At 44.0% G+C, this 57,671-nt stretch carries 49 protein-coding genes and 1 other annotated feature (1 of these 50 cut by a window edge); of the genes, 1 reads left to right on the top strand and 48 read right to left on the bottom strand.

Features of this window, described 5'->3' with window-relative positions; genetic code table 11:
* The 14 genes from KJS58_RS02025 to lspA form a co-directional block, all read right to left on the bottom strand.
* On the bottom strand, window positions 1-789 hold the 5' portion of the coding sequence (locus KJS58_RS02025; RefSeq protein ID WP_191798924.1) for an ABC transporter ATP-binding protein. Its footprint begins 66 nt before the window's first position; the window shows 789 of its 855 coding nt (coding positions 1-789); it begins with the start codon at window positions 787-789; its stop codon lies beyond the left edge, outside the window.
* A gap of 1 nt (window position 790) precedes the next feature.
* Window positions 791-3,706, bottom strand: coding sequence for an ABC transporter permease (locus KJS58_RS02030; protein WP_213529977.1), 2,916 nt, complete (start codon window positions 3,704-3,706; stop codon window positions 791-793).
* Complete coding sequence (locus KJS58_RS02035; RefSeq protein ID WP_213529979.1) at window positions 3,706-4,812, bottom strand: permuted SH3 domain-containing protein; 1,107 nt, start codon at window positions 4,810-4,812, stop codon at window positions 3,706-3,708. Before KJS58_RS02035 ends, KJS58_RS02030 begins: the two co-directional genes overlap by 1 nt.
* On the bottom strand, window positions 4,775-5,506 hold the full coding sequence (locus KJS58_RS02040) for an ABC transporter ATP-binding protein (protein ID WP_249716858.1): 732 nt from the start codon (window positions 5,504-5,506) through the stop codon (window positions 4,775-4,777). Before KJS58_RS02040 ends, KJS58_RS02035 begins: the two co-directional genes overlap by 38 nt.
* A gap of 487 nt (window positions 5,507-5,993) precedes the next feature.
* Window positions 5,994-6,632 (bottom strand): orotate phosphoribosyltransferase, encoded by a 639-nt coding sequence (pyrE, locus tag KJS58_RS02045; protein WP_213529980.1) that lies wholly within the window; start codon window positions 6,630-6,632, stop codon window positions 5,994-5,996.
* Entirely contained in the window at window positions 6,629-7,363 is a 735-nt protein-coding gene (pyrF, locus tag KJS58_RS02050) for an orotidine-5'-phosphate decarboxylase (protein ID WP_213529981.1), read from the bottom strand. The genes pyrE and pyrF overlap by 4 nt, the downstream gene beginning before the upstream one ends.
* Before the next feature lie 123 nt (window positions 7,364-7,486).
* Complete coding sequence (gene carB, locus KJS58_RS02055) at window positions 7,487-10,705, bottom strand: carbamoyl-phosphate synthase large subunit (RefSeq protein WP_213529982.1); 3,219 nt, start codon at window positions 10,703-10,705, stop codon at window positions 7,487-7,489.
* 1 nt (window position 10,706) lies between these two features.
* A complete protein-coding gene (gene carA, locus KJS58_RS02060) occupies window positions 10,707-11,849 on the bottom strand; it encodes a glutamine-hydrolyzing carbamoyl-phosphate synthase small subunit (protein ID WP_213529983.1) in 1,143 nt (380 codons plus the stop codon).
* 100 nt (window positions 11,850-11,949) lie between these two features.
* Window positions 11,950-13,272 carry a dihydroorotase gene (locus KJS58_RS02065; RefSeq protein WP_213529984.1) on the bottom strand — a complete coding sequence of 441 codons (1,323 nt, stop codon included), beginning with the start codon at window positions 13,270-13,272 and terminating at the stop codon, window positions 11,950-11,952.
* Between the two features lie 113 nt (window positions 13,273-13,385).
* Window positions 13,386-14,300, bottom strand: coding sequence for an aspartate carbamoyltransferase catalytic subunit (locus KJS58_RS02070; RefSeq protein WP_213529985.1), 915 nt, complete (start codon window positions 14,298-14,300; stop codon window positions 13,386-13,388).
* Window positions 14,297-14,851 carry a bifunctional pyr operon transcriptional regulator/uracil phosphoribosyltransferase PyrR gene (pyrR, locus tag KJS58_RS02075; protein ID WP_160034257.1) on the bottom strand — a complete coding sequence of 185 codons (555 nt, stop codon included), beginning with the start codon at window positions 14,849-14,851 and terminating at the stop codon, window positions 14,297-14,299. Before pyrR ends, KJS58_RS02070 begins: the two co-directional genes overlap by 4 nt.
* Before the next feature lie 818 nt (window positions 14,852-15,669).
* On the bottom strand, window positions 15,670-16,923 hold the full coding sequence (locus KJS58_RS02080; RefSeq protein WP_213529987.1) for an LL-diaminopimelate aminotransferase: 1,254 nt from the start codon (window positions 16,921-16,923) through the stop codon (window positions 15,670-15,672).
* Window positions 16,924-17,197: 274 nt separating this feature from the next.
* Window positions 17,198-18,139 carry an RluA family pseudouridine synthase gene (locus tag KJS58_RS02085; protein ID WP_213529989.1) on the bottom strand — a complete coding sequence of 314 codons (942 nt, stop codon included), beginning with the start codon at window positions 18,137-18,139 and terminating at the stop codon, window positions 17,198-17,200.
* A 2-nt stretch (window positions 18,140-18,141) separates the two neighbouring features.
* Window positions 18,142-18,642, bottom strand: a complete 501-nt coding sequence (gene lspA / locus KJS58_RS02090) for a signal peptidase II (protein ID WP_213530274.1) — start codon at window positions 18,640-18,642, stop codon at window positions 18,142-18,144.
* A gap of 234 nt (window positions 18,643-18,876) precedes the next feature.
* On the opposite strand from lspA, the gene KJS58_RS02095 reads away from it, so the two are divergent.
* Entirely contained in the window at window positions 18,877-19,611 is a 735-nt protein-coding gene (locus KJS58_RS02095; RefSeq protein ID WP_213529991.1) for a TraR/DksA C4-type zinc finger protein, read from the top strand.
* Window position 19,612: 1 nt separating this feature from the next.
* Here the strand turns inward: KJS58_RS02095 and KJS58_RS02100 are convergent, their stop codons facing one another.
* From KJS58_RS02100 to KJS58_RS02265, 34 genes are all read right to left on the bottom strand, one after another.
* Window positions 19,613-19,888: a DUF5665 domain-containing protein gene (locus tag KJS58_RS02100; RefSeq protein ID WP_249716865.1), complete on the bottom strand. Its 276-nt coding sequence runs from the start codon at window positions 19,886-19,888 to the stop codon at window positions 19,613-19,615.
* Between the two features lie 209 nt (window positions 19,889-20,097).
* On the bottom strand, window positions 20,098-23,187 hold the full coding sequence (ileS, locus tag KJS58_RS02105) for an isoleucine--tRNA ligase (protein WP_213529993.1): 3,090 nt from the start codon (window positions 23,185-23,187) through the stop codon (window positions 20,098-20,100).
* A gap of 64 nt (window positions 23,188-23,251) precedes the next feature.
* Window positions 23,252-23,567, bottom strand: a binding site (T-box leader).
* Window positions 23,568-23,687: 120 nt separating this feature from the next.
* Window positions 23,688-24,197 carry a DivIVA domain-containing protein gene (locus tag KJS58_RS02110; protein ID WP_213529995.1) on the bottom strand — a complete coding sequence of 170 codons (510 nt, stop codon included), beginning with the start codon at window positions 24,195-24,197 and terminating at the stop codon, window positions 23,688-23,690.
* A gap of 220 nt (window positions 24,198-24,417) precedes the next feature.
* Window positions 24,418-25,200 carry a YlmH family RNA-binding protein gene (locus tag KJS58_RS02115; RefSeq protein WP_213529997.1) on the bottom strand — a complete coding sequence of 261 codons (783 nt, stop codon included), beginning with the start codon at window positions 25,198-25,200 and terminating at the stop codon, window positions 24,418-24,420.
* A 53-nt stretch (window positions 25,201-25,253) separates the two neighbouring features.
* Window positions 25,254-25,529 carry a YggT family protein gene (locus tag KJS58_RS02120; RefSeq protein ID WP_213529999.1) on the bottom strand — a complete coding sequence of 92 codons (276 nt, stop codon included), beginning with the start codon at window positions 25,527-25,529 and terminating at the stop codon, window positions 25,254-25,256.
* A gap of 1 nt (window position 25,530) precedes the next feature.
* Window positions 25,531-26,001: a cell division protein SepF gene (locus KJS58_RS02125; RefSeq protein ID WP_213530000.1), complete on the bottom strand. Its 471-nt coding sequence runs from the start codon at window positions 25,999-26,001 to the stop codon at window positions 25,531-25,533.
* A gap of 4 nt (window positions 26,002-26,005) precedes the next feature.
* The gene (locus KJS58_RS02130) at window positions 26,006-26,695 is read right to left on the bottom strand and encodes a YggS family pyridoxal phosphate-dependent enzyme (protein WP_213530002.1); all 690 of its coding nucleotides are present in this window, start codon (window positions 26,693-26,695) and stop codon (window positions 26,006-26,008) included.
* A 5-nt stretch (window positions 26,696-26,700) separates the two neighbouring features.
* Window positions 26,701-27,606 (bottom strand): peptidoglycan editing factor PgeF, encoded by a 906-nt coding sequence (pgeF, locus tag KJS58_RS02135; RefSeq protein WP_213530004.1) that lies wholly within the window; start codon window positions 27,604-27,606, stop codon window positions 26,701-26,703.
* A gap of 106 nt (window positions 27,607-27,712) precedes the next feature.
* Complete coding sequence (locus KJS58_RS02140; RefSeq protein ID WP_213530006.1) at window positions 27,713-28,057, bottom strand: YlmC/YmxH family sporulation protein; 345 nt, start codon at window positions 28,055-28,057, stop codon at window positions 27,713-27,715.
* Between the two features lie 216 nt (window positions 28,058-28,273).
* Window positions 28,274-29,056, bottom strand: coding sequence for an RNA polymerase sporulation sigma factor SigG (sigG, locus tag KJS58_RS02145; RefSeq protein WP_160034231.1), 783 nt, complete (start codon window positions 29,054-29,056; stop codon window positions 28,274-28,276).
* A 102-nt stretch (window positions 29,057-29,158) separates the two neighbouring features.
* A complete protein-coding gene (gene sigE / locus KJS58_RS02150) occupies window positions 29,159-29,881 on the bottom strand; it encodes an RNA polymerase sporulation sigma factor SigE (RefSeq protein WP_160034229.1) in 723 nt (240 codons plus the stop codon).
* 12 nt (window positions 29,882-29,893) lie between these two features.
* Complete coding sequence (gene spoIIGA / locus KJS58_RS02155; RefSeq protein ID WP_213530276.1) at window positions 29,894-30,862, bottom strand: sigma-E processing peptidase SpoIIGA; 969 nt, start codon at window positions 30,860-30,862, stop codon at window positions 29,894-29,896.
* Window positions 30,863-31,070: 208 nt separating this feature from the next.
* Window positions 31,071-32,201 (bottom strand): cell division protein FtsZ, encoded by a 1,131-nt coding sequence (ftsZ, locus tag KJS58_RS02160; protein ID WP_213530008.1) that lies wholly within the window; start codon window positions 32,199-32,201, stop codon window positions 31,071-31,073.
* Window positions 32,202-32,353: 152 nt separating this feature from the next.
* The gene (gene ftsA / locus KJS58_RS02165; RefSeq protein ID WP_213530010.1) at window positions 32,354-33,625 is read right to left on the bottom strand and encodes a cell division protein FtsA; all 1,272 of its coding nucleotides are present in this window, start codon (window positions 33,623-33,625) and stop codon (window positions 32,354-32,356) included.
* Window positions 33,626-33,982: 357 nt separating this feature from the next.
* Window positions 33,983-34,747, bottom strand: coding sequence for a cell division protein FtsQ/DivIB (locus KJS58_RS02170; RefSeq protein WP_213530012.1), 765 nt, complete (start codon window positions 34,745-34,747; stop codon window positions 33,983-33,985).
* A 131-nt stretch (window positions 34,748-34,878) separates the two neighbouring features.
* Complete coding sequence (murA, locus tag KJS58_RS02175; RefSeq protein WP_213530014.1) at window positions 34,879-36,150, bottom strand: UDP-N-acetylglucosamine 1-carboxyvinyltransferase; 1,272 nt, start codon at window positions 36,148-36,150, stop codon at window positions 34,879-34,881.
* A 30-nt stretch (window positions 36,151-36,180) separates the two neighbouring features.
* Window positions 36,181-36,324, bottom strand: a complete 144-nt coding sequence (locus KJS58_RS02180) for a hypothetical protein (RefSeq protein ID WP_213530016.1) — start codon at window positions 36,322-36,324, stop codon at window positions 36,181-36,183.
* 162 nt (window positions 36,325-36,486) lie between these two features.
* Entirely contained in the window at window positions 36,487-37,596 is a 1,110-nt protein-coding gene (murG, locus tag KJS58_RS02185) for an undecaprenyldiphospho-muramoylpentapeptide beta-N-acetylglucosaminyltransferase (RefSeq protein WP_213530018.1), read from the bottom strand.
* Between the two features lie 8 nt (window positions 37,597-37,604).
* Entirely contained in the window at window positions 37,605-38,702 is a 1,098-nt protein-coding gene (spoVE, locus tag KJS58_RS02190; RefSeq protein WP_213530020.1) for a stage V sporulation protein E, read from the bottom strand.
* Between the two features lie 49 nt (window positions 38,703-38,751).
* Complete coding sequence (gene murD / locus KJS58_RS02195; protein ID WP_213530022.1) at window positions 38,752-40,173, bottom strand: UDP-N-acetylmuramoyl-L-alanine--D-glutamate ligase; 1,422 nt, start codon at window positions 40,171-40,173, stop codon at window positions 38,752-38,754.
* A 2-nt stretch (window positions 40,174-40,175) separates the two neighbouring features.
* On the bottom strand, window positions 40,176-41,144 hold the full coding sequence (gene mraY / locus KJS58_RS02200; RefSeq protein ID WP_160034213.1) for a phospho-N-acetylmuramoyl-pentapeptide-transferase: 969 nt from the start codon (window positions 41,142-41,144) through the stop codon (window positions 40,176-40,178).
* Between the two features lie 22 nt (window positions 41,145-41,166).
* Entirely contained in the window at window positions 41,167-42,567 is a 1,401-nt protein-coding gene (locus KJS58_RS02205; protein ID WP_283771235.1) for a UDP-N-acetylmuramoyl-tripeptide--D-alanyl-D-alanine ligase, read from the bottom strand.
* Window positions 42,567-44,054, bottom strand: coding sequence for a UDP-N-acetylmuramoyl-L-alanyl-D-glutamate--2,6-diaminopimelate ligase (locus KJS58_RS02210; protein WP_213530026.1), 1,488 nt, complete (start codon window positions 44,052-44,054; stop codon window positions 42,567-42,569). Before KJS58_RS02210 ends, KJS58_RS02205 begins: the two co-directional genes overlap by 1 nt.
* Window positions 44,055-44,146: 92 nt before the next feature.
* On the bottom strand, window positions 44,147-46,129 hold the full coding sequence (locus tag KJS58_RS02215) for a stage V sporulation protein D (RefSeq protein ID WP_213530027.1): 1,983 nt from the start codon (window positions 46,127-46,129) through the stop codon (window positions 44,147-44,149).
* 87 nt (window positions 46,130-46,216) lie between these two features.
* On the bottom strand, window positions 46,217-48,529 hold the full coding sequence (locus tag KJS58_RS02220; RefSeq protein WP_213530029.1) for a penicillin-binding transpeptidase domain-containing protein: 2,313 nt from the start codon (window positions 48,527-48,529) through the stop codon (window positions 46,217-46,219).
* 38 nt (window positions 48,530-48,567) lie between these two features.
* Window positions 48,568-48,966: a hypothetical protein gene (locus tag KJS58_RS02225; protein ID WP_213530031.1), complete on the bottom strand. Its 399-nt coding sequence runs from the start codon at window positions 48,964-48,966 to the stop codon at window positions 48,568-48,570.
* Between the two features lie 27 nt (window positions 48,967-48,993).
* A complete protein-coding gene (gene rsmH / locus KJS58_RS02230; protein WP_213530033.1) occupies window positions 48,994-49,944 on the bottom strand; it encodes a 16S rRNA (cytosine(1402)-N(4))-methyltransferase RsmH in 951 nt (316 codons plus the stop codon).
* A 94-nt stretch (window positions 49,945-50,038) separates the two neighbouring features.
* Window positions 50,039-50,476, bottom strand: a complete 438-nt coding sequence (gene mraZ / locus KJS58_RS02235) for a division/cell wall cluster transcriptional repressor MraZ (protein ID WP_191798884.1) — start codon at window positions 50,474-50,476, stop codon at window positions 50,039-50,041.
* Window positions 50,477-50,684: 208 nt separating this feature from the next.
* The gene (locus KJS58_RS02240; RefSeq protein ID WP_213530036.1) at window positions 50,685-51,950 is read right to left on the bottom strand and encodes an adenosylhomocysteinase; all 1,266 of its coding nucleotides are present in this window, start codon (window positions 51,948-51,950) and stop codon (window positions 50,685-50,687) included.
* 14 nt (window positions 51,951-51,964) lie between these two features.
* Window positions 51,965-53,599, bottom strand: coding sequence for a bacillithiol biosynthesis cysteine-adding enzyme BshC (gene bshC / locus KJS58_RS02245; RefSeq protein ID WP_213530038.1), 1,635 nt, complete (start codon window positions 53,597-53,599; stop codon window positions 51,965-51,967).
* A gap of 193 nt (window positions 53,600-53,792) precedes the next feature.
* Window positions 53,793-54,734: an ABC transporter ATP-binding protein gene (locus tag KJS58_RS02250; protein ID WP_283771230.1), complete on the bottom strand. Its 942-nt coding sequence runs from the start codon at window positions 54,732-54,734 to the stop codon at window positions 53,793-53,795.
* Entirely contained in the window at window positions 54,731-55,726 is a 996-nt protein-coding gene (locus KJS58_RS02255) for an ABC transporter ATP-binding protein (protein WP_191798881.1), read from the bottom strand. The genes KJS58_RS02250 and KJS58_RS02255 overlap by 4 nt, the downstream gene beginning before the upstream one ends.
* A gap of 12 nt (window positions 55,727-55,738) precedes the next feature.
* Window positions 55,739-56,689: an ABC transporter permease gene (locus KJS58_RS02260; protein WP_213530040.1), complete on the bottom strand. Its 951-nt coding sequence runs from the start codon at window positions 56,687-56,689 to the stop codon at window positions 55,739-55,741.
* A gap of 3 nt (window positions 56,690-56,692) precedes the next feature.
* Complete coding sequence (locus KJS58_RS02265; RefSeq protein WP_213530042.1) at window positions 56,693-57,625, bottom strand: ABC transporter permease; 933 nt, start codon at window positions 57,623-57,625, stop codon at window positions 56,693-56,695.
* Window positions 57,626-57,671 lie beyond the last annotated feature (46 nt).

Here is a 57,671-nt window from a genome sequence, read left to right on the forward strand (position 1 = left end):
TAGTGCCTCTAAGTATTCTCTTGGTACCTGTAATCTTCCAGCGCGATCAATGATAACAAACGCTTCATGCACTTCTTTACTGCCTGGAACGCGTTCCGTATCGAGACTATCATTTCGTTTCACAAATTCGGTACTCGTCAGCCCATCCCGTATAGCAACAATCCGGTCCACTTTGTTCGCGAGCTCTAGATCATGTGTAACAATGACAATACTAATCCCTAGTTCCCGGTTCATTTTGCGAAAAATGTCCATAATACGATCACTCGTCTCGCTGTCTACTGAGCCGGTAGGTTCATCCGCAAGCAGCAGCTTTGGCTTATTAGATAAGGAGATCGCGATCGCAACCCTCTGCTGTTCCCCGCCAGATAGCTGGTAAAGTCTTGAATGCATACGATCTTTAAGACCTACCCATTCCAGCAGCTGTTTGGCATATCCGCGATCATATTTACCGCCAAGCATCATCGGTGTCTCCACATTCTCGAGCGCTGTCATGTATGGAAGTAAGTTGCGACCGTTATTCTGCCATATAAATCCGACGGTATGACGTTTATATTCGACGAGCTGAGGTTCTGTCATCTTAAGCAGGTCCCAATCACCAACGACAGCAGTTCCTGCAGAAGGGCGATCTAGCCCGCCTAAAATATTTAAAAGCGTAGATTTCCCACTTCCACTGTTCCCAATGATCGCCATCATTTCTCCGTCCTCAACCGTGAGGTTGAGTCCTTGCAGGGCAACCACTTCCACTTCACTTGATTTATAAATTTTGACCAGACCTTCACAGTGGATCATCTTACCGCTCCTCTCCCATTTTGACGGCTTGATGCACCTTCAGTCTTCGGATTTGCCACAGCAGCATTCCTGCACCAATCAGCAGCATTACAAGCGTCACTGCATACAACTGAAGCGTGTCACTTTGTTCAAAAACAATTCGAAATGGAGGTACTTGCTGTTTCACATTATCTGTAGTCTGGAGGAAAGGTAAAAATAACCGACTTGCGAGTTCACCGATCCCAATTCCGAGTACAATCGATAATCCTGCGGTAAAAATCTGTTCTAGTAACAACATCCCGCTGAGCTGTGCTCGAGGCAGACCCATTGCGCGGAGTACCCCGAATTGAACAACACGGCCGGATAAGTTAAAGAACCAATACAGCACATATCCAATAAGTGAGATCAAGATGGATACCAGGAATCCAAGACTGAGAATTCCAAATACCCCTCCCCTTGAAGGATGCTTGCCTTCAGCGACAAGTTCAGTCCGTACATCTTTTACCGATGACAGCTCGATACCATCCTTGCCAAGTCTCTCAATGAGCGGTGCAACCAGCGCATCAGGTTCCATTTTGAGCCACACTTCGTATGGCATCATAGGAACTTGATCGTAGATATAATCCAGATTAGTTATAAAAAAGGGCGTCTCATCCGGGTACTGCGCCGGCCAGTAGGGCAGTATCCCAAAAACAACAAAATCCATCATCTGTTCCTGCAAGGCAATCGATAGTACATCTCCACTTTCCAGCTGATATTTATCAGCAAACCCGGACGGAATGATGACCGCTCCCTCATAATGACCCAGCAGGTCTAGATATTTATTCGGATGCGCGGGGAACAAATCATTACGGAACCAGGCAACCTCTGCAAAATCAACGTTATCAATGCCCACTACCATGCCTTGCCCTGCCGATTTACCTGATATGACTACATTTCCCTTGGTCTGCAGCACTCTCGCCGCATGTTCTACACCAGGCAGCTGGCGAAAAACTTCAAAAGGCGGTTCTGAATATATTATTTTACTTGGAGCAGGCGAACCCGAACCTCCGCCTCCAGCTCCACCACCAGGGTTTCCCCCGCCACCAGCACCTGTGTTTCCTCCTCCAGTACCTGGTGATCCAGAGCCTCCCCCATTCCCTGCATTTCCGCCGGTGCTCGGTAACATCTCTGCGGTTCCTTCCCATACCGTCTGCATCACTACATCCGTACCATACCGATACAAAGTTCTTTCGGTAGAATTCAGATCAATTGTCCTCGCAGCAGATGCATTATATACACCAAGACCCAAAGTAAGTACGAGCAAGATCATAAGCGGGTAATAAGAAGAAGAGGAGCGAGAAAGCTGTGTTAGCGTAAGGTAGATAGGCACCGGAAAGATTTTACGTCCGATCCAGCTGAAGAACCTGAGAATCCAAGGAAAGATACGTAAGAAGAATAATCCTGCTGCAAAAATGAATAGTGCTGGGACAAAGAATAAAAATGGTTGTACTTGGAGCTGATCTGTGGTCATCCCGGTTTGAAAAGTCAGCATCTGCCTTTCATAGAACAGGTAGTAACCGTAACCCGCAAGACCCAGCAATAAAATATCCATATACCAACGCTGCCAAAAAGGTTTTCTATCACTTCTTGCTTGCCTGCGTTTGGCATCAACAATTGTCGACCTTGCATATCCCATCGCGGGAATTACAGAAGCGATAATCGAAGCAAATACGGCAACGACACCAAGTAGAATTGCATCTTGTGTGATTCCGATCGGAATCGATTTACGATCAACAAAGGACAAAAACCCACTTGCTGAGCCGATGCTTTTCGCCATAAACCAGCCGAGAAAAGGTCCTGCAACCATCGCAATTGCTCCTAGGACAATGCCCTCCAGTAAATATAGAATGACGATCTGTCTGGCGGATGCCCCGCGGCTGCGAAGAACAGCGATGTCACTTTCCTGCTTTTGCAGAGACTGTCTAGCATTCATCACGATAAAATAAAACACCATCGCAATCATTGGCACCGCTAGTGTAAAAAGCATCGTTTGGAGCTGTAAGCTTTGTTTTCGAAAATTAGCAAGTAAATCTCCAAAAGAAATATCTACTTTTGTGTCCTTTAGCTTCTGATAAAGTTCAATATCAAGACGCTCGAGTGTACTGCTTAAGGAAGGAAGCTGACTCGTTTTAATCTGACTCAGATCAAAAACGTAGTACCACTTTGATGTTTGTATAGGTACATTCTGATCTGCAAGAAGATACGTATCAAATAAGCTAGGGTCTACATAAAATCCATTCATCATTCCTTCAAAACCTTGAACCCAGTATGGATCAGCTGTATCATCCGGTGTAAATGCACCCACAATCTTGACTCGAAGAGTAAGATCTAGACCGCTGTATACAGGATACTCCATGATGTCTCCCACATGCAGATCATTTCGGTACATCCCTTCTTCCAGCATGACGGCTTCAATAAGATCACCCTGAGCCTGATTTCCGGGAAGCACACCTTGATTCATCGTGACATGATTTTTGAGATCATTCATTGACCCGAGTGTCATGGTTCGAATTCGGCTTGCATCTACTTTTTCCGGATCTTCTGGGCTGACCTCCGTACTTCGAATGGATCTGATATTAACATACGTGTTGTAATCAAATCCGATCTTTGCAGGAATATCCTGTTGAATGAATCGATCTACATCCTCAAGCGCCCTTAGATCCGTTTTGGTCCCGCCAGGAGCTTGATAACTCATAAGCAGTGAACCAGCCGGCATACCGCTGCTCTCATCCTCAAGGGACTCCGCAACAACACGCTTTAGTGCGCCATCAGCATACATCGGAATACTCACCGTGAAGCCAACGGCCACAATAAGACCAATCAAGGTACTTAACGTCAGCCAGCGTGTATTCCACATTTTGCGAGACAATAATCGTAACAAGGGGATACCTTTCATTACCTTCCAACCACCTTCTGCCCTGGTGTAAGCCCTTTGAGAATCTCCACATCGGTGGATGTCTGCTGACCTGCTTCTACATCCACTTCTCGCTTACTCCCATCCGCTTCTACCACTTGGACATACGTTCTTGAACCAATAGAGCGAAGAGCTGAGATTGGAATCAGTACGGCATCCTCTTTGCGCTTCGTTACGACACTCACCGTGAGCGGCGTACCTCTGTTTAGTCCTTTTGGCCATTTATCCATCTCAACAATAACGTATGTATCTAGCGACTCTTGTTCAGGCGGTGTACCCCCACCTCCATTATTTCCTCCATTCGAATCTGATCCCAGGTTCACCGGCATCACTTTAATCGTACCCTGATGCACACCAGCTCCGTTAATATCCACCTCAGCCTTCATACCTGCAGCAATCACTTCGAGGTCCTGCTTCGCAAAGGTGGCTGCAACGACCAGATTAGCTGTATCCGCAATCGTAGCAATTGGATCGTAAGCCTTTACCGCTGCTCCCTTTTCAACTTCAACGCTAAGTACCGTACCGCTAAAAGGTGCCCCAAGTGTAGACTTACCGACTTGTTCCTCCAGGTCTGAAAGTTCCTGTCTTTGCTCTTCAAAAGTAATGACCGCTTCTTCGTACTCCACAGGATCCATTTCCTCTTTTTTACGAAGGGTCTCTTTCATTTGCACTTCGGATTTGCGAATCTGCAATTTCTTTTGACGAATTTGTTTATTCAGTTCTTCTACATCGAGCACCGCAATTTGCTGTCCTGCCTTTACCTTATCCCCGGGCTTCACATAGAGTTCCTTCACATGCATGCCATCGAGTGTAAAATACGCTTTTTCCTCTCGCTGACTCATCAGCTTGCCAGAACCGGACACTTTCGTCTCAATGGTTTCGGTTCTCACTTCATATTCGGGTTTCTTGGAAATCGTCGGCGGTGTAATCGGCGGCAGCACTTCCTCTTCCGGCTCAGCTGGAAGTAAAGAGCAACCGGTCAACGACAGGCTTAGGGTTCCGATCAAAACATACTGGGTCCATCGTTTACCCGCTCTAGGCAGGTGCTTTTTATGTAATAAATTTGCCGTCCACCATCTCGTAAACATGGTCTGCAACCTCCAAAATCGTAGGATCATGTGTCGTCATACAAATACTAACTTCTTCTGTGGCAATAATTTTCTGGAATACGGCCATAATCTGGGCTCCCATTTTGGAATCCAGCTCAGCAGTTGGTTCATCAGCTAACAGCAGTTTAGGCCTATGTGCAATTGCTTTGGCAATGGCAACACGCTGCTGTTCCCCGCCTGATAATTCAAACGGCCTGTGTTTCGCTCGTTTTGTAAGACCTACCATTTCTAGACAGTAAGCGACACGCTGGTTCCATTCCCCCTTAGGAACACCTGCCATACGAAGTGACAGCTCTACATTCTCCCAAGCAGACAACAGGGGCATGAGGGCATACGCCTGAAAGATAAAACCAATCTCCTGCCTTCTCATCCGGGTGCGAGCAGCATCTCCTGCTTCATGAAAAGCTCTTCCGTCAAAATAGATCTCTCCGCTTGTCGGTTGGTCCAGTCCTCCAAGCATATTAAGAAGGGTTGTCTTTCCTGAACCTGAGCGACCTTTCAGCATAACAAGCTGCTGCGGCTGCACTTCCATATTAATTCCTTTCAGTACATGAATCGCTCTTCCGCCTGTTTCAAAACTACGATGTACTTCCTGTACCTGCAGCACAGGACCTTTAGGGATTACTTCTTGTTCTGCTTCTTGTAATGCCTCATGTTCTACTTCTTGTAATATCTCTTGTTCTATTTCTTGTTCTGCTCCGGACTCATCTTCTATATCAACCTGCTCCTCTAGAGCTATCCTCTCTGCCACATCCACTGTTGATTTACGTTCTTCTTTGGCTTTTCGAAAGGGTATTCGAATCGTAACTCCCCCCTGCTTCAATAAGGAAATTAATATACTTTACTTACAAATATTTCTATCTCGCATTATAAACGACATAAATGAGGAAGAAGTTACAACCTTTTAAAGATATTTTTATATTCAGGTTTATAAAACACTGTGAATTTGAAGCTATTGCTGATAAAAAGTCAGATTACTACTTTAGTGAAGTTATCTTCACAACAAAAAGAGAGTGTCTCCCCTTTTAAGAGGAACCACTCTCTTTTCTCATACTATATTATATTTTATTCAATTTCATATCTTCATTTGATGAACGAAACCCTTCCGATCCATATACCCTTGATTAAAGTAAACTAGAGATAGGATGAAATGGATTTACCTATACACCAAACGCCGCAGGGTTCTCTCTCCAAGAATGGAGAAGAGCGATATCTCCTTCTGCAATGGCTCCTTCACGAAGAGCTACATCAATGAGAGCAGAATAGTTAGACAAGGTTTGAAGCGCAATTCCTGCTTCCTCAAAGCCATTCACTGCACGGTCTAACTGGTAGCTGAAGATGGCAAGTACAGCCAGAACCTCAGCGCCGGACTGCTGAACTGCTTGCGCAGCTTTGATGGAACTTCCACCTGTTGAGATGAGATCCTCAATGACAATCACTTTTTGTCCTTCTTTTACAAGTCCTTCGATTTGATTCTCTTTGCCGTGTCCTTTCGCTTTATCGCGAATATAGATCATAGGCAGACCCAGTTTCTGAGCAACAAAAGCTGCATGAGGAATACCTGCTGTCGCCGTACCCGCAATCACTTCTGTCTCCGGATACTGCTCACGGATGAGAGCGGCGAAGGATTCAGCAATAAGATCACGGATTTCTGGATAAGACATGGTCAGGCGATTGTCGCAATAGATAGGAGACTTAATACCGGAAGTCCAAGTAAAAGGATCATTTGGGCGTAAAGCCACAGCCTCAATACTTAGTAGAGCGGATGCTATTTTTTCTGCGATTGTTGTCGTTGTCATGCGTTCATCATCTCCTCAATAATTTGTTCTGCTGCTGCTCTTGGATCAGCTGCTGCTGTAATGGGTCTTCCGACCACAATAAACTGAGTTCCGCCAGCGATAGCTTCTTGCGGTGTAGTTACTCGGGACTGATCACCTGCTGCACTGCCGCGCGGTCTAATTCCCGGGGTTACCGTAATAAAATCTGCCCCGCACGCTTCGTGAATACTTCCTGCTTCGAGAGGAGATGCCACTACGCCGTGCAGTCCTGCTTCCTTAGCAAGCTGTGCATACCTTACAACAGTATTCTGAACTTGTCCAGGAATACCGATCTCATCATTCATCGTTTCCTGATCTGTGCTCGTCAGCTGAGTCACAGCAATAATGGTAGGCAGCGCTATATTTTCCTCTTCTGCTGCCTGTTTAGCACCTTCTAGTGCGGCACGCATCATAGCAGATCCGCCTCCGGCATGCACGTTAAACATATCTACACCAAGCCTAGTTACACTGTGGGAACCTCCGCGAACGGTGTTAGGAATATCATGCATTTTCACGTCTAGAAATACAGAATATCCTTTTTCTTTGAGTTCTCTAACAAATTCAGGTCCTGCTGTGTAAAACAGCTGCATCCCAACTTTCATATAGCAAGGAATACCCTTCAGTTTTTCTACCAACTCTCTTGCTGCATCTGCGTTTGGATAATCCAGAGCAACCATCAAGCGTCCAGCCATTTGTTTATATTCAGGTGTCATGAGCCCTACTCCTTCGCTAACGTTATTTCTTCCTTATCCGTGATAAAGGACATCAAGTCCAGCCCAAGCAAGTTATGGGCTGACCGATGTCCTACTGTAAAATTCACTAGAATCTATGCGTAATTAGCGGCTAAAAGTCGGCATGGATTCCGAGGAGAAGTTAATCGTCTCCAGCATTTGCAGGAGTGCACGAACAGTATCCAAGGAAGTCATACATACCACACCGTTCTCTACCGCTTCACGGCGGATCCGGAATCCATCACGCTGCGGCGTTTTACCCTTAGTCAGTGTATTAAAGACAAAGTTTGCTTCGCCCGTACGGATCATATCAAGAATGTTCGGCGTACCTTCGCTAAGCTTATTCACGGTTTGGACAGGGATACCTGCTTCTTCAAGGGCTGCAGCCGTACCGCCTGTAGCGATAATTTTGTAACCCAGCTTAAAGAATCCGCCCAGCAGTGAAACTGCTTCGTCTTTATCCTTGTCAGCTACCGTTGCAATAATTGCACCGGTAGAAGGAATCTTCATTCCTGCACCGATCAAACCTTTATAAAGTGCTTTTGCATACTGAACATCACGGCCCATTACTTCACCCGTTGATTTCATCTCAGGTCCAAGCGTAGGTTCCACTCGGCGGAGTTTCGCAAAAGAGAATACCGGCACTTTTACCGATACGTGCTCGCTTTCCGGCCACAGACCGTCTACATAACCTTGATCCGCTAGCTTTTTACCAAGGATGGCTTGTGTTGCTAGGTTAGCCATTGGAATGCCTGTTACTTTACTTAGGAACGGTACTGTTCTAGAAGATCTAGGATTTACTTCAATCACGTACACATCATCTTTGTAGATGACGAACTGGATATTTACAAGTCCAATGGTTTTCAGTTCTTTTGCAATATTGATCGTGATGCTCACAACTTTTTCTTTCAAATGCGGTTCCAGATGCTGCGGAGGGTATACCGCTATTGAGTCACCGGAGTGAACCCCTGCGCGTTCTACATGCTCCATAATCCCTGGAATGAGAACCGTTTCTCCATCACAGATTGCATCAACTTCGACCTCTTTACCAAGCATATAGCGGTCAATCAATACTGGGTGATCAGGATTGATTTTTACTGCTTGTTCCATATAGCTCAGCAGTTCACTGTCAGAGTAGACGATTTCCATTGCACGTCCCCCAAGGACATAAGAAGGACGAACCAGTACAGGGTAGCCAATACTTTGTGCAGTGACTACAGCATCATCTACTGTTGTAACTGTTTTACCGAGTGGCTGTGCAATATCAAGTCTAGATAGAAGCGCTTCGAATTTCTTACGATCTTCTGCTTCATCAATGCTGGCAAGATCTGTACCCAGGATTTTGACGCCTGCAGCCGCAAGCGGCGCAGCCAGATTAATTGCGGTTTGGCCGCCGAACTGTACAATAACACCGATTGGTTTTTCTTGTTCAATTACATTCATTACATCTTCGAAGAACAAAGGCTCAAAGTAGAGACGATCAGATGTATTGAAGTCCGTGGATACTGTCTCAGGGTTATTGTTAATAATAACCGCTTCATATCCAGCATTCTGAATCGCCCATACGGCATGTACGGTAGAGTAGTCGAACTCAATTCCTTGACCAATTCGGATTGGACCGGAACCAAGTACCACGATTTTCTCTTTTGCAGATGGGATGACTTCATTCTCTGTTTCGTAACTAGAGTAGTAGTAAGGTGTAGAAGCTTCAAATTCAGCAGCACATGTATCTACCATTTTGTATACAGGGCGCAGCTGCATTCTTTCACGCATCTCGCGAACTTCCTTCTCTGTAGTGAATGCCTCGCCCGGCTGTCCTTCGGCGCGAATCTCGGCAATGGAACGATCTGTGAAGCCCATTCGTTTTGCTTGATAGAGCATTTCTTTGCTTAGCTCTTTTTCGGAACGAATTTGATCTTCAAATTTGATAATTCCTTCGATTTTGTCAAGGAACCACCAGTCAATCTTGGTAAGATCCTGAATCTCTTGTAAAGAGTAACCGCGGCGGAATGCTTCCGCTACAAGGAACATACGCTCATCGTCCGGCTTGATAAGACGTGTTCTCAGAACTTCGTCTTCAAGCTGACCTGCATCTTTCAAATGAATACGGTGTGCTCCGATTTCAAGCGAACGAACGGCTTTGTGAATCGATTCTTCAAAAGTACGGCCAATGGCCATTACTTCGCCCGTTGCTTTCATCTGTGTTCCCAGTTTACGGTTCGCAGATACAAATTTATCAAATGGCCAGCGTGGAATCTTGCTTACGATATAATCCAGCGTCGGCTCGAAGAATGCATACGTTTGACCCGTTACCGGGTTAATAATTTCATCCAGTGTGTAGCCCATTGCAATTTTAGCTGCCATCTTCGCAATTGGATAACCCGTAGCTTTAGATGCCAGAGCGGAAGAGCGGCTTACACGTGGATTTACTTCAATAACATAGTACTGAAAGCTTTGTGGATCCAGGGCAAACTGAACGTTACAACCGCCTTCGATATTGAGCGCGCGGATGATTTTGAGTGATGCCGTACGCAGCATCTGATACTCACGATCCGAGAGTGTTTGGCTCGGTGCCACAACGATGCTGTCTCCCGTATGTACACCAACTGGGTCAAAGTTCTCCATATTACATACAACGATACAGTTGTCATTCGCATCACGCATAACTTCATATTCTACTTCTTTCATACCCGCGATACTTTTCTCGACCAAACATTGTCCGATTGGGCTGTAGCGAAGTCCAGAAGCAACGATCTCACGAAGTTCTTCTTCTGTTGCACAGATTCCGCCGCCTGTTCCACCAAGCGTATATGCAGGACGAACAATAATTGGGTAACCAATCTCATTTGCAAAATCGAGAGCTTCATTAAGCGTTGTTACGATGACACTTTCAGGTACTGGTTGTTCTAGTTCACGCATCAGTTCACGGAACAAGTCACGGTCTTCTGCTTTTTCAATAGAAGTCAGCTGTGTACCCAGAAGTTTTACATTTTCGCTCTCCAGCACTCCAGCGCGCGCCAATTCAACCGCCATGTTAAGACCCGTTTGACCGCCAAGCGTTGGTAGAAGTCCATCGGGACGCTCTTGACGAATGATTTGCGTTACGAAATCAAGCGTAATCGGCTCGATATATACTTTATCTGCCATATTGGTGTCTGTCATGATCGTTGCAGGGTTACTGTTAATGAGAACAACTTCCACGCCTTCTTCTTTAAGCGCTTGACATGCTTGCGTTCCTGCATAATCAAACTCTGCTGCCTGACCGATTACGATCGGACCGGAGCCAATAACAAGGATTTTTTTGAGGTCTGTATTTTTCGGCATGTTAACGTGCTCCCTTCACTGCTGCGGCAAGTACGGCTTGGCGCGCTTTTTTCGGATGGTTAAGTTTGTGTTCACGAATCATATCAATAAAGCGGTCGAACAAGTAGGAACTATCTTCCGGTCCTGGTGCTGCTTCTGGATGATACTGTACTGTAAATGCCGGATATTCTTTATGTTTTAATCCTTCAATGGATTTATCATTGTTGTTAATATGTGTAACAATCAGGTCCGTACCTTTTATTGACTCTTCATTTACGGTATATCCATGATTTTGAGATGTAATATAGCAGCGGCCTGTTTCTAAATCTTTGACCGGATGGTTACCACCGCGGTGACCAAATTTTAGTCTTTCTGTATCCGCACCGGCTGCCAGCGCAAACAACTGGTGACCAAGGCAGATCCCGAAGATTGGATATTCGCCAAGCAATTCGGAGATCATCTCTACCGCATGAGGAACGTCTTTCGGGTCCCCAGGGCCGTTGGACAGCTGAATGCCGTCTGGATTCAGTTTCCGAATTTCATCAGCCGTCGTATCGTGCGGTACGACCACTACGTCACAGCCGCGTTTATTCAATTCGCGCAGGATACCTGTTTTCGCGCCATAGTCTACAACTACGATTCGCTCTCCTGTACCTGGGCTGCTGTATACGTGTTTAGTTGATGTGAGCGGCACCTGATTGCGTAGTTCGTCAATCGTCGTATCTTTCATCATTTCCAGAAGTTCTTCAACTGGCTTCGAACCTGTTGTCAAAATCCCTTTCATTGTTCCATGATGGCGAATACGGCGTGTCAACATCCGTGTATCGATATCGCTGATTCCTACAATTCCATACTCTTTCAAAAGATCATCAACGCTGTATTCTGCGCGCCAGTTACTTGGTACCGGTTCATGACGGCGAGTGACAAAGCCATGAACATAAGGACGAATGGATTCAAAATCATCACGTGTGATCCCGTAGTTTCCGATCAGCGGGTAAGTCATGGTTACGATTTGCCCGCAGTAAGAAGGATCAGACAGCACCTCTTGGTAGCCTGTAATTCCTGTATTAAAAACGACTTCACCTGTTGTTTCACCCTCTGCTCCGAAAGATCTTCCGGTGAACAATGTGCCGTCTTCTAGTAACAATCTTGCTTGTGCCTGCATCCAATTTCACTCCTTCATGTTGTCTTGCCTCAATTTTGGTTATTAATAAGCCAGTATTTAAGAGTTCATTAAAACGTTGTTAGTTGTAATATTTCTTTTATTAGCTTAACGCTGGATCAGAATATACCTTTTTCCCGTCTACGAAAGTCATTACCGGCCAGCCAGTAAGTTCCCATCCTGTAAATGGTGTATTGCGTCCTTTTGTAGCAAACTCGGTTGGGTCAACAGCGCGCTCAGTAGTAAGGTCAATGACCGTGATATCCGCTGGTGCTCCTTCTTCCAGTCGTCCCGTATCAAGGCGGAATACCCGAGCTGGTTCAGTCGTCATTTTCTCTACCAGGAAGGAAAGACTCCATTTTCCTGTTGCCACAAACTTTGTATAGAGCAGCGGGAATGCTGTTTCAAAACCAACGATACCGAAGGGTGCAAGTTCCATTCCTTTTGCTTTTTCTTCTTCGCTGTGCGGTGCGTGATCTGTAACAATAATATCGATTGTGCCATCCTCAAGTCCTTCGATACATGCTTCTACATCACGGCGCGAGCGCAGTGGAGGGTTCATTTTCCAGTTCGCATCCAGACCCGGAATGTCTTCATCTGCCAAAATCAGATGGTGAGGACAAACCTCAGCTGTTACTTTAATTCCGATCTTCTTCGCTTCACGGATCAGTCGAACCGATTGCTCTGTACTCACATGGCAGACATGATAATGTACGCCCGTTGCTTCAGCCAGTAAGATATCACGTCCAACATGAATCGCTTCTGACTCATTCGGAATGCCTTTCAGACCATGTTTCTCGGCAAAAGCGCCTTCTGCTACGCAAGCTCCTTCTACCAAGGAGTTGTCTTCACAGTGAGCAATAACTGGCATATCCATCGCTGCCGCTTTTTTCATAGCATCTTTCATCATTTGTGCACTTTGTACACCAACACCGTCATCGGTAAATCCGATTGCACCCGCTGCTTTGAGTGCATCAAAATCAGTCAGATCGCGACCAAGTTCATTTACGGTAATTGCAGCGTAAGGAAGTACTTTAGCAAGATCCGCTTCTTTTGCTTTATCTAGTACCAGCTGTACTGTTTCGGGATCGTCTGTTACTGGTCTTGTATTCGGCATACAAGCGATTGTGGTAAATCCACCTTTTACAGCAGAACGGCTGCCGGACTCAATTGTTTCTTTATGTTCAAATCCTGGTTCTCTCAAATGTACGTGCATATCAATCAGACCCGGGACTACCAATTTTCCTTCTACATCAATCTCTTCTATGTTTACATCGCTAGGGTTCGTTTCATTATCAAAGGTTAATACAAAACCCTCTTCAGCATCGTGTATACTCAAAATCTTACCTTCGGAAATGAGAATGTTCTTTTGTTCGAGTTCCCCAGCTTTATTCAGTACACTTGCATTTTTAATCATTTGTAACATAGTTATTTCCTCCGCTCCGGTACCGTTTTATCGTAACAACGGACATTATGTTTAAATTGTATGTTTTGACTACTGCAAGGGTTAACAAATGCCCATATTTTCGAATTCTTCTATTATAGAATCAAAGCTCTCTCCATAACTGCCATGCGGATTGGAACCCCATTTGACATTTGCGGGAAAATTCGGGATGCCGGACTTTCTACAACCGCATCGTCAATCTCTACATTCCGGTTAACTGGAGCAGGGTGCATGATGATCGTTTTCGGACTCAGTTTAGCAGCTCGCTCTTCCGTAAGTCCGTAATTTTCGCGATATTCATCCGCTTTCATATCAATTCCTTTATCATGACGCTCTAACTGGACACGCAGCAACATCACAACGTCAGCCTTAAGCGCTTCATCAAGAGTGATATAAGGAGCAAGCGCTGCAAGCTCAGGAGCTTTCATGCTTTCTGGTGCGCAGAAGCTGACTTTCGCTCCGAATTTTTGCAGTGCATATAGATTCGAACGGGCTACTCTACTATGTTTGATGTCCCCGATGATGGATACGTTCAAGCCGCGAAGCTCACCGAAAGTTTGTCGCATCGTGTAGAGATCAAGAAGTGCTTGAGTTGGATGTTCATTATTTCCGTCCCCTGCATTAATAAGAGGCACTTTTACTTTCTCAGCAAGCACTTGCAACACGCCTTGCGGTTTTAACCGAATAACACCGGCATCGATTCCCATGGATTCGAGTGTGCGTACCGTATCGTAGATCGATTCACCTTTTTCGACGCTTGAGGCTGCTGCCGCGAAGTTCAGCACTTCAGCTCCCAATCTCTTCTCTGCCATTTCGAATGAAAAACGAGTTCGTGTACTGTTCTCGAAAAACATGTTAGCCACGAATTTAGAAGCTAGAATGGGATTCAGCTTCTCAGTCTGTGCATCGAAGTAGGCTGCCCGGTTCAGAATGGATTCGATTTCACTAACACTTAGATCTTTTAGACCGAGCAAACTCCGCTCTTTCACACTCTTCGCTGTAACTGTCATCCTTCTTCCCTCCGGTTCTGAATGGTGACTTGATCTACGCCGTCAACTTCTTTCAGAGCTACATCGATTAACTCCGAACGAGAGGAAGGGATATTTTTACCGATAAAATCGGGTCTTACTGGGAGCTCCCGGTGACCTCGATCTGCCAGTACAGCAAGCTGTATCATTTGCGGACGTCCACTATCCATCAGTGCGTCCATTGCCGCTCTTATGGTTCGGCCTGTGTATAATACATCATCAAACAAAATCACTTTTTTATTGTGAGTTACTTCTTTTAACTGCTTCTGAATTTCTTCGTTCTTCTTGCTACCCTCAGTACCCCGATCATCCCGGTAAGGAGTAACATCCAGATCGATACAAGGAACTTTCTTTCCTTCAATCTCTTCGATCTTCGCTGCAATTCGTTCAGCGAGGTAAACTCCTCTGGTCCGAATTCCAACAAGAATACAGTCATCAATTCCTTTGTTCTTCTCTAAAATTTCATGTGCAATCCTTGTTAGTGCTCTGCGGATTCCAATCTCATCCATAATGACATGTGCTTCATTACTCATGTGCTTTACGAACCTCCTCTGGATTTCCCTTTTACCAGTGGTCCCGTGAAGAGATAAAAAAAAGACTCCCTGCCGTAAAATCATGGCAAGGAGTCTTATAACCGCGGCAGGCGTACGCCGGGTCATTAAGCTCTAAAGGACATCCGAAACAAAAGCCGCAGCTTTGAACGGGTCCAATCACGTTACCTTGCCAGTCTCACGGGACTGATTTAAAGGTGCTATTCATGTATTTGTCTGAATGTTAACCTCTCAGGATTAACCAATTTCAAACAAATCTTCATTAACATGAATTATGACAGATAGCTTATCCTCTGTCAACACCTTGATTGATAAAAGGGTTTCAGCACAATCATTTATACATTAAACACCGGTCATTATGCAATTTAACCGCTCTTATTTTTATAATTATACGTTAATTATGTATAAATATCCATTCTTTTTTTCTTTTCTCAATAAAAAAAGACCTGGCAGCACCAGGTCCTCTACATTTATTTTTGTTCCATATATATTGTCGGTTCTAAAATTTATTAGTGATCGTCTTTCGCCAATCTTTTAAAGAGAAAAGTAATTCCAGTGAACCCCAAGACCATAATTAACGCGACCATTGCAATAAACGCCATTAGTAACGTCCCCCTCTTTATTTTATAACCTTATTGTAGCTTGAAATTATTCCTTTTGTCGTTCTAACCTTGACAATACTGTGAAATGTATCACATGGATCTTTTATGAAGCTGCTGCGGCTCAAGATCACGTAAAAAAAGGACACAACCAGAAGGTTGCATCCTTATTCTTTAACTAAGACTAAAGAATGACTACGATTAAAATTCAAATTCTACGTCGCTTAAACGGCGTTTGATCTCTTCCATCACACGTCTCTCCTCAGCTTCGCCTTTCGCTTCAAACGTAACGGAAAAACGAACAAAATGACCTGCATCATCCCAAGGTACAGTGGAGATTAACTTCTCGCGGATCAGGAATTGAGAGAAGTCTTCTCCAGTCTCGAAACGACGTCCGCCTTTGATCCCTTTTGGAGCTTCAACATATAAGAAGAAAGAACCTTTCGGCTTTTCCGCTCTGAATCCAAGTTCGTTAAGAGTTTCCACCAGCATATCGTGACGGCGAGAATATTTCTCTGCAATCTTTTCTGTGATTTCTGGATGGGACAATCCATGCGCTGCCGCTTTTTGAATCGCTATAAACTGACCCGAATCATTGTTATCCTTTACATCGCTGAATGCTTTTACAATAAGAGGATTACCGGCAACAAAGCCAATACGCCATCCTGTCATGTTGTAGGATTTGGACAGGGAGTGAAGCTCAACGCCCACATCCTTCGCACCGGGCACGGATAAGAAACTCAGCGGTTTGAGACCATCATACGTAAGTGCCGCATAAGGAGCATCATGTACAACGATTACGTTGTATTTCTTAGCCCATTCTACAACGTCAGTAAAAAATTCCGTAGTAGCACTTGCCCCTGTTGGGTTATTCGGATAATTTAAGTAAAGCAATTTCGCTCGGTGAGCAATTTCCTCTGGAATAGACGCTAGATCCGGTAAAAAGTTATTCTCTTTGGTGAGCTGTACGTTGTACACTTCTCCGCCAAGATATTTGGTGTGAGTTCCGAGAACCGGATATCCAGGTACAGTCAGGATCGCAACATCCCCAGGATTAATAAATACAGATGGGATCATAGCCAGCGCCGGTTTTGAACCAATGGAATGTACGACTTCGGATACAGGATCGATTCCTTCTACCCCAAACACTTCTTCTAAGTATTTAGCGGCAGCTTCCTTAAATTCAGGAATCCCGTTATCCGCGTAACCACGGTTTTCGGCCTTTGCAGCTTCTTCAGCAAGCTTTGCAACAATCCCTGCATCTGCCATCTCATCTGGTTCACCAACTCCAAGGTCAATGAGTTCAATATTTGGGAAGTCCTTTTTTGCTGCTTGTTTTGCTCGTTTTATTTTTTCGAATTTATAAATGTTGGTGTCTTTACCATAGTTCGCACCGCCGATTCGATCGGCAAAACTCGTTTGAATGAAAGTTTCTTGATATTTATTAGTACTCATATCGCGTATCTTCATCTCCTTGTGTAACGAATATCTCCATGTATAAATATGAAGGATTCTGTTCGTTAAAACCATGGACTATACATCCGATCATTTGCACTATCATTTTATGCTGAGTGACGCTTATAACACTATATACCCAATATTATACGCTTTAAGCTTTTCATTTAGTTTGCACGAAAGCACCATTAATTATGAATGAAGCACAAAAAAAAGAGCGCCGCTTAAAGCGACACTCTTAATGAACTGATTTTAAACTTAAAGTAAAAATCAACTACCTGCTTCGCAAAGAAGCAAGCACATCTTCCATATCTTGCGGCAGTGGAGCGGTGAACTCCATCTGTTCCCCTGTATCCGGATGTACAAAACCAAGCGTCTGAGCATGAAGTGCCTGGCCATTCATTTTTATCCCTTTATTCCGGCCATACATGGGATCACCAACGAGAGGATGACCAATAAACTTCATGTGTACTCTGATCTGATGCGTACGGCCTGTTTCCAGCTTCAATTCAAGCAGTGTATAGTCGCCAAGACGTTCTAATACAGTAAAATGGGTTATTGCTTCTTTGCTATTGCGATCCGTTACGGTAAACATTTTACGGTCATTTGTGTCGCGCCCAATAGGAGCATCCACGGTTCCCTGATCATGCTGTACATGACCGTGTACCAGTGCAATATAACGACGATTCACACTGTGCTCTTTCAGCTGAGCAGCAAGCGAGGCATGTGCCTTATCATTCTTAGCAGCCATGAGGAGACCCGATGTATCTTTATCAATCCGGTGAACAATTCCCGGACGAAGTTCGCCGTTAATACCAGACAAATCTTTACAATGATACATAAGTGCATTCACCAGAGTTCCTGAAGTATGACCCGGCGCCGGGTGCACAACAAGTCCTCTTTGTTTGTTCACTACAATGACGCTTGCATCTTCATATACCACATTTAGTGGAATATTTTCAGGAATGATTTCTACTGCCGTCGGCTCTGGGACGATAACCGTAATGTTATCTCCTTCACTGAGCTTATAGTTCGATTTTACTTTTGCACCGTTTACGGTAACATGACCGTCTGCAATCCACAATTGAACCTGAGAACGGGAAACGTCATCCATGCTCTCCGTAATATATTTATCAATTCGTTCCTTTGCATAATCAGCAGTGACGGTCCACTCCTGGATGTCTTGAGCCGATTCTTGTTCGGACCGATCTGTCATCTTTATTCCTTCCCTTCTTGTTGACCTTCTTGTTGATCTTCACGTTGCTTTTCTCTTCTTGATTCAAGTAGTGTGTCCAAGATAATAAGAGCTACCCCCACTACAATCGCAGAATCGGCAACGTTAAAAATCGGAAACGTATAGCTTCCAAAATTAAATTTAAAGAAATCAACGACTTCACCCATTAGCAGGCGATCCAAAAAGTTACCAATAGCTCCTGCAAGAACTAGTGATAAAGCCAGTGGGAGCAATTTATCAGGCTGGGATTTAATTTTTTGGATATACCAAACGAGTGCGATTACCACAATAATGGTTACTACAATAAAAAACCAACGCTGATCTTGGAGAATACCGAAAGCCGCTCCCCGGTTACGGTGAGAAGTAATATAGAAAAAGTCTCCGATCACCGAAATTTCTTGGCCCAAATCCATATTGGTTTTGACGAGCCATTTACTTCCTTGATCCACCAGAAAAATAATCAAAGCAATAACGTAATAGATCACCGTGTTTTTGTCACTCCGTTCATTGTCTTTTACCATTCGATGGGTAATGCCTTATTTATTGTAGCACACCCGCTGGAACAGCGTCTATTTGAAGTGATAGAGAGAGTTCACTCCCAATTATGCAAAATACACCTTCTCTAAAACCTTTGCTTTTTGCGCACTCTATACAGACACCAAGACAGTGCAATTTTATTACTACACAAGCAAGTAACAAGTAAAGGAGCATTCATGCCCATGACGCATCTTAGCAAGCAAGAGATGGAAGGTTTGCGCAAGCAGCTTCTTGAGCGAAAACAAGATATTGAACACCGTGACAAAACCAATGATCACTATGGACTTAGCGGCTCCATGCGTTATCAAGCAGGAGAACTTTCCACGATTGATAATCATCCCGGTGATGTAGGTACTGAAATGTTCGAACGAGCAAAAGACATTTCCTTAAACGAACATGATGAATTTATGCTTGAGCGCATCGACTCTGCATTAGCCCTTATGGAAAAAGGCGATTACGGCGTATGCGCCGTATGCAGTAAGCCGATTCCCTACGAACGGCTAGAAGCTGTACCCTATACCATTTATTGTAGAGAACATGCCCCAGAAACCGTCGTTTCTAATGATCGCCCGGTCGAAGAAGAGTTCCTTACCCCTCCATTTGGCAGAACAAGCCTGGACGAAAAGGATACTCAGAATGGTTTTGACGGCGAAGATGCCTGGCAAATCGTTGAAAGCTGGGGAAACTCTAATACTCCTGCTCTAGCTGAAAGCAATAACGTTGATGATTACAATGCGATGTACATTGAAGCATCGGAAGAAATTGATGGATGCGTGGAAGCTTACGAAAGCTTTCTGGCAACCGATATCTATGGAGAAAATGTATATGTTCTAAGAAATAACCAATATCGTAAATACCTTGAGGATGACGAAGGAATGAACATTCTTGCCCCCGATGTTCTTCCGGGTGACGATTAAATCACAGCGTATCCAGTTCTAATTGTCTTTGAACAATACGTACGATATCTGCAATGTAGTCTCCAACGATGGGTAGATTTAACGCTCCCAGCATCTGAAGGAGATATATGATGGTTGCTGCAAAAAAGGTAAAACCAATCGCTATTCCGACTCCTCTTGCCGTACCTGAAAGAATATTAAGCCAGATGAGTCGCGCCGGTCTATACAAGAGCTGTGTATAATCAGCAATCCGTGACTTCTCAAGGCTCATAGCTAATTTTTGTAACAACCCGTGCATTTCATCAATTTGCTCTTCAAGTTCTTTTATTTCATCTGATGCTTTCTGATTTGTGGTCATCGCTAAGTGGTCTTATCCTTTCCTTTATAGGATTAAAAAAGCGGAAACGAGCCAGGGGAAATGTATTTCCCTCAGGCTCGTTTTTACATATCGTTCTTTATGCTATTATATCCGCTTTAAAACCGAATTAGCCTCTACCTATACATATCTTACGAGATTTTAACACCAATCGTTTTAGATCCCGCTTCTACTTTTTCCATATCTTCCGAAGTACCAAAGGAAACATCGGTTACGAGTACATTTTCACGAAGTACATCTTCAAATGCTTCAATCGCCGCTTTTAGCTCATTATCAACATCAAGCATAAGGTTTACTCGTTTTTCAATTGGAAGATCCAGTTTCTTTCTTGTATCCTGAACGGCACGAACAACCTCGCGAACCAAACCTTCTTGCTCAAGTTCTGGTGTGATTTCCGTGTTCAGCGCAACAGTCAGACCGTAACCCGATGCGGCAGCAAATCCTTCTTTTGCTTTTTTCTCGATCAGAAGTTCCTCGCTAGTAACGTGAAGTTCAGTTCCTTCTGGGGAGACAATGTTGAATTCTCCAGACTCTACAACCGAACGAGTTTCATCTGCGGTCATGCCTTTAAAATGGTTTTGCAGGAAGCCTACATTTTTACCGTATTTTTTACCTGCTACTTTCAAATTCAATTTCAATGAGAAATCAACAAAGCCGCTGTCGCTTGTTTCTACTTCAATTGTTTTCACATTGATCTCTTCTTTGATGATCTCTTCATATCCTGGCAGATCGAAATCTTGATGCAGAGATACAATCAGAGCGGACAAAGGCTGACGTGTCTTAATTCCTGTCTCATTACGAACGTTCCGCGCAAGTTCAACAATATTACGTGCTGTCTCCATATCTTGCTCGAGTTTTTCGTCAATGAGAGATTCATTGGCAACCGGATAATCAGCCAAGTGAACGCTGCCTTCACCGCCAAGGTTTCCGTATACATCTTCAGCCAACATTGGTGTAAATGGTGCCATTACTTTGGACAAAGTAAGCAGCACTTCTGTCAGCGTACCATAAGCAGCCAGTTTGTCTTCGCTAAGGCCACTTCCCCAGAAACGATCACGGGAACGGCGGATATACCAGTTACTCAGCTCATCAACGAATACTTCGATCGATTTCGCAGCATTCAGGAAGTCATTCACTTCAAGTCCTTTACGAACTTTGGCAATGAGCGAGTTCAGACGTGACAGCACCCAGCGATCCAGCTTGTTCTCAGAGCCGTTAAACGGATGCTCTTTTGGATCATATCCATCAATATCAGCATACAGCGCAAGGAACGCATGTGTATTTACAATCGTGTCAATCACTTTTGATTTTGCTTCGCCTACGATCCCTTTGGAGAAACGTTTGCTGTTCCAAGGCGCACTGTCTGCAAGTAGTGCCCAGCGGAATGCATCTGTACCATATTCATTAATGATCTCCCATGGATCAATTACATTTCCTTTCGATTTGGACATTTTTTGTCCATTCTCATCCAGGATATGACCTGTTGCCATAACTGCTTTATAAGGAGCTTTGCCAGTAAATAAAGTGGATACCGCAAGCAAGCTGTAGAACCAACCACGAGTCTGGTCAATCCCTTCACAGATCATGTCTGCAGGATACTGCTGTTCAAATGTTTCCTTATTCTCAAAAGGATAGTGATGCTGTGCAAATGGCATCGAACCACTGTCAAACCATACATCAATCACTTCGGAAGTTCTTTCCATTACCCCATTTTCACAGTGTGTACAGTGTACTTTCACTTCATCTACATATGGCTTATGAAGTTCAAGATCCTCGCTCACTTCGCCTACCGCATGTTTACGAAGTTCCTCATGGCTATGCGGTGAAAATTGTCCACCGCAGTCCTGACATACCCATACGTTCAGTGGAGTACCCCAGTAGCGGTTACGGCTGATATTCCAGTCAACGAGATCTTCAAGGAACTTACCGAAACGTCCTTCACGAACATGACCAGGATACCATTCTACTGTATTGTTATTGGCAATCAGCTGATCTTTCACAGCTGTTGTTTCGATAAACCAGCTGTCCATAGCATAGTAGAGAAGCGGTGATTTACAACGCCAGCAGAACGGATAGCTGTGTTCGATTTTTTCTTTGCTGTAAAGCGTGCCTTGTTCGGACAGATACTTCACGATATCAAGGTCACAATCTTTTACAAAACGTCCTGCAAAGTCAGTAACTTCTTCTGTATACTTCCCTGCGGAATTAACTACACTTACAAAGCTGATTCCATTCTCACGACAAGTTTTATAGTCATCTTCCCCGTGAGCAGGAGCCATATGAACGATACCTGTACCGCTTGCATCTGTTACAAAGCTTGCTCCAACTACAATGTTTGCTTTTTCTGCTTTGATGTAATTAAACGGCGGTGTATAAGTAAGACCCACAAGCTCCGAACCTTTCAATGTAGAAAGAACTTCATAATCGCCTTTCATCACTTTTTCTACCAAGTTCTTCGCCACGATGTATGTGCCGTCTTCTTGTTTCACTCGTGCATATTCCATGTCTGGATTTACAGCAAGTGCCACGTGAGCAGGAAGCGTCCAAGGTGTTGTCGTCCAAGCCAGAATATATTCATCACGATCATCCAGTTTGAATTTGGCTGTTGCACTCAGATCCTTAACGTCTTCGTATCCTTGAGCTACTTCATGAGAACTAAGCGTTGTCTGACAGCAAGGACAGTATGGGCTAACACGATGTCCGCGATAAAGAAGCCCTTTGTCATGGATTGTTGCAAGAATATTCCATACACTTTCGATGTATTTGTTATCAAGTGTAACGTAAGGATGATCCAAATCCGTCCAGTACCCGATTGCCTCGGTTAGTTCACGCCATTTGTGTTCGTACTCAAACACACTAGCTTTACACTTCTTGATAAAAGCTTCTACGCCGTAGTTTTCAATCTCATGTTTTCCGTTGATGCCAAGCTGCTTCTCTACACCAAGCTCTACGGGAAGGCCGTGAGTATCCCATCCTGCTTTACGAACTACACGGTAGCCGTTCATCGTTTGATAGCGACCTACAAAGTCTTTAATAACGCGGCCAAGTACGTGCCCGATATGCGGAGCACCATTCGCTGTAGGAGGTCCTTCATAGAGAACGTAATTGGGCCTACCTTCACGATTCTCAATTGATTTTTTAAATGTATCTTCTGCATTCCATTTACTGAGGATGCGCTGCTCGCGAGCGCGAGCTTTTTCTTTGACATCGACTCGTTTCATCTTCAAACTCCCTTTCTTTATAGCGCATTACTATATTTAGAAAAATAAAAAAAGCCTCATCCCCAAAAGGGACGAGACTGTTCTCGCGTTACCACCCTAGTTCCATCTCCAGCCTGCTCGATTTAATCAAATTCATGATCATCACGATGAGCATAGAGACAGCTCTCTAATCCTTATGAAACTTCCATAAGGAGCCGATATAACGTTCGGCTTACGGTATCAGCTTATTCGTATCCGCAAGTACCATCGTAATATGCAGATCCTTTCGGCTTCACTTCTCCGGGAGGATATTCGGTCATGACCTGTTCATTGGCTTGCACCAACCGCCAACTCTCTGTGAACAATCTTCACAACGTACTGATTCCCATCATCAAAAATAAAATATGAAATTCATATAAGAATATTTATAGCCTCTTTTATAAAAAAAGTCAACCTGATCAATAGCCTGCAAATAGTTCATGATCCGCTCATATCTTTATCATATCCAAATCAATGAAATATTAATAAATTTCTTTCATTTCACGTTCATGCTCACGAAGCTCAAATTCTCGGTTCTCCAACGCTTCCCATCCATCCTGTGTCAATAATTCAAGCTGAGCTTCCACAAGCGTACGGAAACGCGCTCGATAGATCGAAGCCTGTTTCTTCAGCTCTTCTACTTCCATCGAAATCTTGCGTGACTTCGACAAAGCTTCGTTTATGATGCGGTCTGCATTCTTCTCCGCTTCCTTCACGATCAGCTGCGCTTCTTTCTTCGAATTATTCTTCACTTCATCTGCAGCTTCTTGAGCAACGATAATGGTCTTACTCAGCGTCTCCTCAATGTTTGAGAAATGATCCAGCTTCTCCTGCACGGACAGCAGCTGGTTATTAAGTTCCTTATTCTCGCGGATCACAGCCTCATAATCTTTGATGACTTGATCCAGGAATTCGTTAACCTCATCCTCATCATACCCACGAATTCTGCGAGAGAACTCTTTATTATGTATGTCCAGCGGTGTAAGCGGCATACTGTCCACCTCCTATAAAATTAACCTCCGAAAAAGGAGATTTATGAAACAAAAAAATAATGGTGAACCTTCTGCCACCATAGGGAGCAGAAGACTTACGGAATAATGTAATATTCACCACCTGTATATCAACATGTAGTTTATATCGGCAACTTCATACGTTGTCATAATGCCTAGACCTATACTTTTCGACAAGAAGAGCAGAATTCCTGCAACATACTTAGACAAATTTACCGACTTTGACACGATAACGTCCTTTTTTAGTAACCCCATCTATTTCCACAACTTTAAAACGTCCTAACCCTTGAACAGATACTACGTCTCCTGCCCGAAGAGCTTTCGACGGATCTTCTGTTACTCGGAAGTTCACTTTACAGCGACCTGCCTTAATGGGTGTAAGAATTTTGCTGCGGCTAAGCCTGTACACATCACTTGCGATCCCGTCGAGACGCAAAGAAGCTACCGTCAGATCCATCATCTGAAGTGATACATCACTCGTCCGAAGCTGATCGACCGGCAGAATATCTGTAAATACATTCACACGGTGAACCTGATGCAGATGTATCGATAAATAATCTGCAACTTCTTTGGCAACTACCGTATGGCAACCATCATCAAGCACATGAATGTCTCCAATCTTACCTCTTTTCAGGCCAAGACTCAAGAGTGCACCCATATAATCCCCGTGTTCGAGCTGTAGTAATTTTTGGTCTGCTGAAGTAATCGCCAGCACAGCTAGCTCCATGCTCTCCTCTTCTAAATAAGCATAATCCGGTGCTACCAGTGCACGTTTACGTTCAGCCGTTTCTGAACCCCCATCCAGATGTATCTGCACATCGTTTCGGCGATTCATAAGTGATTCCAAAATATAAGCCTGGCGAGGATCGAGAAAGTCCGTCAGTTTCATCTCATGAAACTGTCCCGCACGTTCGACCCACTCCCAGGCTTTGTCTACAAAATCCCGTTCATCGGGGTGAAAATGATCGTAAACTTCTGTTTTCATTTCAAGATCACCCTGCTTTGCATATCATACTTACCTAAAGGCATTCGTATAATCTACGTCAATATACTGCTTAGAATAGCAATGAGTCCCATTGCTGCATAACGCAGAGCAAAAAGCGCAATGATTGGAGAGATATCAATCATACCGAAGATTGGCGGTATAAAACGCCGGAACGGCGCAAGATATGGCTCTACAAATTTGCCTATTATTTCTCCAAATTTACTCTCACGTGCATTAGGCAACCAAGACATTAAGATATAAATAAGAATCAGCCAGTAGTAAATATCTACTATAGCTGTGATTGCTTGAACTACAATCTCCAAAAACAATTCACCTCATTCTGCCGTAATCTGCGTCGCTCTCACTTTCAGCCAAAATCTCCGCGATTGTTCCTTGAATCTCCACCGTATCTGGTGTGCACAAGAAAATATTCCCGCCTATTTTGGAAATGCCCCCACCCAGTGCATATACCGTTCCGCTTAAGAAATCGATAATCCGCAGAGCTTGATCTTTGCGGACACGCTGAAGATTGATCACAACGGTGCGATGAGCACGGATATGATCCGCAATCTCTTGAGCTTCATCATAACTGCGTGGTTCGTAGAGAACAACTTTTACATTTTTTTGGGAATGGATACTCACCACATTATTTCCCTTCTGATTTCTACGTTTATCGAAGTTCGGGGTTTCAACTTCTTGTTCCTGTTCATCATTACGTGTATTATTTACTTGTTCTCGCTCAATAATCTCTTCTTCTTCCTGCAACCCAAAAAAATTCATGAATTTATTCATTACACTCATCTCCTTAGTCCTCCTCTTTTCCTACAAGAACACTTCCCAGCCTTACCCAGGTAGCCCCTTCTTCAACAGCAACTTCATAATCATTCGACATTCCCATCGACAAATGGGTCAGCGGCTGATTCGTTAAAGCTTGTCTGTTCAAATCATCCCTTAGTTCACGAAGTCCGCGAAATACAGGGCGAGTACGTTCTGCATCTTCCTCAAAAGGAGCCATTGTCATTAATCCGGTAATATGAACATGAGGAAATTCACGAATTTGCTTGAGTAAAGGTACGACTTCTTCCGGCTCAAGACCATATTTTGATTCTTCTCCAGATATATTCACCTGAAGCATGCACTCTACTTGCAGATCACTCAGACCTGCCTTTTTCTCAATCTCTTTTGCAAGAGAAAGACGATCAAGTGAATGAATGTATGCGAATTTGCCAATAACATCTTTAACCTTATTGGTCTGCAAATGTCCTATGAAATGCCATATACCTCTATCGTGCAGTGCATTCCATTTGTCTTCAGCGTTCTGCCAGCGATTCTCACCAATATGTATAAGTCCGTGATCCAGCACTTTACTGGTCATCGCAGTCGATACATATTTTGTAACGGCAATTACACCGACCTCTTCTCTATTTCGTCCGCTTCGTTTACATGCGGCCGTTATACACTCATCAACATGCTGAATTCTCTCCTCCAGTTGCAAGGAGGTCACCTCTCTTCCAATCCGATCCAGCTTGCCATACGACCCGTAATCCCGTTTTCCTTACGATAACTGAAGAACAATTCAGGATGGCAGCTTGTACACCATGAAGTAATTTCGATATGTTCCGGCAATATTCCTGCTTTTATCATAATGTGTCGATTCACTTCTTTCAAGTCAAGCATACTTTTTCCATCTGAAATCGGTTTATGGCAAGCTTCATAAGTACAACCTTTATGTTTGTCATTACCCTCTGAAACCTCATACCAAACCTTCACCTTATTCATCACATAGTCGTCTACCTCATAACAGCAGCTGCCTATAGACGGGCCAATTGCGGTTCTAATGTCATGACGATTACACCCATAATCCTCTTCCATTCGTGTAATCATTCGCTCCGCAATCCCGGCAACGGTGCCTTTCCAGCCCGCATGAGCAAGTCCTACAACTTCTTTCACCGGATCGAAGAAATACAAAGGTACACAATCGGCATAAAAGGAAGTTAACAGAATACCTCTTACGTTAGTAAGTAGTCCGTCCGTTTCCTGAAAAGCCGATTCGCGATCTAGAAAACCTCTGCCCTTATCTCGCTCGGTTACAATCGCAACCTCATTCTTGTGCACTTGCTCCCCGCAAGTCCATGATTCTGGCTTCATACCGATTTCTTTAGCGATCCGCGTTCGGTTCTCGATAACATCCTGCGGATCATCCCCCACATGAAAAGCACAATTCAAACTGCTGTAAGGCGCTTTCCCCACTCCGCCCAAACGGCTCGTATAACCAACTTTGAGTCCTATATCTGCCTCATAGCTTTTCCAAGGTTCTATTTCAAACAATCCCGGGCTCCCAGCAGCAGAATGATTCAAGCTGGGAGAATCGAGGGATGCTGTCTTTTTGAATACAAACGGTTCCATGAAAGTAAAATTCACCTCATCTTTTTTTACAGTGTAACAAAAATACAGCTAAATTGCTCATCCACCTTCGCTTAGAAGAAAGACTCTGCCTTTTTCCACTCTTTTTTCAAAACCCGCGCCGCTGCTCCTCCCGGCTTCGTTCCCATCGTTCTGAGCTTGGCTGCTCTCCATCGCCCGGATGCTCCTTGATCTCATCCATCTTAACAAGCACCACATCTGAACCGATTTTGACAATATTACGCCATGGGATGATTAGGTCTGCTCCACCGCCGAATAACCCCATAAAACGGCTGTAACTCGGGACAACAATCGCATCAATTCGCCCATTCCTAAGGTCAAGTTCCAGATCACTAATCTGGCCAAGCCTTTTTCCATCGATAATATTAATCACGTCTTTGGTTTGAAAATCCGAAATTTTCATCGCTCTTACCGTTAAATCTCCTGAACTCATCCCTTATCACATCCCGCTTTATGTGCTTATAATTTACTATATGATTCATTCGCCCAAAATGTACTTATTTTTAAGATCGTTGCAACATGCTTTAAAAACTCTTGTACAAAAAGATAAAACCTTTATTTCTGCCTAAGGCAAAAATAAAGGTTTAGGAATTTAGTTCAGTATGCAATTTAACTAAATACATTGCATTTTCTTTGTACTGCAAAAACCCTACGTCTTCACATGTTTCTGCATTTGCTGGATCGCTGACTTTTCAAGACGAGACACTTGAGCCTGAGAAATACCGATCTCATCTGCTACTTCCATTTGCGTTTTTCCTTCAAAGAAGCGCATAGACAATATCATTTTTTCCCGCTGACCCAGCCTGAGCATCGCTTCTCTAAGAGCAATTTCTTCAATCCAGGTCACATCCTTATTCCTGTCGTCACTGATCTGATCCATTACATAGATCGGATCACCACCGTCATGGTAGATCGGTTCGAACAAGGATACCGGATCTTGAATCGCATCTAGCGCAAACACGACATCTTCTTTGGGCACACCCAGCACCTCAGATATCTCGGAAACAGTAGGTTCCCTCGAATTGAGATTGGTTAGTGCATCCCTGACTTGCAGTGCTTTGTATGCGATGTCTCTCAGAGATCTTGATACACGAATCGGATTGTTATCACGAAGGTATCTGCGAATCTCACCGATAATCATCGGTACCGCATACGTGGAGAATTTTACATTTTGAGACAAATCAAAGTTGTCGATGGCTTTCATCAAGCCAATACAACCGACCTGAAACAAATCGTCAACGAATTCTCCCCGGTTATTGAAACGTTGAATGACACTGAGTACTAATCGCAGATTGCCATTCACCAATTTCTCTCTAGCTGAGCGCTCATTATTTTGCTGTAGATTTGTAAATAACTCACGCATCTCTACGTTGGTTAGGACCGGCAGTTTCGCGGTATCCACGCCACAAATCTCGACTTTATTACGAGTCATCGTGATTTACCTCCCAAGGAGAAACATTAATGTACATTATCTCCCTGAGCGGTGTTTTTATTCCAAAAATAAAACCTTACCAGTTATAACCAAGACTTGATTTTACACCATTTTATTGAATTCCTTACGCAGCCGCTTAATGATTCTTTTTTCGAGCCGAGAAATATAAGACTGGGAAATGCCCAGCATGTCCGCAACATCTTTTTGTGTTTTTTCTTCCCCGTCTTGAAGTCCGAACCTTAGTTCCATGATCATGCGCTCTCGATCTGTCAGCTTGTCTAATGCTTTGTGCAACAGTTTTCGATCTACCTGCTCTTCAATATTTCGGTAAATCGTATCATTCTCGGTACCCAGTACATCGGAAAGCAGCAGCTCATTTCCATCCCAGTCGATATTCAGCGGCTCATCAAAAGACACTTCTGACCGGATCTTACTGTTACGCCGCAAGTACATCAATATTTCATTCTCAATACACCGGGAAGCATAGGTCGCCAGCTTAATTTTTTTCTCTGGGTCAAATGTGTTCACTGCCTTGATTAGTCCAATTGCCCCAATAGAGATTAAATCTTCAATGTTAATGCCGGTATTCTCAAATTTGCGAGCAATGTATACGACAAGCCGGATGTTTCTTTCAATCAGCATCGCCCGGATCGCAGGGTCGCCTGTCTGCAATTTTTGCAGTAAAAATTCTTCCTCTTCCCTTGTCAGCGGCGGGGGCAGTGCTTCACTTCCACCAATATAATAAATCTCTTCGCTTTTTAGCCCAAACAAAAATAAAAATCTGTAATATTGCAGCTGTACGGCAAGTTTCCATTTGACGAGCATGTACACTTCCTCCTATACCACGTTCAGCGGCTTTTCTGTTTGACCGGCCGTTGTTTTGACTACAGCAGGTTCTTGCACATATTCCGGGTGAATGATGGCCTGATACTTCCCTTCCGAGGATAACTTCCCTCCATCGAGTCCAATCAAGGTACGTCTTGGTGTATAGCAAGTCCCGTTCATCATTACTTTTACCGAGTCTGGTTTAAGTGCAAGCATAAACGATGTTCCTTTATTAATTCCCCGGTAAGGTATAAGCCTGAGACGATCCTGCCAGATGAACTCCTCTTCGAGCTCCATAATTAACGTGTCTGCCGAAACTTCTGAGATTCTTCCTTTCCAAGAAGGGGGTAGATGGGATTCCCACAACGAAGCTTCCATCACGGTAACCGGTGTCCGTGTGAGTGGATCCGTAAGCTGATTCCCTGTATCCACAAGCCCCGTACAAGTTACTTCCACTCCTCCTATCTCAACAATAATGTCTCCGAAAAAAACAGACATCTGTTCCGTCTTTCTTTTGCTTGACTGCACTCCTTTAAAAACAAGCAGAACCGCAAAAAAAGTAATAAATACAAACCAAAAGCCAACCTGGAGTTCAAAAGAGACTCCGCCTGTCGTCGTAAATAAAATACCATTAAATAAATCAGCTGAACTCTGCAGCATATAATGAACGCCAAGCACGCCGCCCGCTGCCACAAAATTAACTACATAAAACGTCCCTATTGTTTTTGTAAATGCTTGTAAACTATGAAATCCAAATGCGGTCCAGATCATAAACAGGGATAATGTGAATTTAATTAAGAACGTGTACAAAAAAGTAAGTTCCGGAACAAACATCATTACTACATACAAAGCCCCGATGATCGAAGAAATGATCATTCTCCACCATTTTGGCTTTTTCTTCTGCATCCAAGCGGTAAGGAACAGCAGCACCCAGTCAATAAGCAGGTTCGTTAGAAAAATCAAGTCGATATATACAACCAGGTCCTCTCACCTGCCTTACATAAATCATGAATACATTCAGTATAAGGAGAAGATATCTCAAAGTCTGTCTAAACGTGGGAAGTGATTTGTACTATTTTTGTCGTAAAAAGAAAATAAAAAAGACTGTAGACAAACTAGGTTTAGGCTAGTTTGTCTACAGTCTGCCAGCAGTCCAATGGACTGCAGTTCGTTATGCATAAAAAGACGATTATTCGTTATGATTGCTGCCATTATTTCTTGAGCGATTACGTAAGAAAGTCGGAATATCAAGTTGATCCGAACCCGGCCCATTACTGAACGGTTTCAGGTTGTTGTTTGATGGACGGCTCTCTTGCGGTTCAGTAGATTGAACCGGTTTGCGAGTAGACTGCGGGATAGGATCTGGCTTACTCTCGAATCCTGTCGCGATAACCGTAACTTTGATTTCCTCTTTCAGGTTCTCGTCAATGATCGCACCAAAGATCATATTCACTTCCAGATCGGAAGCAGAAGTAACAATCTCGGCTGCTTCATTTACCTCATACAAGGACAGGTTAGAACCACCTGTAATGTTCATGATAACACCGCGAGCTCCTTCAATCGAAGTCTCCAGAAGCGGACTCATAATTGCTTTGCGTGCAGCTTCTGCAGCCCGATTCTCTCCCGTAGCCATACCGATACCCATAAGTGCAGAACCGCGTTCTGTCATAATGGTTTTTACATCGGCAAAGTCAAGGTTGATAAGACCCGGAACTTGGATCAAGTCAGAGATACCTTGTACTGCTTGGCGAAGAACATTATCTGCTTCGCGGAAAGCTTCAAGCATTGGAGTCTTTTTGTCTACAATCTCAAGCAAACGATCATTTGGAATCACAATCAGTGTATCTACTTTTTCTTTGAGAGCTTCAATACCGTGCTCTGCTTGATTGTAACGTTTACGTCCTTCGAATGTAAATGGACGTGTAACCACACCAACTGTTAACGCTCCGCACTCTTTAGCGATCTCAGCGATAACAGGAGCAGCACCTGTTCCTGTACCTCCGCCCATACCAGCAGTAACGAACACCATGTCCGCACCTTTTAAGGTATTCGCAATCAGATCACGAGACTCTTCTGCAGCCTTTTTACCTACTTCTGGATTAGCACCAGCGCCAAGTCCTCTTGTGAGCTTATCACCGATTTGAAGTTTATGTTCTGAGCGGGCTAAATGAAGTGCTTGAGCATCCGTATTCACCGTAATGAATTCGACTCCTTGCACACCATTCTCAATCATTCGATTAACAGCATTACTTCCGCCGCCACCGACACCTATTACTTTTATCTGAGCCAAGCTCTCCATATCGAAATCAAATTCCAACATACTTTTCCATCTCCCCCTCATGTGTGCATGGATGGCTCGTCCACGTTCCGAAAATGAATCCAGACCATTTCATATATCGACGAACAATACCATTTCGTAAAGATCACTCGAAAACGAATCGTTCAAGGATCTATGAAATGGATTCAGACATGCTATATCAATTCACTGAACATATTTTTTAAGCGTTCGAAAAACCCCGGTTTTTGTTCTTCTTCCGGAGCCGGATTCGGCTTAACTCGATTGGTTGGTTTTTTGTTATTGCTTCCGCCACCAGGATTATTATTCGCTGGTCTTACTTTGATACCACGAATGACGTTATGCAAAATCCCCACACCGCTCGTATAGCCTGGATCCCTTACACCGATATAATCCGGCACTGCGATTCTAACTGAAGCAGCAAGTTCATGTCTAGCAACCTGTAACACACCTGGCATCGCTACAGTACCGCCTGTTAGTATATAACCTCCAGGTAGCTCTGTATAACCCAGTCGCTTCACTTCTTGATGAATTAATTGGAAGATTTCTTGCACACGAGGTTCTATGATCGCTGCCAAATCTTCCTGAGTAAATTCTTTATCCACGTTACTGCCAATACGTGTTACTTTGAATACTACATCACTAGCTGCATCATCAAGCCAAGCACAGCCATACTTAAGCTTGACCTTCTCAGCTTGCTCTGTCAAGGTTCGCAGTCCGTAAGCAATATCGTTAGTAACAAACTCACCACCGATTGGTAGTGTCGAAGTTGCCACCATGGAGCCTTCCTCAAACACGGCAATCGTGGTCATTCCTGCACCGATATCAACCAGTACAGAACCCATTCCTTTTTCATCTTTGGATAAGGACAATAGCCCCGCTCCAAGAGACATGAGCACCAGATCTTTCACTTTCAGTCCTGATTTCTCAACGCAGCGCAACAAGTTATGTATGGCAGTCTTCGCCCCTGTAATGATCGTCGCTTCAACTTCAAGACGAACACCGATCATACCGCGAGGATCCTGAATTCCTTCAAGACCATCAACTACATACTGCCTTGCCACAACATCTATGATCTCACGTTCCGGCGGGATCGCGATGACTTCTGCTGCTTTCAACACCCGTTCCATGTCTTCTTCACCGATCTCGCGGTCCTCATTTGATACTGCCACAACACCGTGGCTTGTCATAAGCCCGATATGATTTCCAGAGATCCCGACATAAACTTCGGATATTTGAATACCAACCATACGTTCCGCGTGATCTACTGCGTTGCGGATCGATTGTACAGTCTGGTCAATGTCTACAATTGCACCTTTACGAATTCCTTCTGAGTCGGCAGATCCAACTCCAATAATATTAAAGGTTCCATTATTAATTTCCCCAATAATAGCCCGAACTTTGGATGTACCGATGTCCAAACTAACAATGATGTCATTGTTGCTCAAGTCTGTGGCACCTCCTGACTCCGATTAATATACGTTCTTTTAAACAAACACTCTCTACATATTCAACACGTTTAAGGCTTTCCCTCTTTTTTCAACAAATTTTTTGGGTGCCTTCATATGGAGATAAGAAGCACATATCAACTGCCTTTACTCAATTGATATAAGGTATGTCTCCTAATTGTCTCTAAGTTTGTTCACGAGTTTAACCGTCACAAACGATTCTAGTCAAATTTCAAAGAAAAAAGAAGGAAATGATAGCAAGATGCATATAGTGTAAAGTGTAACATTTTTTCATACGATCAGAAAGTGCTATCTTCACACGTCCATTGTTTTCCATTATAATTGCATAAATTTAGATCATTCAGCTGTCTCTAATTCCTCATCTTCCTCTGTGTCTGGAATAAAAGGTTCATAGGAATCTGCTTCAAGCATGGTGATGATCCCTGGTTTCTCCGTTTCAATCACTTGATTCAAATAGCTTACCTTATCTTCTAACAAGGAAACCGTAGTAATCACTTCAAACTGTGATTTCGTGTAAAGTTTAATTCGATCAGGAAACGACGGGGTAGGCGATGGCATAATTTCAGAAATATCTGTGGTGAGTTCATTCGGTATGTTCTTAAGGATCTCAGACAACTCTGTTTTTAACGGATTGCCATCCTCCCAATGTGTCAAGATCGGTTTTTCTACGGCCATTCCGCTATCAGGAAGCGTAACACTCACTCCACTGGATAAAATAGCATGAAGCTGTCCGTCTGCAGCCAGTTCGTAAGCTACTGGATCATATTCTTTAATGTGAATTACGATTGTACCTGGGAACTGCTTGTCCACTGTTGCCTCAGATACAGAAGCAATTTCTTCCAACTTCTTCTCTATATCATTGCCATTATCACTAAAAAACGGATTACCCACTTTAAGACCGCTCTTTGCTAGAATCTCATCTTTAGTAGTAAACACATTTCCATCAATCTGAACCTGAGAAATTTTGCTAACTGGCGATCTGAAAAATATAACAGCAAGTATAGCAATGAATAAAAGGATTAGGATCGTGATTAATTTACGGCTTGTTTTACGTTTTGGCATGCTCTCTTTTTTGAGAGCGGGCAATTGATTTTTTGGCATAAATCTCCGCTCCATAAAAGCCTCATTGTCCCCTCAAAAAGAGGGGACTTTCAAGGCAAGTTTGTGCTTAAAATGATACTGATTGGAATATATATAAGCATCGTTATTCTCACTGACCAAGGGGATAACAATTACGGTGCAACAAAGCTCACCGGCTGACGTTCCACAGAAGCCCCAAGTGATTGAAACAACTGCTCAATTCGATCATAACCCCGATCAATATGATGCACTTGTTCAACGACGGTTCTCCCTTGAGCGGCAAGTCCTGCAATAACAAGCGCAGCACCGGCGCGTAAATCGGTTGCTTCTACTGTGGCCCCATAAAGCCGTGGGACACCACGTATAAAAGCTGCGTTCATATCGACAGAAATATCAGCACCCATTACATTCAGTTCATCAACATGCTTAAATCTTGCTTCAAAGACCGTCTCCTTCATCACACTAAATCCATCTGCCAAACTGAGTAACACCATAACCTGTGATTGAAGATCTGTAGGAAACGAAGGGTATGGTGAAGTAACAATACGATCAACCGCTTTAGGTCGCCCCAAACAGCTTACGTTTATTATATCATTGCATACACTCGTTTGAACACCGGCGCGCTTCAGCACGTGGATAAGAGAATTTAAATGTGCAGGATTGCAGTGAGTAAGAGTGACATTTCCCCTTGTTGCAGCAGCTGCAATCAGCACTGTACCTGCCACAATCCGGTCCGGTATAATCTCATAGGTACAAGAGGTTAAATGATTGACTCCGTGAATCGTAATGGTACTCGTGCCCGCCCCGATAATGTTCGCTCCCATTGCATTCAGGAAATTTTGAAGATCCTGAATCTCGGGTTCTCTTGCTGCATTCGTGATCGTTGTCGTCCCTCTGGCTGTCGCGGCAGCCATCATAATATTTTCCGTGGCCCCGACACTTGGAAAATCAAGTTGTACATCTGCACCGATTAGTTTTTTAGCACGGCAGGTAATTTGAGAATCTTTCTCCTCAATAACCGCACCCAGCGCCTCGAGTCCCCTCAAATGCAGATCTATCTTTCTTTCTCCGATCGCACATCCCCCAGGCTGATAGATGGACACCTCTCCAAATCTTGCAAGCAAAGGACCCATTAAAAAAATGGAGGAGCGCATCTTGCTCATTAAGTCTTCCGGTACTCTAGCAGAACTGACTAAGGATGTGTCGATGGTTACTTTTCCTAAGTCATGTTTTGCACCACATCCGAGCCGTTCTAAAATGTGTAACATCACCTCAATGTCGAGCAAATGAGGTACATTATGGAGCTGCGTGTTTCCTTCTGCAAGTAAACTTGCTGCCATGATAGGCAAAGCAGCATTTTTAGCTCCATGGATACGTATGGATCCTGATAGGGGTTTCCCGCCTTCAATCACCAATTTGTCCAAGTGTATCACCTCCGAGTTTACCCGTTCACCCTAGTTCTTGATCGCTTCGACCCGGTTTATACCGTCCATTTCATTGCCTGATCGAGAAGCGTCCACAAGGTAGAACGTCCTCTGCTGTTTCTCTCCAGGAAGCGCATCAGCGTAATCTAGGCGCTGCTTTGCAATTCCCCTCAAGTCAGTTCAGCGGATAATAGTATTGTTTATGACACACCCGGACATTTACTTCGTCCAAAAGGTGAATGTCACAATTGATAAGGTATCTTATGTAAGGAGTACCTTGTGTGTGACAATCGCCTAGGGACAGTTTTACGTTGCATGGAGACTTTTATATTCCATTTATTTTTTTGTCGCAATACGTTTCATTTCAGCTACTAATAAGGAGGCAGAATCCGGTTTTCCCAGACGCTTTGAAGCTTCCGTCATGGAGCGCTGAATCTTCTCATCTTTCATAATATCTTCAATATTCTGGAATAAAGCAATACCCGTAAGGTCCTTCTCAAGCAGCATCCGAGCTGCTCCCGCTTTTTCCAGCGTTCTTGCATTCGCTTCTTGATGGTTATTGGTTACATTCGGTGAAGGAATGAGAATAGCAGGAATTCCAAGCGAGGTAATCTCCGCAAGAAAAGAAGCGCCGGCCCGGTTAACGATTAACGAGGTAGCTGCCAGCACCTCAGGCATGTTGTGCACGTACGGTAGAACATGCAGATAACTTGGAATATGTCCTAAACGTTCCTTTATTGCCTGAAGTGTTGATTCATAATAGCCATCCCCTGTTACGTATACCACATGGACCTCGCCTAGGTTCTTCAGCTGATCCGCCATTTGGATCATTGCATCATTGATCGCTTTAGCTCCTCTGCTGCCGCCTACAATCAATACTACTTTACTCCCCTTCGGAATACCAAGCGAAGCAAATCCACGCTCCGGGTTCGCATGTTGTACCGTAGTAGCTCGCGGATTGCCGGTATATATGGTGTTCTTAGCGGAAGAGAAGGCTTTCTCAGCCCCTTCAAAGCTAACAGCCACCGTATCGACGTACCGACTCAAAAACTTGTTGGTGAGTCCAGGAATCGCATTTTGTTCATGTATAATGCTTGGGATACCTAGTTTTGCTGCAGCATACACAACAGGACCACATACATAACCGCCAGTACCCACAACTACATCGGGTTTAAATTCCTTCAGCATTTTTCTGGATTCCTTTACTGCTTCCAGAAAACGAAGGATCGTTTTCACATTATCAAAAGATAACTTTCTTTTGAAACCAGATATTTCAATCGATTTAAAAGGGATGTTCTCTTGTGGAACAAGTTTGCTTTCCAGCCCCTTTTTACCTCCGATATATAAAAATTCCGCCGTTTTATCTTCTGATTCTAATTGTCTTGCGACAGCAACAGCCGGATAAATATGTCCGCCTGTTCCGCCGCCGGTTAGTACAACGCGCATGAATATCGTCACCTCGCATAACGTGATAAATTAAGTAAAATTCCTAGTGCTGTAAGCATCAGCGTCAGAGATGAACCTCCATAACTGATTAACGGGAGCGTAATCCCCGTAACAGGCATCAGCCCAATAACAACTCCAATATTAATGATTACCTGAACAGCAACCATTCCCACAATACCTACCCCAAGCAGACTTCCAAAAGCATCCGGAATCGTCATCGCAACTCGCATCCCTCTCCATACCAGCATCAAAAAGAGCATAAGTACGATGAGACCGCCTATAAACCCGAGTTCTTCCGCTAGAATAGAAAAAATAAAGTCCGTTTGCGGTTCCGGAACATAACTATATTTCTGTCGGCTCATTCCAAGACCCAGCCCTCCAAGTCCCCCCGGACCGATCGCGTATAGGGATTGGAGAATTTGATAACCGGAGCCCAGCGGATCTGACCAAGGATCAAGAAAAGCGGTGATCCGCTTTAGACGATAAGGAGCTGCTGCGATAAGGCCCGCAAAACCCACTAAACCACCCAAACCAAGCAACAGCAAATGTTTCATTCTTGCCCCCGCCGTAAAAATAATCAGCATAGAAGCTCCCATCATTACCGTGCCGGTCCCAAGGTCTGGCTGAAGCATAATAAGACCAAATGCGGTTCCCATTAAAGCAAGCGGCGGCAATAATCCCGATGTAAAATTTTTAATTGCAGCCGGGTCTTTACTGAGCCATTTGGCCAGAAATAAGATCATCCCGAGCTTCATAAACTCGGAGGGCTGAATACCGAACGAACTGATTCCGAGCCAACTTCTCGCTCCGCCGCGAACAACGCCGACTCCAGGAATCAATACGATAATAAGCAAGATAAAACAAAAAATAAGGATATACTTTGCATAATTGCGCCAAATCCGATAATCCACATTTGCAGTGAAAAACATGGCAGCTAGCCCCAGCCCCGCAAATAACAACTGCCTCTTTACAAAATAGAAAGAGTCGCCGTATTGACGGAAAGCGAGGACGGAACCCGCACTGTATACCATTACAAGACCGATGGCAAGTAAAGATACAATGCAGATGATCAGCCAAAAATCGGGCGCCGGACGGGTCTGTTTCATTGGAGGCCACCTCTTACATATGTAGTAGGGGCTTATCCAACCCCCCTACTTACAGGTTATGCACCGCCTCTTTAAAAATGCGTCCACGCTCTTCAAAGGAAGAATACATATCCCAACTTGCGCATGCAGGGGATAATAGAACCACATCTCCAGGTACAGCTAACGAAGCAGCTATCGAAACAGCCTTTCTTAGTGTATCAGCGGCATCTACCTCATTATCGACAACCTCTATTTCCTTTAATCCGGCAAGTTTCGCAACTTCCGCCAGTTTATCTTTCGTTTGACCCAGCAAAACGACAGCTTTTACTCTTTCACTAAAAACAGAAAGTAAATCCATATAATCCGACCCTCGGTCAAGTCCCCCTGCAATAAGAACAATCGGTTTCTTAAACGAGGTAAGTGCCATCGTTGTCGCTTTGGCATTGGTTGCCTTGGAATTGTTATAGTATGCCGTTTCATTACGGGTAAGAACGTACTCGAGACGATGTTCTACCCCTCTAAAAGCAGATAGCCGTCCATGAAGCACATCAGGTGAAGCTCCAGCAGCAATAGCTATGGCACAAGATGCAAGTGCATTATCTACATTGAATCGTCCTGGAATTGCGATCTGATCCACAGTTATAATCGGATGAACCTTGCCTTCCTTATCCCGATAGACAACGGTTCTATTGATATCATCCTCTACATTTACTACGTAAGGAGGATCAGCATAAACACCGGTTTGGAGAGTCTCCGTCATCGAAAAAGGAATTAATTCTGCTTTGATATAAGGAATAAGCTGTCTGCATACCGGGTCATCCCAGTTTAGAACAGCCTTGTCTTCTTCCGTCTGATTCCGAAAGAGTTTTGCTTTTGAAGCTACGTAATCTTCCATTCCTCCGTGGTAATCGAGGTGAGTCTCAGATACATTGAGAAGGCAGCTTATAGCCGGTTTGAAGTCTGTCGTCCCTTTTAGCTGAAAACTACTCAGTTCAACAACCATAATATCCTTTTCTGTAGCTGCGGTAGCCGCCTCTGAAAGAGGTGTTCCAATGTTACCGGCAACAATCGGCGATAAGCCGGCAGCATCCAGCATCATGCCCACCCAAGTGGTCGTTGTTGTCTTTCCATTTGAGCCGGTAATACCGATGATCGGTGCCTTGCACAAGTGATAAGCTACTTCTACCTCAGTGACTACTTCAATGCCAAGTTCAAGTGCCTGCTGAATCGGTGCCACTTTGTAAGGAATGCCCGGATTCTTCACAAGCAGAGCAACCTCTTCGTGAATAAGGTCATCTGGGTGACCTCCGCATAGAACAGAAATTCCCAAAGCCTCCAATTCGGATGCTTCGGGACACTGTTCTCTTTCTTTTTGGTCATTTACTGTCACAAGAGCTCCAGCTTGATGGAGCACTTTAGCAACTTGAACGCCGCTCTTGGCAAGGCCAAGGACCACGACGTTCTTTCCTTTGTAATTCTCCGGATGATTCATAATTACAACCCCTTGTAGATGAAGAGTCCGAGTCCTGCAAGCAGCAGTCCTACGGCCCAAAACGTAATAACAACACGCCATTCAGACCACCCAGACAATTCGAAATGATGGTGGATCGGGCTCATTTTAAACACCCGTTTCCCTCTTGTTTTAAAAGAAATGACCTGGATTACAACGGACAACATTTCCACAACGAAAACACCGCCGATAACGAGAAACAGTAGTTCCGTCTTCGTGACAATGGCAATAGCTCCAATTGCACCGCCAATGGCCAGTGAACCTGTATCTCCCATAAATACTTTGGCAGGATGCGCATTGTATACTAGAAAACCAAGTACGGCACCGATCATTGCAGCAGCACATACCGCAGCAGGAAGTGAAGTTGCTTGCATTGCCACAATCGCAAATGCACCAAAGGCGATGGCACTTACTCCAGAGAGCAGTCCGTCAAGTCCATCTGTAAAGTTGACTGCATTACTAATAGCAAGCATCATGATGACGATAAACGGATAGTAGAACCAGCCGCCAAAATCAAATCCAAAGTCCGTTCCTGGCACGGAAATTTCCGTACTATGTCCGTTTTGAATGAGCAAGAAAGACATAATTGCTGCAAAAACCAATTGACCAATGAGTTTTTGCCTTGCTGTCAGACCAAGCGATCTTCTAGCGACAATTTTAATATAATCATCGAGAAATCCAATGAGACCAAACCCTAAAGTAGCCACGAGCAGAACATAAAAATCGGTGTTTTTAACAGGAGCAAACTTTAGGAATGCAAGTGTAAAAGCCAAGACGATGACGACTCCGCCCATCGTAGGCGTCCCTGATTTTTTAAGATGGCTCTTCGGACCATCCTCCCTGACCTGCTGTCCAAACTTCATTCTTCTTAAAAGCGGAATAAGCAAAGGGGCTGCAATAACTGCAAGAATAAAAGAAACCCCGATTGTTAAGAGCATTAATTGAAAATCCATGAAAACACCTCTCTAGTTAACTTCAGATCTGTAATGGTTCCGTAATTAAGGCATTCGCCACATCTTCCAGCTTCATTCCCCGGGATGCTTTTACAAGCACTACATCCTTAGAACTCATTCTGTCCTTAAGGTGGGAAATTAAAGCATCCTTATCTTCAAAAGCGAACACTGCTTCCGCAGGCATGTGTTGCCGTGCGCCTTTGGCAATGTAAGAAGACAAGGGACCATATGTGAAAACCAGATCGAGCTTATCAGGTGTCAAATATTGTCCAATCTCTTCATGAAGTTCTTCCTGCCTTGGTCCAAGCTCAAGCATATCGCCAAGTACTGCCGCTTTGCGAGAATACCCAGAAAGGCCAGCAAGAGCATCAATCGCAGCTTTCATCGCTGTAGGACTCGCATTATAAGCATCATTAAGTACCGTAATCCCACTCGTACCTTTTAGGACCTCAATACGCATCCCCGTTAGTTTTATCTCGGATAGACCTTTTTTCATATTTTCGTAGGACACGCCGTAATGTCTTGCAACAGCAAGCGCAGCGAGTGCATTCACCACGTTATGAGCACCAATCAGAGGAATAGATAATGCTTCTTCCCCGGATCGAACCGAAGTAAATACCATTCCTTCAGGGTGATTCATCATTCCCGTAGGGAAATCATCATTTGTCGCATTCATACCAAAAGTAAACCGTTTAAATTCCATTGGTTTTTTGGTCGCAGGTTCTGCAAGAACACGATCTGCTAAAGGATCATCACCGTTATATATCAGAAGTCCGCCATTTTTGAGTCCTGCCATAATTTCCAGCTTAGCCCGAGCAATTTCTTCTCTTGAACCCAGCTGCAATAGATGCGCTTCTCCAATATTCGTAATAACAGCAACATCTGGACAAGCAATTTGCGTTAGACGTTCAATTTCCTGACGCCCGCTCATCCCCATTTCCAAAATTGCAATTTCCGCATCTTCCGGCATACTTAAAATCGTTAAAGGCAGACCAATATGGTTGTTAAAGTTCCCTTGTGTCTTATGTACCTTAAAGGTAGTAGATAAAAGGGAGTACACCATATCTTTCGTTGTTGTTTTACCATTGCTGCCCGTAATCGCAACTACAGAAGCACCGCTCTCTTTGAGATAGGCAGCCGCAATCTCCTGAAGTGCCGTTAGCGTGTCATCAACGAGGATGACGGCACCTTCAGGTGCATCTCCATGGTCTCTTTGCCACAGTGTCCCTGCAGCTCCCGAAGCCAGGCAGCTAGAAGCATATTCATGCCCATCAAAATGCTCCCCTGTCAGCGGAACAAATAATTGTCCCGCTGATGGTTTGCGTGAGTCCGTGTATACTCCTTCAATGAGCGTTTCACGGTCACTTTCTCTTACAAGGGTGCCGCTGCACATATGTGCTATTTGTTCTAACGTTCTTTTTATCACTTTGTTATTCCCCTTATCGCTTCTTTCGCCACGAGCCGATCGTCAAAATCTGTTTTCACAGTTCCAATAATCTGGTAAGTCTCGTGACCTTTGCCCGCTATCAATACTACATCGCCTGGGCTTGCCAGTTCAATAGCACGTTTAATAGCTGACTTACGGTCAACAATCAACTCATATTTTTCGGATGGAACCCCATCTGCTATCAATCCCTGCTTGATATCTTCAAGAATGGCATCCGGGTTTTCTGTCCGAGGATTATCAGAAGTAACAAACACTCTGTCACTGTATTTAGCAGCGATTTGACCCATGATTGGACGTTTTGTGCGATCACGATCTCCACCGCATCCAAAGACACAGAATACTTCTTTTTCAGCAAATTCGTTAACTGTACGCAGTACATTCTCAAGTCCATCCGGTGTATGAGCATAGTCTACGATCACGGCGAATGGCTGACCTTCGTTCACCGCTTCTACCCTGCCATCCACACCTGGAATGGCTTCAAGGCTACGCTTGATCGAATTAAGCTCAATCCCTTCAAGCAGAGCTGCTGTAATCGCTGCGAGCGCGTTATACACATTAAACTTACCTACCATACGAAGCTCTACATCCACACTTCCTTTAAAGGAATCTACGTGGAAGGAAGTCCCTCGTGCTGTAATTTTAATATTAGAAGCCCGCACGTCAGCATTCGCATCGATTCCATATGTAATCACTTCAGCTGAAGTAGAATCCGCAAAATAAACCGATGCTGCATCATCTGCATTAAGAACCGCATACTTACGTTTATGAAGGCCATCGTCAAATCCATTGCCCAGTCTAGCAAAAAGCAAGGATTTCGCACCTCGGTACTCTTCCATCGTGTGATGATAATCCAGGTGATCCTGAGTGAGGTTTGTAAACACCGCAGTCCGGAATTCAGTTCCTTTTACGCGTCCTTGCTGCAACGCATGAGAAGAAACTTCCATGACGCAATTTTTCACGCCTGCTTCTACCATATGATAAAGACTGCGCTGCAAATCAAGAGCTTCTGGTGTTGTTCCTGACATCGGGAACGTTTGACCGGCATAACGCATTTGAATCGTTCCAATAAGGCCAGTCTCTGATTCCGCATCATTCAATATTTGTTCAATCAGATAAGTTGTCGTTGTTTTTCCATTTGTACCTGTAACGCCGATCATATTCAGCTTCTGACTCGGGTGACCAAAAAAACAATCCGAGAATACAGCCATTGCAAATCGACAGCTGCTTACGATGAGTTGAGGTACATCGAGTTCAAGTTTACGCTCCACGACAAGTGCAACTGCACCGAGGCTTACTGCTTTGTCAGCATAATCATGACCATCTACGGTATGACCAGGCAGACATATAAACATATCCCCTTCTTGAACTTGTCTTGAATCAGTTTGAATTCCTTTGATTTCTGTGTTTCCATTGCCGGAGAGTTCACATACTGCCAGCAGGGAAGCAAATTGTTTTAACTGCACATGTATTCCTTCTTTCCATGAAATAAGACGTCATCCTTACCTATTGTATCCGTTACTTGCCAGTATGGTCCATAGATAGATGAGTAAAAACCTTAAGGCTCTTCTTTTTCATTTTCCGCCTTTGTTTTCTCTTCGCTCTGATGCGCATCTTCCGGTTCACTGCCCATGTAGATTCGAATGGTCGAACCGCGTTCCACCCGTGCTCCTGGCTTTGGAGCTTGGCTCACTACTGTTTTTCCAGACCCGGATTTCGACAGCATGAAGTTCATATTAAGATCCTCATAGAGGTCCTGTACTGTCGCTCCCGTAAGATCAGGAACAGTAACGATCGGTGTTTCGCCATATTTGTATTCCTTAGCGATCTGATCACTCCGAGGCGGTACCTGTAAATAATGAAGCGAATCTTCTAGAATGTTCTGTACAATCGGCGCGGCAACAACGCCGCCAAATTGAATTCCTTTCGGGTTATCAACGGCCGTATATACAACAATCTGCGGATCATCCGCTGGAGCAAAGCCGATAAAGGAAACAATATGTTCCGTCGACGAATACCTTCCATTAATTACCTTCTGCGCCGTACCCGTCTTTCCGCCTACTCGGTATCCATCGATAAATGCCGGGCGGCCTGTTCCTTTCGCGACTACACTTTCGAGAGCTTCTCGTACCTTCTTCGATGTTTCTTCAGATATGACTTGCCTTACGACTTCAGGCTTGGTCTCTTCTACTATTTTACCTGTCACCGGATCAACCCAGGACTTGGCTACAAATGGTTTGTACAGTTTCCCGCCGTTAATGGCGGCAGAGACGGCCGTAATCTGCTGGATAGGAGTAACAGATACCCCTTGACCAAAAGCAGTCGTAGCAAGCTCTACAGGTCCTACCTGCGAGAGTTTGAATAAAATTCCAGAGGCTTCTCCACTAAGGTCAATGCCTGTTTTGGAGCCGAAACCGAAGTTTTTAATATACTTGAAAAGCGACTCTTTGCCAAGTTTTTGACCTAGAGCAACAAATCCTGGATTGCAGGAGTTTTCCACAACCTGTAAGAAGGTCTGGCTGCCATGGCCGCCTTTCTTCCAGCACCGAAGTCTAGCTCCGCCGACTTCAACAAATCCTGGATCGAAAAACCGATCATTTTTAAGATCCACTTTCTTTTCTTCCAGAGCAGCAGCCAGCGTAATAATCTTGAAGGTAGAACCCGGTTCATACGTCATCCATACTGGTAAGTTTCGGTTATATATATCAGCATCATATTCCTGATATTTACCCGGCTCATAACCAGGACGACTAGCCATCCCCAGCACTTCACCTGTCTTCGGGTTCATCGCAATGGCAAGAGCCGAATTTGCTTGGAATTTGACCATTGCTTGATCCAGTTCACGTTCAATAATAGACTGGATCGGCTGGTCAATCGTAAGTTTGAGGTTCAGTCCATCTTGAGGAGCTTGATAAGTCTCGCTTGATCCCGGCATTAATCTGCCTGCGGCATCAGAGAGATAGGCAATACCTCCCCCAATTCCGTTCAGATTGTCATCATACGTTTTTTCAACACCGGTCAATCCCTGATTATCAATTCCGGTAAACCCAAGAATATGACCTGCAAGATCCCCAAAAGGATAATAACGTTTATTATCTTCAGCTACAACAATGCCCGGAAGCTCTAAATCACGAATCTGCTGTGCTTTCTCCATCGTAATTTTGCGGCCCCCGGGCTTGATCTGAACTATTCTTTCTTTCTTCGAGATAATACCCAACACTTTTTCCTTCGTCATACCTAGTAAGGGTGCTAAAGCCGTAGCAGTCTGCTCCTTGTCCTTAATCTGTACAGGAATAGCCATTACGGATGGCGTTGTAATGTTGTAAGCAAGAGAAATCCCGTTCCGATCAAGGATTTGTCCTCTTTTTGCTGTGTACGGAATTTCTCTTCGCCACAAATTCTCCGCTTCCTCCGATAATTCTGGCCCTTTGACAAATTGTACATAAGCTAAACGTACGACCAGTGCTGTAAATAAAATAAGAAGTATCAGCATGCACCATAGTAAACGGCGACGAAGCATCACGCTGGACACTTTGGCCATATTCATCTCCCCCCGACTTGTCTCCTTCATTCACAATATCATTCATCATTATGAATATTCAGGACAATCAGAGAATAGAACAAGCCTTTAGTTATCGCCGCGTTCTTCGGCTGTAGTGCCTTCCAGTTCATTAATATCAGCAATTTCGGTTACTGTTTTTTCGGCAGATTCTTCATTTTCAGTACTGGCTTCGGTTTTATTTACATCCTCTGCCTCTTCAGAAGAAAGCACATCTTCTCCTGTTTCTCCAGTAACGGTTTCTTTGGCCGATTTTAGCGTAAGGACAACCGTCCGTTGTTCGCCGGACACTTCTACCTTTTGTTCAGATACGAAACCTTCACCTTCGACTTTCACTCCTACTTTGATCAGAGTCAGTACTTCCAGGGCATCCCGCAGGGATTCTCCGGTCAGATCCGGTACTTCCATCGTATCGCTGTCTTCTGTTAATAAATACACTCGTTGCCCAGGTTGCAAAGCAGTACCCGACTCTGGATATTGCTTAACGACTTCGCTTCCCTTACCAAGAGTTTCATAAGCAATCCCTTGATCAAGAAGCTGTGATCTTGCTTCTTTGCCCGATTTCCCAACCAAATCTGGTGCTTTTTTGCTCACCACTTTTGATTTATCGGTGTCATCTTTAGATGCTGTTTCTTTTGGTACACCCAGATACGTAAGGGACTTTGACATGATCTCCTTAAATACAGGAGCTGCCGCTGTACCTCCCCCTACCGAAGGGTCATTCGGTTGATCAATTACGATGATCATCGCTATCTTAGGATTATCTGCAGGTGCGAAACCGATAAAAGACACAACTGCCTTCGTATGATCATAGTCACCATTTACAATTTTGATTGCTGTCCCTGTCTTACCTGCCACACGATATCCATCAATATACGCAAACCGCCCAGAACCTTTTTCCTGATCAGCAACCACCTGTTCAAGATAGCCGCTGACCGTTTTTGAAGTGGATTCAGAAATAGCTTGTCTCACAACCTCAGGCTCTATCTTTTCAACTTCACCCGTATTTGGATCTGTTATCTCTTTGACCAGATGCGGAACCATTAATTTACCACCATTGGCAATAGCAGAAACGGCTGCTACCTGCTGAAGCGGGGTAACTTGTACAAGCCCGTGACCATAAGAGGCCGCAGCAATCTCTGAAGCGAAATGCAACTCACGGATCGGAGAAGCAGATTCATTAGGTAAGTCAATGCCTGTTTTTACACCAAATCCAAACTTATCAATATAGCTGCGCAGCTTTTCTCCGCCAAGCATCTTATATCCGAGATTAACAAACGCGACGTTGCTTGAACGTTTTACTCCGTCGAGATATGTTATCGTCCCCCAATTACGGCTTACGTCACTAATCGTGAAACCTCCCACCGTAACACTACCGGATTCATAGGTTGCATTTGGGTTGAATAATTTTTCCTCTACCGCTCCTGCCAGCGTAACAATCTTAAAAGTTGATCCAGGCTCGTATATGGACTGTATGGCATGATTATAAAAGTCCTTCGGTTCGGATTCCCAGTACGTGTTTGGATTATAATTTGGCATATTTGCCATTCCTAAGATTTCCATTGTGTTTGGATCAGCTGCGATTACGGTCATACTGATCGGATTATACTGATCCACCGCTTTTTTCATGGCTTCTTCTATATAGAACTGGATCGTATCATCAATCGTTAGAGTTAAATTTTTACCATTAACGGCAGGGGTATATTCAACCGTTGAATTATTGATCTCCACCCCTTTCCTGTCAGCCTGATAGACCATTTTTCCATCTTGTCCTTTTAACTTCTCATCATAATAGAGCTCGAGGCCATAGACGGGGTCATCTTCTTTATTCAGGTAGCCGAGGACATGGGACGCCAGATTATTTTCAGGATAAAACCGTTTGGATTCTTCCGTCAGAATAATCGCATCTTTGGCTCCATACTCTTTGTCCAATTTTTCTCTAAATTCTTCGACTTGGTCCTTGAGTTCTTGGCTAATCTTGTACCCTTCGCTTCGAACTTCCCGATGAACACGTAACTCACCTTCATCTGTTGTTGAAGTTACATCCTTTCGCAGACCAGCCTCATCTTTGCCAAGCAAATTATGAAGACCTTTAACAACCTCATCTTCAATCTCTTTTTCAGCGATGAGTTTTGGATTCACTGCCACCGTATAAGCAGGGGCATCTTTAGCAAGAATATCTCCATTACGATCGGTAATCGTTCCCCGCTTGGCAGAGATCGTCTTCGTACGATCGATAAGTTCCAAAGCATGCTTTTTCCATGTATCCGCATCAACTACTTGAATCCAAAATACTTTCCCAATAAGTACAAGAAAAAAGAGGGTGATGATCCCTCCAATAAGTAACGTGCGAAGTTTTATTCTTTTTCCTGTGTTCCCCATCATCAAACCTCACATTCACTCGTCAGTATTGTCCTTCCTTACGGAGTGCCGGTCGTTACTGACGTTCTTTGAACTCGGATTGCCTCTTGATCGGCAGATGGCTCAATGTAACCCAGCTCCCGCGCTTTCGCAACAATATCGCTTTCCAATTTTTCTTTCTGAACTTCAATTACAGCCATTTCTTTGTTAGACTTTTCAATACTCTGGTTTGCCGTGTGCATCTGCTTGTTCAGATCGTAAATATTTGCATATCTGCCCACCAAAACACTCGCAATTGCTATACATACGATTACAGTCATCAGATACAGGAATTTCTCTCTTGGAGGCAGACCTGTTCTCCGCGTAACGACTTTCGTCGTCTCCTTATAGCGATTAGGCTTTAGCTGTTCAGCATTTGCTCTCTCTTTCATTGCCAGATTGCCACGTGTATAGGCCATAGTCGACTCTCCTTACGTTTCAATAGGTTACAGTTTCTCCGCTACACGCAGCTTTGCTGAACGCGCTCTGGGGTTTTGCGACAGTTCTGCTTCTGTGGGTACCATTGGCTTACGATTTACGAGTCGCAGCGTTCCTTTACCCCCGCAGACACATAACGGGAAGTCAGTTGGGCATGTGCATTTTTCTAAATAACTGCTAAAAATCTGTTTGCATATCCTGTCTTCCAAGGAATGAAACGTAATAACAGATACTCTGCCTCCAGGCTTAAGACAACGCACAGCCTGATGTAAAGCTTCCTCAAATGCACCGAGCTCATCATTCACGGCAATTCGAAGTGCTTGAAAGCTTCGTTTGGCAGGATGACCGCCCGTTCTCCGGGCAGCCGCCGGAATACCTTCTTTTATGATATCGACCAATTCGCCTGTAGTTTCAATAGGTGCAGACTTTCTTTTTTCAACTATTACCCGCGCAATGCGTCTTGAAAACTTTTCTTCGCCATAAACATACAAAATTCGAGCAATTTCTTCTTCGCTCCACTCATTAATGATGTCTTTTGCCGTCAAAAGAGCGGATTGATCCATCCTCATATCAAGTGGTGCGTCGTGGTTATAACTGAATCCGCGTTCTCCTTCATCAAACTGGGGTGACGACACACCTAGGTCGTACAAAATACCGTCCACTTGTGGTATCCCGTCTTGCATAGGCACGTCCTGCGCAGTCAGCACTTCGGTCAAATCCCGAAAGTTAGTCTTTACGAGCGTGATGTTCGTATCAAACTCCGATAGTTTACTCTTGGCATGATCAAGCGCCCAATCGTCCTGGTCAAGGGCAATGAGTCTTCCCTGTGGTCCCAGTTTTGAAGCGATAACCGAGCTATGACCCGCACCGCCGAGCGTGCAGTCCACGTAAATCCCGTCCTGTTTGATGTTAAGTCCTTCGGTTGCTTCTTCTTTAAGTACGGTAATGTGGTGAAACACTTGCTTGTCCTCCAGACATTGTTTTGATTTACAGATTTGCTATTTCCTATCTGCACAGTTATGTGATTTCTTGTTGATTTCCTTACTGCCATCGTTAAAATTCAAAATTGAAATCGACCAGCTTTTCGGCAATATCATTAAACGTTTCTTCAGATTGGCTGTAGTATTGTTCCCAAATGCCTTTGCTCCAGATCTCCACCCGATTCGAAACACCAAGAACCACACATTCCTTGTCCATCTTGGCGTAATCCCGCAAATTGGGCGGTAAATTTACCCTGCCCTGTTTGTCGAGTTCGCATTCTGTTGCTCCTGAGAAAAAAAAGCGTGTAAATGCACGTGCATCGGATTTCATCAGCGGAAGAGCTTTAAGTTTCTGTTCCATGATCACCCATTCTTCCATCGGGTACACAAACAGACACTGGTCTAAGCCTCGAGTGATCACAAAGCTAGGTCCAAGAGGTTCGCGGAATTTAGCCGGAATAATGATTCGGCCTTTATCGTCAATGCTATGTTGGAACTCCCCCATAAACATTGTCCACCACTCCTCACCCTAAACTCTCCACTTTGCTCCACTTTCCACCACTTAAGCATAATAGATTCGCCTGTAAAAATCAAAACCCTTCTAGCTTGCTATGAAACTTTTTGGAAAACCTGTAAAGAGACTACCTTGACGCACAAAAAAAGTGATGTGTTCCGCCTTATTCAGGCTTTCACATCACTCTTTTCTACCTCAAAAATAATTATGCATTCCAGCTATCGAGATAAGCTTTTTGTTTCTCAGTCAGTGTATCAAGGGTAATACCTAGACTATCCAGTTTGTACCTTGCTACTTTCTCATCAATCTCATAAGGGACTTTAATGACAGAACGATCAAGCGTTTCATAATTTTCTCTTACATAACGAAGTCCGAGTGCTTGCAGCGCAAATGTAGTATCCATAATTTCTGCCGGATGCCCATCTGCTGCTGCCAGGTTAACCAGACGTCCTTCAGCAAGAAGATACATTTTTCTGCCATCTGCAAAGCGGTATTCTTCGATATTTTTACGAACGGTACGGATGGAAACGGCACGTTTAGCAAGTTCAGGTTTGTTCACTTCCACATCAAAGTGACCTGCATTCGCCAAAACCGCTCCGTCTTTCATCACATCATAGTGTTCACCTGTGATGACATCCTTGTTACCCGTAACGGTAATAAAGAAGTTCCCCCGTTTTGCTGCTTCGATCATCGGCATAACTTGGAATCCATCCATATGAGCCTCAACCGCTTTAATCGGGTCTACTTCGGTTACAATCACATTCGCTCCGAGCCCTTTAGCACGCATTGCCACACCTTTACCGCACCAACCATAACCCACAACAACCACTGTACTGCCCGCTACGACAAGATTCGTTGTCCGAATAATGCCATCAAATGCAGATTGTCCTGTGCCATAACGGTTGTCGAAAAGATATTTACAGTATGCGTCATTAACCGCGACCATCGGAAGTTTCAGCACTCCCTCTTTTTCGAGGGCTTTTAACTTAATAATCCCTGTTGTCGTTTCTTCTGCTCCGCCTCGAATGGTTTCAAGCAGCTCAGGTCTCTCCGAATGAAGAATCGTAACCAGATCCCCGCCATCATCAATGATGAAATCAGGTTTTGTTTCCAGCGCATTAATAATCAACTGCTTATATTCAGCAGGGTCAGGATTGTATTTAGCAAATACCGTGATCCCATCCTCAACGAGGGCTGCACATACATCATCTTGTGTGGATAGCGGGTTACTTCCTGTAATGGTTACATTCGCCCCACCCGCTTGAATGACTTTCGCAAGATAAGCTGTTTTTGCTTCAAGATGAAGACAAATCGTAATATTCAGGCCTTTAAAAGGCAAATCTGCCTCAAACTCTTTGCGCACCCGGTTAAGAACCGGCATGTGAGCTTCTACCCAATCAATTTTGAGATGTCCTTCTGGAGCAAGCCCCATATCTGCAACAATACTATTTCTCAGTGCTTCCGTAGTCATCCTTGTTCCTCCATTTATATATACAGAATATGATGATGGCCGCTAAGATCAGCAGGAATATTCATGAGATCCGTAAGCCAGCGTGTACCATAGCGATTTAAATAACCGTATACGTTATAGACTCTCTCTTGTGGACGTTTCATTGGGAATAAGGTCAGGTCTAGTGTATCCCATTGTTTCACTGAAGCATCATGCCTCTGTGCGATAGCCTGTTTTGTTTTCAGCTGCATATAGGAAATCTGTTCTTCAATCTTACTGCTGTTTGTAACGCCAAGTCGACCAAGCCCCGGCTCAATCTGATTTAGCTGCTCAAGTACGGGAGCATACAGTTTATGGAATGAAGTTTTCAACAATTCAAATTGTTCATTCATGTTAAATTCATCTAGAGTGCTGAGCCAAGTGTCCTTTTTATCATTAAATGCATACTGAATATCATGGAAACTTAAATCATATTTATCCATTAATTTTTGAATATGCTGATCCAAGATTGTAAAAGACATCCTTGGCTGCAAAATCGGCATTCTGAGCCCAAAACGGTGAAAAGCTTCTTTGGTCAAAGCCCAGTAAGCAATCTCTGCATGACCCAGAACGGTAGATAACACAGGGAACAGAGAATCCTGCATCAGCGGCCGTGTCAGAACATTATTGCTAAAACGTTCCGGATGTTGTCTTAGTATATCAATGAGTTCCGTTTTGGTAAAAGAAACGTATCCTCTACGATCGATAAACTTCCCGTTTTCTTTATGTAGCAGCAACCGAGAACCTTCATGGATATAAAATAAATTAGCACAGTCTGCAGTTACCTCAGCCTGCATACCAAACCCACTGGTTACGACATGCCCTGCCGATTCATGATAACATCGTTCCAGAGAATCGTTGTCTTCAATCATCCGCTCAAAAATAGGAACTTCAAGTGCACGCAGCTCGGGATCTGCCGAATCCAGCAATACAAGTCCATAAGAACCAAACAATTGACCCATCAATTTAGCGAATACATCACTAAGACTTAGGTTATCATCTTGAACCGCTGCCTTGATATCAGAAATGAGACCAGGTTTAAACTCAGTATCTGGAAGCAGTTCTTCCAGCTTATGTATCGCTTCAAGCCAGTTATCCCGATCTACGCTGACTTCACTGACAGATGCTCTTCCATCATACCGACCCGGCATTCTTACCTTCGTAATATTTAGATCAGCTGTCATCATGTAAGTATGATCGACTTCATCCCAGTCATGATCTTCACCTGCAATCCAGAAGACAGGAATGACAGGGCGATTTAGCTTCATTTCAGCTTCTCTTGCAGCCTTAATGATCGTTGCGGCCTTATAAATAACAAGTAATGAGCCCGTAAAGAGTCCGCTTTGTTGTCCACCCGAAATTACAAGTGCATTCGGCTGTGCCAAACGCGCAATAGATTCCATTACTGCGGGATGTGAATTTAGTCTTCTATTATATGAACGCAAAAAACGTACGATATCTTGGCGATCCACCCGTGTATCTTCGGTTCGATCCAGCCATTCAGCACGCGCTGCGTAGCTTCCCGCATCACGAAAATCATATTCGTACAAATGATGTATGGCCTCATCGTAACGTAAATAATGTTCCGCGAGTGGTGATCCACTACGAAGCGCCTCAGGAATTACATTCATGAGGTCAACCTCCTATTCATTTAAAACCTTATTCGATTGTACCGAATGCTTAAGTTCCCGTCAAAGTAATAATCAGAACGATACTTCAGTTATAGATGAAGTATTCCTTCTCAAAGAGCAGCACATTCAGCTTTTCCACTTCAATGGAAAGAAGCCGCCGATGATCTCATCGATGGCTTCTTCTTACATTACATTAAGCGTATGGTTCAGCTACAAAATGGCCTTTTGATACTTCAATAAGTTTAGCGTTATCGAGGTTGTATGCACTTTTTGCACCCTGGCCCTCTTTACCGTTACTAATTGGACCCGCATCATCTTCTGGCATAATGATACGTTTTTTGTTTGCTTCAATATCTGGATCCGGAATCGGAATCGCAGATAACAACATTTTGGTATATGGATGAATTGGATTGGCATAAAGCTCATCGCTCTCCGCTAGTTCTACCATTTTACCCATATACATAACAGCAACCCGGTCACTGATATGCTTAACCATAGAAAGGTCATGGGCAATAAAGAGATAAGTCAAACCAAGACGATCCTGAAGTTCTTTGAGCAAGTTAACCACCTGAGCCTGAATCGATACATCCAGTGCAGAGATAGGCTCATCACAAATAATGAACTTTGGATTTACAGCCAGTGCACGAGCGATACCGATCCGCTGACGCTGACCACCAGAGAATTCATGAGGATAACGGTTGGCATGATCCGCGTTCAGACCAACCAGATCAAGCAATTCCTCAATCCGTTTCTTACGTTCCTTGCTGCTGCCTGCCATATTGTGAATATCAAGCGCTTCTCCAACAATGTCAGCAACGGTAAATCTCGGATTGAGTGATGCGTAAGGATCTTGGAAAATCATCTGCATGTCTCGGCGCATGGCTTTCATTTTGTTCGGAGGTAATTTGTAAATATCCGTTCCGTTAAATCTTACACTTCCTGCAGTTGGCTCATACAAACGAAGAATGGTACGGCCAGCTGTTGATTTACCACAGCCAGACTCCCCTACCATGCCCAGAGTCTCTCCTTCACGAATGTAAAAGTTCAGGTTATCTACCGCTTTAAGCGTGCGATTATTTCCTACATTAAAATACTTCTTCAGACCTTCTACTTCAATCAAGTTGTTACTCATCATGAGGAATGTACCTCCTTCGCCATAGGATGATGTTCCCAGCAACGAGCCGAGTGCGTATCACTGAATACAGTAGCCGCTGGGTCCACTTTTTGACAGATGCTCATTGCACTATCGCAGCGCGCTGCGAACGGGCAGCCAACCGGAGGTTTGATCAGATCCGGCGGAGTCCCCACGATAGGAATAAGAGGCTCATCCTTTTTCTGATCCAAACGAGGCATGGAGCGCATGAGCCCTCTTGTATATGGATGCTGCGGATTTTTAAAGATTTCATATTTGGTTCCCGTTTCTACCACTTCACCTGCATACATAACGATAACACGGTCCGCAATCCCGGCTACAACACCAAGGTCATGCGTGATCAAAATGATCGATGTACCCAGCTTATCCTGCATATCTTTCATAACATCCATAATTTGGGCTTGAATCGTTACATCAAGAGCCGTAGTCGGTTCATCTGCAATAAGAAGAGCTGGTTTACAGGCAAGGGCGATGGCAATCATCGCTCGTTGACGCATACCGCCAGAGAACTCATGCGGGTACTGATTAAATCTCGCTTCCGCATTCTTGATTCCTACCATCTTCAGCATCGCGATGGCTTCTTTTTTCGCTTTTTCTTTGGACATCTTTTGATGCTTAATCAAAACTTCAGTAATCTGATGTCCAATTTTTATCGTTGGATTCAGTGAAGTCATTGGATCTTGGAAGATCATTCCGATATCTTTGCCGCGGATTGCTTCCATTTGTCTATTTGTCTTCTTGAGCAAATTCTGCCCTTGAAAGATAATTTCACCTTTATTAATGATAGATGGTGGAGACGGAATCAAACGCATAATGGTTTGAGCTGTTACACTTTTACCACTACCTGATTCACCTACGATCGCAACTGTCTCCCCTTTGCCAATCTCGAAGTTCATACCGCGAACAGCTTTCACCTCTCCGTCTCTTACTTTAAAAGAAACGTTAAGATCTTTAACCTGTAACAACGAATCCATTACATCCACCTCCTATTTTTTCAGTTTTGGATCAAGTGCATCACGAAGACCATCACCAAACAAGTTAAACGCAAGCATAATCAAACTGATAAGACCTGCTGGGAACAACATCCGCCAAGGATAGTACATCCATCCTGTCAGTGCATTCTCAATCATTGAACCAAGAGAAGCCCTAGGAGCTTGTACACCAAGTCCCAAGAAACTTAGGAACGCTTCACTAAAGATGGCACTTGGTACAGAAAGCGTAAGCGTGACAATAATAGGACCTACTGCGTTTGGCAATAAGTGTTTAAAAATAAGTCTAGAAGAATTGGCACCCATCGATTTAGAAGCCAGAACGAACTCTCGATTCTTCAGCTGCATAATCTCACCGCGCACGATCCAGGACATATTAATCCAGCCTGTGATACATAAAGCTAATATAATCGTACCTATACTTGGTTCAAATACGACAAGTAGTAGAATCGTTACTAGCAGGTAAGGGATCGAATATAAGATTTCAGAGAATTTGTTCATGAGTTCTCCGACACGTCCGCCGTAGAATCCCATGATACCGCCGTAGATTACACCGATTGCAAGGTCAATAAATGCTGCTGCAAAACCAATAAGCAGTGAAATCCGCGCACCAGACCAGGTACGAACCCACATGTCGCGTCCGAGATCATCCGTTCCAAACCAAAATTCAGAAGATGGCGGTTGGTTGGTTTTCATAAGATCTTGTGTATCGTATTCATACCCCGAAAACATCGGAGCTAAGATAGCCATAATTATAATGGTAATGAGGACGACTAGGCTGCCCATGGCAAGCTTGTTCTTCAGAAGGCGTTCCCAAGCATCTCGCATGGCAGAGACACTTTGTCTTTGGATAACTTCTGCCTGCTTCTCGTCTACCCCGATCTTTCTAAAATCTTCGGGTGTAAGCTGCAAGTTGTTTGGATCGATATGAGATTGATTTGCAGACATTACCTAGCCCTCCTTCCCGTTGGATAATTTGATACGCGGATCAATGATGACATAAGCGATATCTGTAATAAAGCGTGCTACCATCAAGATGAGTCCGTAGAAAATCGTAATTCCCATAATCATCGTATAGTCACGAGTTGTAATACTTTCAACGAATACTTTACCGATACCGCCGATCCCGAATATACGTTCAATGACAACGGATCCTGTAATAATATTGGCCGTCATCGGACCCACATAAGTTACGACCGGAAGGATCGCGTTACGAATAATATGTTTAAACATAATCGTAATACTGTTAAGACCTTTCGCCTTCGCCGTCTTCACATAATCTGCATGAAGGACTTCGAGCATACTCGAACGCGTCAACCTTGCAATAAAAGCAATCGGCTGAGCAGATAATGCGGCTACTGGAAGAACGTAGTCAAGCGGTCCGTTAAGTCCCATTACCTTGAACCAGCCAAACTCTTGAGCTAGATAAAATTGCAGTAGAGATGCAAGCACGAAACTCGGCACCGCTATACCCAGTACGGCTAATATCATCGCTACATTATCAATAATCTTGCGATGATTCATAGCTGCAATCATTCCTAGCAAAACACCAACAATGACAGCAACTACGATCGCAACGGCTCCAAGTTTAAGAGAAACAGCAAATGTGTCGCCAATGATACCGCCTACATCTTGATTAAGTCTTTTCATTGAAATACCAAAGTCACCTGTGGCAATATCACCAAGATACTTTGTATATTGTTGGAAAACCGGCTTATCCAGCCCATATTGCTCCATCAGTCTAGCTTCAATCTCAGGTGATACATTTTTTTCCCCCATGAATGGGTTACCCGGAATCGCCTTCATTAAGAAAAACGTTGCGGAGATGAGGATAAATAATGATATCAGCATAAAGACAAGCCTATTGATCACGTATCTTACCATGACCTTGAACACCTCCCGCATAGAATTAACAGATGTGAATCACAAG

The organism is Paenibacillus sp. J45TS6 (genome assembly GCF_018403285.1).
Lineage (GTDB): Bacteria > Bacillota > Bacilli > Paenibacillales > Paenibacillaceae > Paenibacillus.

Bases quoted from the DNA above. Each gene is read 5' to 3' on its own strand.
- KJS58_RS02030 (WP_213529977.1), bottom strand. From the start codon at position 3,706: ATGAAAGGTATCCCCTTGTTACGATTATTGTCTCGCAAAATGTGGAAT.
- KJS58_RS02035 (WP_213529979.1), bottom strand. From the start codon at position 4,812: ATGTTTACGAGATGGTGGACGGCAAATTTATTACATAAAAAGCACCTG.
- pyrE (WP_213529980.1), bottom strand. From the start codon at position 6,632: ATGACAACGACAACAATCGCAGAAAAAATAGCATCCGCTCTACTAAGT.
- pyrF (WP_213529981.1), bottom strand. From the start codon at position 7,363: ATGACACCTGAATATAAACAAATGGCTGGACGCTTGATGGTTGCTCTG.
- carB (WP_213529982.1), bottom strand. From the start codon at position 10,705: ATGCCGAAAAATACAGACCTCAAAAAAATCCTTGTTATTGGCTCCGGT.
- carA (WP_213529983.1), bottom strand. From the start codon at position 11,849: ATGCAGGCACAAGCAAGATTGTTACTAGAAGACGGCACATTGTTCACC.
- KJS58_RS02065 (WP_213529984.1), bottom strand. From the start codon at position 13,272: ATGTTACAAATGATTAAAAATGCAAGTGTACTGAATAAAGCTGGGGAA.
- KJS58_RS02070 (WP_213529985.1), bottom strand. From the start codon at position 14,300: ATGACAGTTACAGCGAAGAGTGTGAAAGAGCGGAGTTTGCTCGGTCTA.
- pyrR (WP_160034257.1), bottom strand. From the start codon at position 14,851: ATGAGTAATGAAGCACATGTCATTATGGATGAGATTGGAATCCGCAGA.
- KJS58_RS02080 (WP_213529987.1), bottom strand. From the start codon at position 16,923: ATGAGTACTAATAAATATCAAGAAACTTTCATTCAAACGAGTTTTGCC.
- KJS58_RS02085 (WP_213529989.1), bottom strand. From the start codon at position 18,139: ATGACAGATCGGTCCGAACAAGAATCGGCTCAAGACATCCAGGAGTGG.
- KJS58_RS02095 (WP_213529991.1), top strand. From the start codon at position 18,877: ATGACGCATCTTAGCAAGCAAGAGATGGAAGGTTTGCGCAAGCAGCTT.
- KJS58_RS02100 (WP_249716865.1), bottom strand. From the start codon at position 19,888: ATGCACGGGTTGTTACAAAAATTAGCTATGAGCCTTGAGAAGTCACGG.
- ileS (WP_213529993.1), bottom strand. From the start codon at position 23,187: ATGAAACGAGTCGATGTCAAAGAAAAAGCTCGCGCTCGCGAGCAGCGC.
- KJS58_RS02110 (WP_213529995.1), bottom strand. From the start codon at position 24,197: ATGCCGCTTACACCGCTGGACATACATAATAAAGAGTTCTCTCGCAGA.
- KJS58_RS02115 (WP_213529997.1), bottom strand. From the start codon at position 25,200: ATGAAAACAGAAGTTTACGATCATTTTCACCCCGATGAACGGGATTTT.
- KJS58_RS02125 (WP_213530000.1), bottom strand. From the start codon at position 26,001: ATGAGTGTAATGAATAAATTCATGAATTTTTTTGGGTTGCAGGAAGAA.
- pgeF (WP_213530004.1), bottom strand. From the start codon at position 27,606: ATGGAACCGTTTGTATTCAAAAAGACAGCATCCCTCGATTCTCCCAGC.
- KJS58_RS02140 (WP_213530006.1), bottom strand. From the start codon at position 28,057: ATGAGTTCAGGAGATTTAACGGTAAGAGCGATGAAAATTTCGGATTTT.
- sigG (WP_160034231.1), bottom strand. From the start codon at position 29,056: ATGACTCGTAATAAAGTCGAGATTTGTGGCGTGGATACCGCGAAACTG.
- sigE (WP_160034229.1), bottom strand. From the start codon at position 29,881: ATGCTCGTCAAATGGAAACTTGCCGTACAGCTGCAATATTACAGATTT.
- ftsZ (WP_213530008.1), bottom strand. From the start codon at position 32,201: ATGTTGGAATTTGATTTCGATATGGAGAGCTTGGCTCAGATAAAAGTA.
- KJS58_RS02170 (WP_213530012.1), bottom strand. From the start codon at position 34,747: ATGCCAAAAAATCAATTGCCCGCTCTCAAAAAAGAGAGCATGCCAAAA.
- murG (WP_213530018.1), bottom strand. From the start codon at position 37,596: ATGCGCGTTGTACTAACCGGCGGCGGAACAGGCGGACATATTTATCCG.
- spoVE (WP_213530020.1), bottom strand. From the start codon at position 38,702: ATGAAACAGACCCGTCCGGCGCCCGATTTTTGGCTGATCATCTGCATT.
- murD (WP_213530022.1), bottom strand. From the start codon at position 40,173: ATGAATCATCCGGAGAATTACAAAGGAAAGAACGTCGTGGTCCTTGGC.
- mraY (WP_160034213.1), bottom strand. From the start codon at position 41,144: ATGGATTTTCAATTAATGCTCTTAACAATCGGGGTTTCTTTTATTCTT.
- KJS58_RS02215 (WP_213530027.1), bottom strand. From the start codon at position 46,129: ATGGCCAAAGTGTCCAGCGTGATGCTTCGTCGCCGTTTACTATGGTGC.
- KJS58_RS02220 (WP_213530029.1), bottom strand. From the start codon at position 48,529: ATGGGGAACACAGGAAAAAGAATAAAACTTCGCACGTTACTTATTGGA.
- KJS58_RS02225 (WP_213530031.1), bottom strand. From the start codon at position 48,966: ATGGCCTATACACGTGGCAATCTGGCAATGAAAGAGAGAGCAAATGCT.
- mraZ (WP_191798884.1), bottom strand. From the start codon at position 50,476: ATGTTTATGGGGGAGTTCCAACATAGCATTGACGATAAAGGCCGAATC.
- KJS58_RS02240 (WP_213530036.1), bottom strand. From the start codon at position 51,950: ATGACTACGGAAGCACTGAGAAATAGTATTGTTGCAGATATGGGGCTT.
- bshC (WP_213530038.1), bottom strand. From the start codon at position 53,599: ATGAATGTAATTCCTGAGGCGCTTCGTAGTGGATCACCACTCGCGGAA.
- KJS58_RS02250 (WP_283771230.1), bottom strand. From the start codon at position 54,734: ATGATGAGTAACAACTTGATTGAAGTAGAAGGTCTGAAGAAGTATTTT.
- KJS58_RS02255 (WP_191798881.1), bottom strand. From the start codon at position 55,726: ATGGATTCGTTGTTACAGGTTAAAGATCTTAACGTTTCTTTTAAAGTA.
- KJS58_RS02260 (WP_213530040.1), bottom strand. From the start codon at position 56,689: ATGTCTGCAAATCAATCTCATATCGATCCAAACAACTTGCAGCTTACA.
- KJS58_RS02265 (WP_213530042.1), bottom strand. From the start codon at position 57,625: ATGGTAAGATACGTGATCAATAGGCTTGTCTTTATGCTGATATCATTA.